Origin of the sequence: Paenibacillus lemnae (assembly GCF_012933385.1) — a bacterium.
In the GTDB taxonomy this organism is placed as follows: Bacteria; Bacillota; Bacilli; order Paenibacillales; family Paenibacillaceae; genus Paenibacillus_AQ; species Paenibacillus_AQ lemnae.
The window spans coordinates 57,178-114,848 of record NZ_JABBPN010000009.1 but is presented as its reverse complement, the minus strand read 5'-3'; the positions used below and the strand labels follow the sequence as shown (position 1 = coordinate 114,848).

The window sequence follows — 57,671 nt, the reverse complement described above, 5'->3', positions numbered from 1 at the left end:
TGTCATTAGAAACTCCATCATAAATTTTTTGACCATTTATTCCTGTGATTGTGAGATCAACATTTTTGATTTGGCTTAATCCATTGGCCTCGCTTCTCAATTCATTTCGGATTTTTCGAATGGTCCTAATGTCCTCTATACTTGCTTTGTTAGAATTTGAAATAGATTTTGTTTCGATTCTTAAATTCTCATCTTTGACGTTAATTTCCGAAATACTCACTCCTTCCTTGATTAGCTGAGCCTGGATCATTTGAGTTGGGCTTTCTGCAGAAATATGATTCATGTAAACTGCTCCACTCAAAACAAAAAATGCTGAAACAACAAGAAGCCATTTCATATTCCTCATTTAATTTCCCTCCTTAGGTGATGAAGACTAAGGTCCGTAAACCCTGAAATTTGCATTGTTGGTTTTACTGACCCAATAAGGACTTTGTGCTGTTGGGGCTGTATCATTTACGGTCCAGATTCCACTTGAATTTTTATAAGATACACTTGTAAATCTAAACGGTCCTAACTGCGTATTTGTTGCATGACTTTCAGCATTTGCTTGAACATTATTGTAAGTTCCAAGGTTCCAACTTCCTTTATCATAACCGCCAATATATCCGTGCCATCTACCATCTGCACCTTCATACTGTACTGTATACTGAATTGAGGTATCTAATAAGTGTGTACCCACTTCGTCTAAGCCATGAATACCATTATACGTATGTTCAATATAAGTCCTAAATCCTGAATATCCAGAATAATATCGGATTCCAGTTTGAATCCAATCATCTGTCGAAGTAATATTTGAAACCCATGCAGATTCACCATTGTTACCTAGACTAGGATAAGATGTGGGTGTTTTAATATACGCATACATACCTAGATACGTAGTACCTGGTTTAGTAACGCCCGCATACCAACTAGCTGCATGCGTATAACTAGCTCCTGTACTTAATACAAATACAAAAAAGAGTGAGAATAGAGCAGCAGTCGTCTTTTTGACCATAATTCCACTTCGCATCCTTTCGTTATAGATTGTAAGATAACTTCCTAAAGGTGGAAAATATATAATGACCTCCTTTTTATATATTGGAAGTATTATCCTATTTAATGTATAGAACGCTATAAATATAAAAAAGTTATAAAATTTATTAGAATTTATATTTTTTATGAAAACTAAAAGGTGTTTCAAAATAAATTGGATATTTGAAGGAAGAAAGATTTTGCGGGCGAGTATGGTTATGACTCTAGTTTCGGACAGTGAAACAAACTTAGACTGAGAACTGGCATCGGTATTTACCGGTCTCGCTTTTTTTATGTACGTCCAGTTAGGGCGTCATCAATAAGGTTGAAGTCCCGAACCTAGGCTTTCGAACACTTACTGTTAGCTAAGAGTATGGGGTCGCCGTGAGGTGAAATTTGAAGGAAGCAGGAAGCAAATACACGAGCTAAGGACACGAACTCAATTTGAGCAAGGCTAGTTGGGTGACTGAGGGTCTGTTAAAACTTGTTTTTAAGATTCTCAACATCCAAAGCTGCTATATAGAGGAGACATATGAGTTTCGTCTATCTAAACCGATGATTGCATCTTTGCAGCCGGCCGCATTATGATGTAGGAAAGCAGACCCACAGGAATGAAGCGGGAGTGATCAGGAATGACGGACAAGCAGCAGCAAGCGGCCCAGCAAATCCGAATTGGCATTATCGGGCCTGTCAATATTGTGGAGCAGATGATGCGGGTGGTGGAAAACTTCCCCTCGTTTGCTCCGGTTCCGAGAGTTTTTGAACGGGAGGAAGAAGCACCAGCGCTGGCTGCAGAGATCAGCGGAGATGTAGAGGTGCTGTTTCTGTCGGACCCGCTGTCCCACCGGAAAGTGAAAGAACAGCTGACCCTCAGCATCCCAGTGATTCACGTGCCGGTCACAGATGCAGGGCTGTTTCGCGCCTTGTTCTATGCGCTAAAATCGGGGCTGCTGACCGGAGGCTTCTCCGTCGACAGCCTGACCGAGACGATGGTCAAACGCAGCCTGAAGGACATGAACATGCAGGATGCGGACGTCCGCATCTACGACGGCCCAGCGTATGCCTCACCGCGTCAGCTGGCGGATTTCCATGAACATCAGTATCGTTCCGGAATCGGCTGCATCGCCTTTACCGGTCTGGAATCGGCTGCCGAAGAGCTGTCTGACAGAGGGATACCTAATGTGTGGCTACGTCCCTCGGATCAGGATATTATCGTATCCCTGGAGCGTGCGCTGCTGTCCACCAGCTCGAGACGAAGCCGGGAAAGCCAGATCGTGGTCGGCATGATCAATGTCGATGATTTCAGCACCGAGGCGTTAAAGCGCAGCACCGAGCATGAGGTGCAGAAGCTGAAGCTGGATATTCACCGGATGGTGCTGGATTATGTGGAGGCGCTGGACGGATATTTGACACATATGGGCGGAGATGAGTACTTGTTTTTTACAACCCGCGGGATATTTGAGCGGGAGAGCGGCGGGTACAAGAACATTCCACTGGCGAAGGATATGAACAAAACGCATGGCATTTCACTCAGCATTGGCATGGGCTTTGGCCGGACAGCAAGCCTGGCAGGGACCAACGCCCGGATTGCGATGCGCAAGGCGAAGGAAGCCGGAGGCAATGCCTGCTTCATCGTCCGGGAGGACGGGACGCTGATCGGACCGCTGGAAATGGCAGATCCCGTGCAGGATGTGCTTTCTTTTACTGATGGGGATCTCATCAAGCAGGCGGAGGATGCCGGCATGACCAGTGCCTATTTGAGCAAACTGCTTCACCAGCGTGCACGTTTTGGCAAATACGAGTACAAGGTGCATGAGCTGGCGAGCCTGCTGGATATTACGGTGAGAAGCGCGCATCGGCTGCTGCTGCTATGGATTGACAGCGGACTGGTCGAGATTTCGGGATTGGAGAAGGTGCCCCGCGGTCGGCCGAGACAAATCTTCCGCTTTGTTTTTTTGCAGAAAGAAATTTCGTAATGTGCTTTTTCTGTCGATTTAAAGACGATTTAAAGATTTGTCTTTATATCCATGGTCTCGTTATGATGTAGTAGAGATGAAATCATGAGGAGATGAATAATGTGAGAACGGTAGCGGAATTGGAAGCCAAGCTGGCTGAGCCTTCAAAGGCGTTAATAGAGGATCTTGGAGCGATGGAAGGCGATATTCTGATTCTTGGTGTTGGCGGCAAAATGGGACCCAGCCTGGCCAGACTGGCAGCCAATGCAGTCAAGGAGGGCGGATTGAACAAGCGGATTATCGGCGTATCCCGGTTCTCCAATGCAGAGGCGCGGCGCGAGCTGGAAGACGCGGGCGTTGAGACGATCTCCTGCGATCTGCTGAACGACGAAGAACTTCAGAAGCTGCCCGATGCGGCGAATGTGATCTACATGGCGGGCAATAAATTCGGCACGACCGGACGAGAGTATTTCACATGGGGAATGAATGCGTATCTTCCAGGCCGTGTAGCCGAGAAATATAAAAATTCCCGGATTGTCGTGTTTTCTTCAGGCAACGTATACCCGTTCTCCCCAGTTGGAAGCGGCGGTGTGAACGAATCGGTGTCTCCGGAGCCGATCGGGGAATACGCACAATCTTGCCTGGGCAGAGAGCGTGTGTTTGAATATTTTGCCCACCAAAATGAGACCCCGATGACGATCTACCGTCTAAATTATGCAATCGATATGCGTTATGGCGTTCTGCTCGAGCTGGCGAAGGCGATCCAGGAGGGGCGCGAGATCGACCTGACCATGGGTCATGCGAACGTGATCTGGCAGGGAGACGCGAACGAAATGGCACTGCGCTGCCTGAACCACTGCGGCACGCCGCCGACCATCATGAACATTACCGGACCTGAGACGATGTCAATCCGCTGGGCGGCAGGCGAGCTGGCGAAGCGTTTGGGCAAGGAAGCGCTGTTTACAGGTACCGAATCGGATACTGCGCTGCTTAATAATGCGAGCAAATCCCATCAAGTGTTCGGCTACCCGCGGGTTTCCCTGCTGCAGCTGATCGACTGGACGGCAGAATGGGCGCTGGCTGGCGGCGACACATGGAATAAACCGACCCACTTCCAGGAACGAAAGGGGAAATTCTAACATGGATCGCAGCAGCAAGCTCTCACCACAAAAAGCGAAGGCACTCGCCGAAGGTCTTGTCATTCCGGCCCACCCGCTCGCGCTGAACAGTGACCGCAAGCTGGATGAACGTCGTCAACGCGCGCTGTCCCGGTATTATGCAGCTTCCGGTGCAGGCGGTATTGCGGTAGGTGTGCATTCCACCCAATTTGAAATTCGTGACAAAGGCATTGACCTTTACGAACCCGTACTGCGCCTGGCCGCCGAGGAAGTTCAAAAGGCCAACCTGGATACTCCATTTATTATGGTAGCCGGAGTATGCGGACCGACAGAACAGGCGATACAAGAAGCAAATACAGCCAAAAACCTCGGGTACGATGCTGCGCTTCTGTCCATGGGCGGGTTGTCCAGTATGAGCGATGACGAGATTCTGAAAAGAACGGAAGAGATCGCGTCGATAATGCCGGTGATCGGATTCTATCTGCAGCCATCGGTTGGCGGCAAAATCTTCAGCTTCGACTTCTGGCTCCGCTTTGCCGAAATTCCGAATGTTGTGGCGATCAAAATGGCTCCTTTTAACCGTTATCAAACGATTGATGTGGTGCGCGCAGTATGCTACTCCAGCAGACGGGATGAAATTTCCCTCTATACCGGGAATGATGACAACATCATCAATGATCTCCTGACCACTTACCGCTTTAACGTAAACGGGGAAATTGTTGAAAAACCGGTGATTGGCGGTCTGCTCGGTCACTGGGCTGTATGGACACGCAAAGCGGTGGAGCTGCTGGAGGAGATCAAGCAGGTACGGACAGCTGGAGGATCCATTTCGCCGGAATGGCTGACCCGTAATGTGGAAGTCACGGACAGCAATGCCGCTTTCTTCGACCCGGCCCACCAGTTCCACGGCTGCATCCCCGGCATTCATGAAGTGCTGCGCCGCCAGGGACTGCTTGAGGGCACCTGGTGCCTCAATCCGAATGAGACGCTGTCACCAGGCCAGGCGGAAGAGATCGACCGGGTGTACCGCGATTACCCGCACCTGAATGATGACGATTTTGTTCGCGAGAACCTAGCACACTGGCTCGCCAACTAGCTTAAAATATATCAAAGAATAGAATAACCAAGCGGGATGAGCCTGCACGAAGATAACGTCCAGTCTGGTTCATGCGTGGTCTTTGCCAGCAGGTCATCCGGTTTAACACAAAGGAGGGAAACGCCGTGCGTTTTAAAGATGTGTTTTCCATTATTGGACCCAGCATGGTCGGCCCGTCCAGTTCCCATACTGCGGGGGCTGTGCGTATCGGCAGGGCGGCGCGGCGCATTTTTGGAGCGTTTCCCGATCAGGCAGAGATCGTGTTCTACGGCTCTTTCGCGGAAACGTACCGGGGCCATGGCACCGATCTGGCGGTTGTCGGCGGATTGATGGACTACGCCACCGATGATATCCGGATCCGCAGCTCGATGGCCCTTGCGGAAGAAGCGGGGATGAGGCTGAAATTCAAGACCGCCCAGAATGCAGCCTATCACCCGAATACCGTGATGCTGAAGCTGAAAAAGCATGGCGGCCGGGAAGATATCATCCTCGGTGCATCCATCGGCGGAGGAAACGTAGAACTGCTTGGCATTAACGGATTTGACGTCAAATTTACGATGAACTACCCGGTGCTGATTGTATTTCACAAGGATACGCCCGGAATGGTCGCTCACATTTCAAGAATACTGGGTGAGGGCGGCGTAAATATCGGTTACATGGATGTGGACCGAAAGGGGCGCGGCGGAGAGGCCGTCACGGTGGTCGAAACCGATGAAGCGGTACCGGAGGAGCGGATGGATGTTATTCGCAGCTTGTCTTACGTTCATCGTGTTGTTTTTGCCGATCTGACATCAGAGGAGGCGTAAATGCATGAAATTTCAGACACTCGCACAGCTTGTGGACATATGCCGTGAAGACGGAGTTACCATTGGTCAGCTCATGCTGTCGGAACAGGCAAAAGAAACCGGCAAAAGTGAAGAAGAAACATTCCGTCTAATGGCGGACTATTACAACATTATGAAAGAAGCGGTCCACCGCGGAATTCATGAACCTGTGCCTTCACGCAGCGGGTTGACCGGCGGAGATGCCGTACGCGTCACGGATTATATGGGGAGCGGCGTGACTTCCCTGGGGGCCGAGGCGTGTACGGCTCTTGCTTATGCGCTGTCCGTCTCGGAGGTGAATGCCTCGATGGGACGCATTGTAGCGACACCGACCGCGGGATCCTGCGGTATCATTCCCGGCGTGTTCGTCAGCTCCCAGGAGCGGTTCCAATGGGATGACGATCATCTGGTCATGGGGCTGTTCGCTGCTGGGGCGATCGGCTACGTCATTGCCAACAATTCATTTATCTCAGGCGCAGAAGGGGGCTGCCAGGCAGAGGTAGGGTCTGCCATCGGCATGGCTGCCGGGGCACTGACCGAGCTGCGCGGCGGCACACCGGAGCAGGCGGTGCATGCGGTAGGCCTGGCGCTCAAAAATTCACTGGGCCTGATCTGCGATCCGGTTGGCGGATTAGTGGAAATCCCCTGTATTGTCCGCAACGGATTCGGGGCGGTTACCGCGCTTGCAGCGGCCGATATGGCGCTGGCCGGCGTTCGGAGCGCTATTCCGTCTGATGAAGTGGTCGAGGTCATGCTGGAGGTTGGGACGGCAATGCCTGCCAAACATCGGGAGACCGCCAAGGGCGGTCTTGCCCAGACACCAACCGGAAAGAAAATTTTAAAAGACCTCTATGGCAAAGGCAGCAAGAAGCCGAAAAAGGATGGCAATCAATGAGCAGGATCAGGATTGGCCTGATCGGCCTGGATACTTCGCACTGTGTTGCTTTCACCAAGCTTCTGCATGATGAGGAGCAGGAGTTTCATGTGCCGGGAGCTGTCGTCACCGCCGCCTATCCAGGCGGCTCTCCGGACTTTCCGCTCTGCATTTCGCGGGTAGAAGGCTTCACTGCACAGGTCCGGGACGGGTTCGGCGTTCAGATCATGGATACGCCAGAGGGGGTGGCCGAACAATGTGATGCGCTGATGCTGCTGTCTGGAGACGGCCGGACACACCTGGAGCTGCTGCGCAGAATAGCCCCTTACGGCAATCCGGTATTTATTGACAAGCCGCTTACCATCTCATCGGCAGAAGCGGAAGAAGTTCGCAGGACGGCAGAGCAATACTGCATACCCGTCATGAGTGCCTCGTCTCTCCGTTATGCGCTGAGTCTGACCCGGGAGCTGGAACAGCAAGTGGAAGTCCCGGTAATAGGGGCAGATGTGTACGGACCGATGGAGGTGCAAAGCACACAGTCCCATTATTTCTGGTACGGCATTCATGCTGCTGAAATGCTGTTTACCATTATGGGACCGGGTTGTCTGGAGGTGTATGCCGCCTCCACGAAGGATCACGAACTCATCACTGGAATCTGGCAGGACGGACGGATCGGAACCGTGCGGGGAAACCGCAGCGGCAATGACGGTTTTGGGGCCATGATTCACCGCAAGGGAGCAACGGCATATGTAGATGTTCAATCCTCCGGCAAACCCTTCTACGCAGATCTGCTGGAAAGAGTCATGCTGATGTTCCGGACCGGAAATCCGTCACTTCCGCTCGCTCATTCGATAGAGGTCATCCGTTTTCTGGAGGCCGCCGAAGAAAGCCGGGATAAAGGTAATCCTATCTCTTTGTAACTAAAAAGGACGGCGACGGAAATCTGTCCCGTTTTTTTTATTTAGAACCTTCCACGGCCAGGTAAACTTGATGAGAGAGTGTACAAGAATAGAGGAGTTTGAGAAAGAGAATTTCACTGAAAAATGAGGAATGAATTTTTTGTATTTCTACCACTTTAGCATTTTCTACACTCAAAAAACGTTGATATACCAACGTTTTTTGTGATTTACATATTAAACACCCTTCAAAAAGACAGGCGGATGAAATACGGCTCTTTACCTTCTGTGAAAGCGTTTTTATTATGGGGGTGGGTAGAGAAAATGAATTTCACAGGTCATCATCAGAAACTGGAATTCACCATTTTCGCCTCATCATTTGATGATGCAGGATGGCCGAAAGGAGGAGTCAAAAACATACATCCCTTTCTTTATTAAAACAGATCGGGACATGACGAAGCAGTGAAGTGAAGTATTGACGGGGGTTACTCAAAGGTTGTTTCAAACATAACTATTCTAAAGAAGATGACAGGAGGAACAAACATGTCAAAAAAGTGGTTCAGTATGGCACTTGTTTTAACATTGTTCACAACACTGCTCGCAGCTTGCGGAGGAGACGGTAAGACTGCAGATCCTGCACCAAAACCGGCTGAGCCGGATAAGGCGGCAGAAGCACCGGCAGATCCGAATCAATATGGTGATACCGGCGGGCTGACACTTCCACTTGTCGATGAGCCGACAACCGTTACTTTTATGGTAGCCAGTGAGAAAACAAATCTAAATGATTCCCTGATCGCTAAAGAAATTGAGAAGCGTACAGGTATCACGGTGGATTTCCAAGCATATTCCCCTGCAACTTTCAGTGATAAATTGAGAGTCATCGTGGCTTCCGGTAAGCTTCCGGATATTTTCCACGGTCTGAAGTCAAGTGAATTGAAGAAGATTGGCCAGCAGAATGCTGTTGTAGCCATTAATGAACACATCGACATGCTGCCGAATTTCAAGAGGCTTTTTGTAGATGAGAACCCTTGGGTCATTCCTTCCTATGGCGATGAAAAAGGAAACATCTACACATGGCCGGTAGCGAACATTAACCGTGACGTAAACCATGGCTTCCTGTACCGGAAAGACGTTTTTGATAAGCTCGGAATTGAAGAGTGGACTAATACGGAAGAGTTCTACCAGGCTCTGAAAAAGCTGAAAGAAGAGTACCCAGACTCCTATCCGTACGCTTCCAAAACAAAAGAATACATCTTCCGTGACTGGTCATACGGCTGGGGTATCGGAGGTCCTAACTATCCGACATACTTTGATGAGTCTGCGAAACAGTGGAAATATGCTTCCATCCAGCCGGAGCATAAAGACATGCTGGATTTCATGAAGAAGCTGTATAACGAAGGTCTGATGGATCCGGAATTCCTGACGGATACCAATGACAGCTGGACTGCGAAGATGACCACAAGCAACAAAGCATTTGTGACTTGGGACTGGATCGGACGTCTGGATATGTTCTACAACCAAATCAAGGACAGCAATCCGGAGTATGACCTGAGATACGGTACGCCGGTAGGTCCTACCGGCAACGGTGCAACACTGCCGAAGATTACCCCTGACTTCAGTATTGCCGTAAGCAATGGCAAGAACAAAGAAGCTGCCCTGAAGCTTCTGGATTACCTGGCCAGCCCGTCTGGTGCTACGCTCGTGACCATGGGTGTGGAAGGTGAAACTTTTAATATCGAAGATGGTAAAGCTGTATATCCTGAGTTGACCGATGTTCCATTGGTCGATATCAGCGTACTGGAAGACAGATATGGCCTGTGGCTGCAAGGCATGTATGTAAACTCTGATAGACGCAGTGTGTATTACAACTTTACTGAGAAGGAGCAGGAAGCTCAAGACAAGCGTTTGGAAGCCAACAACTTTGAACCGCTGGATCCTGTATTGAACTTCACGGATGAAGAAGTTGCAACCATTGCTGAGCTTCAGGTCAACCTGGAGAAAGCGGCGAACGAGTTTAACTCCAAGTATATCCTGAACAAAAACTATGGTGATGCTCAATGGGAAGAATGGCAGAAGAACGCTGTAGCCCAGGGTGCGGAGAAGCTGGCTGATGTATTCAATTCCGCTCAGAAGCGCTATGACGCTGCATCGCAATAATATTTGAATAACTAAAAAAAGAGGATGAACGCAGCATCCGGTCTTACAGCCGGATGCTGCTCCATATCTAAAGGAGGAACCATTATGTCACAGGCCGGCATGGAAGCAGGCACGCCACCCAAGAAATCGGCGCCGCGCCGTACGCTGACCGCATTTCAGCATATGAAGCGTGACAGGCAGCTGCTGATCTTGTTCATTCCTTGCTTCCTGTTCTATCTTATCTTCCGTTACGGCCCGCTATACGGTTTGCTTATTGCTTTTAAGGATTACAGTGTCTTTACGGGCATTATTGAGAGCCCTTGGGTTGGTTTAAAGCATTTCATCAATTTCTTCAGCGGTCCGGATTTCTGGAAATTGTTTAAGAACACATTGATCCTGGGGGTTTCCTCTATGGTGTTTTCTTTCCCGTTTCCGATTATACTGGCGATCCTGCTGAATGAGGTGCGGGTAAGATGGTTTAAAAAATCCGTGCAGACGATCAGTTATCTGCCGTCTTTCCTTTCGGTCGTTATTATCAGCAGTATGGTCATTGACTTCCTGTCTCCAAACAACGGGATGATCAATCAGCTCCTGGCCGTATTCGGCTTCGAGGGGAAATACTTCCTGATCGACCCGAACTGGTTCCGGCCGATCTATATTGCTTCTGATATCTGGACCCATACCGGATATGAGGCGATTATCTACATGGCTGCCATTGCGGGCATCAGCCCCTCACTATATGAAGCCGCCAAGGTGGATGGTGCGAAACGGCGTCATATGATTTTTAACATTACCATTCCGTCCTTGATGCCGACCATTATCATCATGTTTGTTCTAAAGACAGGATCACTGCTCCGCATCGGCTACGAGAAAGTACTCCTGCTCTATAACCCGATGACCTATGATGTGGCAGATGTATTCTCTACATTCGTATACCGGAAAGGATTGCTGGAAGCCAATTACAGCTACGCGGCAGCTGTAGGTCTGTTTGAGGCTCTTGTAGCTATGGTGCTTCTGCTGTCTTCCAATTACATGAGCAGAAAGCTGGGAGGTAAAGGACTATGGTAAAAAAATTCAGCATGAATAACATCTCCCTCTTTTCTGTTGTCAATGCGATCATTCTGACCTGCCTGGCTATTATCACCATCTATCCGATTCTGTATATTACATCGGTATCTTTCAGTGATACCGCGGCCGTGCTTCAAGGAAGAGTTGCTTTATTCCCGGTAGGGTTTAATCTGGATGCCTATGCTCAGGTGCTGAAGGATGCTAGAATTCCGCGAGCCTATATGAACACTATATACTACACAGCACTAGGTACGACGATCAACCTGCTCTTCACCGCGATTGCGGCATATCCGCTGTCACGCGCCGGATTTTTTGGACGCAGATTCTTTATGGTAGCCATTATCCTGACGATGTTCTTGAATCCCGGCATCATCCCGAACTATCTGATCGTTCAAGAGCTGGGGATGATCGATACGGTATGGGCGCTTGTGCTGCCGAATGCCATCTGGACGTTTGAGCTGATCATTCTGAAAAGCTTTTATGAAAATATGTCGGAAGGACTTCGCGAAGCGGCTGTGGTTGATGGAGCATCAGAATACCGCATTCTGTTCCAGATTATGATCCCGCTCTCGAAGCCGGCGCTTGCTTCCATCGGTTTGTTCTATTTCATGGGCCACTGGAACAGCTTCTTTATTCCGCTCATTTATCTGAACGACTCCACCATGTATCCGCTTCAGGTCGTGCTTAGGGATATGCTCATATTCTCGGAAAGCAGTAACAATACGAATCTCGTGGACGCATCAGCACTGGCACCACAGTCCATGAAAAATGCAACAATTGTGCTGGCGATGATTCCGGTGCTGCTCATTTACCCGTTTGCACAAAAGTATTTTGCCAAAGGTGTTATGCTTGGCTCCGAAAAAGGGTGACGTACGCACCGCTTGGGTATAACATGGTGTTTATGAAGGGATGACATCAAGAGAGGTGATCCGTTTGAATCGATTGATCGCGAACAGAGGCCTTCTACAGATTTTTTTCGCCCTGCAGCTGGTCGTCGGCATCATGTTTATATTCAACTATATGGTATACAAAAACTCGATTTCCGGTATCTATGAGAAGGTGACGGAAAACAACCGGATGGTTATTCGTAATATCATCCAGTCGTTTGACGCCAGCTTCACGTCCATCAACAATCTGATGTTCAACATTCATGCGCTTCCATATGGACAGATTGTAGACAGCAGCGGACAGCAGGATATGGAGAAAGTTCTGCTGCTGGAAGACAGCCTGGCCCGCATGGTGTCGACGATGGATTATGTGGAAAATGCCATTATTACGTATGACTACAAGCTGGCAATTACCCCTAACGGAAGCAGCAGTATGGAAGCTTTGTTTGACCGGAAGTACACAAATCTCAAGTACAATTCGATGTTCTGGCAAAACTTTATCCGGTCAGAACATGATTTTACAGTTTTTCCAGCTGACACGTACTCGGAGATTGATTCTACCGTAAAGAAAGAACTGATTGTGGCGGTGGACAGCAGCAGGCTGAGAATGTCCAACAAAAAGCTGATGGTGCTGATTGATGTGAACAAGCTGCTGAGCAGCATCGATCTCAAAGGCATGATCCCGGGAGCTTCCCTTATTGTGCTCGATGCGAACCGGAATCTAGTACTCAGCACAGAGAAGGATCTGGATCTGGTTGAAATTCTGAATGATGTGTATTTCAATCCGTCCAGCGAAGCCTCGGTCAAGCGGGAGAATTTTGAGTACAATTTCTACAAATCGGATTACAACGGATTTATTTACATTAACAAGCTGCCTTACAAGTTTCAAAATATCGGCTCTGTCACGAATGCGAATCAGTGGATTATGTACGGAGCAATTGTACTGGCGGTCCTGCTATCTGTGCTGCTCAGCATTTATCTGTACCGGCCGGTCAAAAATATTGTGCAGCTGCTGGGCGGTTCCAATCTGAAAGGCAACGATTTCGTGAAAATTCAGAGCGGGATCGTGAAGATCCAAAGGGAGAACGAATCGTTAAGGAGCCAGATGCACCTGGTCGATTCAGAGATCCAAAGGGGCGTGTTCCTTCAGACGCTCGACGGGCTTCCGCATTCCAGGGAATACGAGATGCAGATGCAGAACCACTATGCTGATCTTTTTCAGCGCAGATATTTCATGATGGCCGCTATTCACCTGATTCCTGTGGACAACAGGGAGCAGCAGGAGTGGTCCATTGAGGATATTACGGAACGGCTGCGCTCCGAGGTGACTGGGGAGCTGGAGCATGTTGTTGTGTTTCATGAAGAGCATCTTAGATTCCTGCTGCTGATCAGTGTCGATATCCCGGCAGAGCGGAAAAAGCTGCTGAAGAAGCTGGATCATTGTATCCGGCAGGCAGAGGAGACAGGGCTGCGCTCGTTCCGACTGCAGGGCTGCATCAGCCGTGTGTTTGAATCGAAAATCAGCAACTGCCGGGAGGCTTATCAGGATGTGCGGAATGGCTTTCAATACCGTGATGTCAATGGTAACGTGCACTTGATCGATACGGAAAAAATTTCGTTCGTAACGGATATTTATTTCCCGCTGCAGAAGATCGAGAAGCTCTCCAACTGTCTCATGACCGGCAAGCAGGATGAAGCGATGGATATTGTGAACGAGGTTATTGAAGAGAATAGCGGCAAGCATGTTCATCATCATCAGCTTGTACATATGGCACAGACGATGTTTTTGGTTATGCTGAAGCAGGCAGATACCTCGGAGGAAAACCGGTATGAACTGTTTCGCATGGAGACCGAGATGATGCAGCGGCTCAGGGAAGCCTACAGTGTGGATCAAGTCAGGGAAGCACTGATGGAGGGGCTGCGCAGGATCATGGCCATGCGAAACGTGGATTCGAAGAGCAAGCTGAATCCGGCATTTATTTCCCAATATATTGAGCTGCATTATATGGAGAATCTGTATTTGGATCATATGGCAGAAGTGCTGGATACCAGCTCGAAATATTTTTCGAATTATTTCAAAAAGACGTTCGGCGTGAACTATGTGGAATATTTGAATAAAGTCCGACTGTCTCATGCCAGGGAATATTTAAGGAATTCCGATTTGAGTATTGCCGAAATCGGTGAAAAAACGGGATATACAAACTCATCAACATTTACAACGACATTCAAAAAATATTGCGGCGTATCTCCAAGCGAATACAGGAAAAAGGCCGCAGAGTAGGGTGGATAAGGAGGAGCCATATATGAAAGCAGTTGCTACACAGCATGGGAAGGTCGGCTTGACAGAGATAGAAAGACCTCCCCTTCAACCAGGGCATGTACGTATCCGTACCGAATATTCAGCGATCAGTCCGGGAACCGAAATGACCTTCATCAAGCGGGCATCCGAGAAGCAGGTCATTATCGGATACAGCGCAGTCGGCATCGTCACCGAGATTGGAGAAGGGGTGACTGGCCTTACAGCAGGTCAGCGTGTTGCCTGTTATGGAGCGCCTTATGTGCGCCATGCGGAGGAACTGGCTGTTCCTTCTAATCTAACAGCGCTTGTACCGGATCATGTGAATCCGGAAGAAGCTGCTTTTGCAGGCCTGGGGGCTATTGCCATTCATGCGCTGCGGATCGCGGACCTGCGTTTTGGAGAATCGGTTGTTGTTGTGGGCCTGGGCATCCTGGGACAGATCATCGCTCAGATTGCCTCTGCCGCTGCTAACCAGGTGCTGGGATATGACCTGAATCAGGATCGCGTCAAAAGCATGAAGCAGCACATGGCGCACACCTACGACAATCAGGAAGACCTTGAGAAAAGCATAGACACCGTAACAGGAGGCCACGGAGTGGACAGTGTCGTCCTGTGCGCCGGCGGTCCGGGTGAAAAGCTGATAAACTCCTCCATGAAGTGGATTCGGGACAAAGGCAAGATCGTCATTGTGGGCGATTTGTCGATGAGCTTTAACCGGGGCCAAATGTTCAGTAAAGAAGCGCAGGTGCTTATTTCGCGAGCCGGTGGACCAGGACGTTATGACGCCGGCTATGAACTGGAAAACAAAGACTACCCGATCGGATTTGTACGCTGGACGGAAGGACGCAACATTGCGGAGTATATTCGGCTCCTCGCCGAGAAGCGAATTGACATCAAGCCGCTGATCTCCCGTGTTGTTCCCGTTCAGGAGGCGCAAAGCGCGTATGATTCATACAGCGCAGCATCAGCCGTGATGGGTACCGTCTTCAAATATGAACAATAGTTTGCATCATAGTCATTTGCCCGCATAGGGCGGATATGGGGGTGTTAAAACCAATGGAAACCAAGCATTTTGCAGATATCGTGATCATTGGCGGCGGCCTGGGAGGCAGCTCTGCTGCCTTGGCTGCTGCAAAGTCAGGAAAACGCGTCATCATGACCGAAGAAACCGACTGGATCGGGGGACAAATTACCAGCCAGATCGTACCGCCGGATGAACATCCCTGGATCGAGAGCTTTGGTTCGACGGCGAGCTATCGGGAGTTCCGCACCCGGGTGCGGAACTACTACAAGGAGCATTTTCCGGTCACACCAGAGGCGCGGGGAGATATCCACTTTAATCCCGGAAGTGCGATGGTCAGTGCGGTAGCCCATGAACCTCGTACGGCTTTGGCCGTGCTGCGGGATATGATGGCACCCTACATTCACAGCGGCCGGCTGGTTATTCTCACAGAGCATGTGCCGGTTGAAGCAGCGTGTGAAGGCGACGAAATCCGCTCTGTACATGTGCGGAATAAAGTCACGGACGAAGTATTTGTGCTGACAGGCAGCTGCATACTGGATGCGACGGAAGAGGGAGACCTTCTTCCGCTTGCCGGGGTAGAATATGTCACGGGTGCCGAGTCTTTTGAACAGACAGGCGAACCGCACGCACTGCAGGGGGAAGCCGATCCGCAGGACATGCAGGCATTGACCTGGTGCTTCGTGATGGACTACTGCGAAGGGGAAGACCATACGATTGCCAAGCCCGAGAACTATGAATTCTGGAGAGAATACAAGGCCGATTTCTGGCCGGATAAGCAGCTTAGCTGGGCGGGACTTGTCCCGCACACCCTGGAGCCTGTAACCTACAGCCTGTTCCCGGACGGGAAATCCTTCTCGCTGTGGAAATACCGGCAGCTGCTGGACCGGGAAAATTTCGCACCAGGAACGTTTGACACGAACGTGACGGTCGTCAATTGGCCGGCGAACGATTACTGGCTCGGCTCAATCATCGATGTATCGCCAGAGGAGCGGGAGCTTCATCTGAAGCGGGCGAAGGAGCTCAGTTTGTCCCTGATGTACTGGATGCAGACCGAGGCTCCGCGTCCGGACGGCGGCAAGGGCTATCCCGGCCTGCGCCTTCGTCCGGATATTGCAGGCACGCCTGACGGCTTAGCCAAAATGCCGTACATTCGTGAGTCCCGCCGCATACAGGCAGAGTTCACGGTGACGGAACAGCATGTCGGGGCAGATCTGCGTCCGGATGGCAAAGCAGCCGACTTCTTCGATTCCGTCGGCATCGGATGTTATCGGATCGACCTGCATCCAAGCACCGGCCTGCGGACCTACATTGATGTGTCGAGCCTGCCGTTTCAGATCCCGCTTGGCAGTCTGATTCCAGTGCGGGTGAACAATCTGATTGCCGCCTGCAAGAACATCGGCACTACCCATATCACCAACGGCTGCTACCGGCTGCACCCGGTCGAGTGGAACATCGGCGAATCCGCCGGTTACCTCGCCGCGTACTGCACCGATCACGGTGTTACACCGCGTGAAGTGCGGAACACACCGGAGCACCTGAAAGCCTTCCAGAACATGCTGGTGGAAGCCGGCGTTGAACTGAAATGGCCTGCGGTGCATGCGGTGTAGGGCAGAAGCGATTTACTTGATAAGCCCGGTTTCCGGGCTTATTTCTGCTTCGGCCATCTCTTACAACAAAAAACCGTTTCTTTAATAAGTGGTGGCTGGCTGATGCCTCCATTTTACTAAAGAGCGGTTTTTTAATGTCTTCTTTGGGATGGATATGCACGAAGCAGCGGAGGGGATGCATCGATTACGGACTAGCGAGAGCGTAAGCCTCAAAGCTTTCCACACGAAAGCTATATAAAATGAAATTAAAATTCACATGTTTAACGTAGAGTGAGAACCGATCTGGAGAAGCGAAGCGTTCGCCTTTATCCCCGGATTTACCCTTATGTGGGTATCAATTCAAAAAATCTGGGGATAACAGCGATCGGAAGATGGTTCTCAATCGAAGTGGACCTGTGTGTAATTTCAACCTACGGATGAGAATGTAATTAGTATGAATGCCCGTTATAGCCGAGTTTGCTTGAAATTTCATGAGCTGCCGCTTTGATTTTGGTGATGAGCTCCGGCATATGCTCTTCGTCGAAGCGCACCTCCAGGCCAGCGATACTGAGCGCAGCGATGGCTTGACCGGTATGATCAAATATAGGGACGCTCAGCTCAGCGGTGTAGTTTTCCAGCTCAGAGCGGCTGAAGCTGTAACCGTCACGCTGACTGCGTTCCAGCGATGCACGAAGCTTGTCCTTATCGGTCATGGTTCCGCAGCCGATCGGTTTCAGAACAACAGATTCCAGATAGGCCTCCCGTTCCTCCTGCGGCATAAATGCCAAAATCGTTCTCGAAGAAGCACCTGCATACAAGGGTGCTTTTTTGCCGATTTTGGTGAACAGCCTGACAGGATGATGAGTGTCCAGCTTTTCAATATACATGGTCTCTTCCCCGTCCCGCAGGACTAGGTGAACGGCTTCTCCGATATCATCCCGCAGCTTCTCCATCACCTGGAGCGATATGTTCCGGATGTCCAGACGCTCTGCCACGAGATTACCAAATTGCAGAAACAGCAGTCCCAGTGTGTATTGTCCATCTTCATCCTTGCAGAGAAAGCCCATCTGTTCGAGGGAGCCGATCATGCGATGAACCGATGTTTTGGGAATGCCGGACAGCTTGGTCATGTCATTGATGCTGAGTTTGAGATGGTTTTGAAAGAGATTGAGCAGATCCATGGATCGGATCACAGTTTTGTTTTTATTCTGCACGTTGCCGAAGTTCCTCCTGGTAAAGTAAACCTTTTCTTAGACAAATAGTAAGCTTTAATAGCTGCTTAATCAAGTGCAGGGATGAATTGCATTGGAAGAACAAGCAGTTTCCTGGCATAAAGTGAAAATTGTTCTTGCTTTTCTGTTAAAACCCACTATAATGGTCGTATATATCGGGATTGAAATTCGGAACTATAATTCCGAATTACGGAATTTAATAATGTCAGTCTAGCCGTGAGTGATTAGAATAAACGTTATACAGACCAGGGAGTGTTGATTATGAACAGCGGATGGGAGAACACGACATGAATCAGGATAAATGGAAGCTGCAGGTACAGGATCTAACCGTTCGTTACACCGCCAAGGGAAAGAGCACCACGGCACTTGAACATGTCAATATGGCCGTTAAAGATGGTGAGTTCGTGTCCGTGGTAGGGCCCAGCGGCTGCGGAAAATCCACGCTGCTTAAAGTAGCCTCAGGACTGCTGAAGCCAGCCGGGGGACAGGCGCTGCTGGACGGAAAGCCGATTGAGGGAGTGACCGGAGAAGTCGGGATGGTGTTTCAGAACGATGCGCTTCTGCCATGGAAGACCGTCTATGACAATGTACGCCTGCCGCTTGAGATCAAAGGGCTGTCAAAATCCGATCAGGCTGCTGAAGTGAGACGGCTGCTGAAGATGGTCGGACTTCATGAATTTGAGCACTTTTATCCGAAACAGCTTTCCGGAGGTATGAAGAAAAGGGTTGCTCTGGCCCGTACCTTTGCCTATGATCCTGGACTGTATTTAATGGATGAGCCATTCGGACCGCTGGATGCGCAGACCCGGGTCAAGATCGGGGAAGAATTTTTGAAAATCTGGGAACAGGTCGGCAAAAGCGTGCTCTTCATCACACACGATATTGAAGAAGCAATATCGTTATCGGACAGGGTCATTGTGATGACCAACCGTCCCGGAAAGATCAAGGCGGAATTTGATGTCACGCTGGAACGTCCCCGCCCTTTTTACGATATTCGATTCGACAGCCGGTTTAAGCAGCTCCAGCGTGAGATCTGGCACTGCATGTCCGATGAGGATAGAGAGGGGAATGAACAATGAGTGATGCAGCAGAATACAGCCCCCTGAAGGTCTGGTCCGGAAGAATTATTCTGGGCATTCTCATTTTGGGTTTATGGGAAATCTGCTCAGGCAGAGTGTTCAACGAGTTTTGGATCAGCAAGCCGTCCTTGATTCTTGAGCGTGTGGCAGAAATGACGGCCAAAGGGACCTTGTGGTTCCATGTGAGCGTCACCCTGCAGGAAGCCATCTTCGGATTGATTATCGGTATGGTGGCAGGTACGCTGCTTGGGATTGTGCTCGCGTACAGCGGTATTTTTGAACGTTGGGTGTACCCGTACATCATGGCTCTGTACAGCCTTCCCCGGGTATCCCTGGCGCCATTGTTTATCGTCTGGTTCGGTATCGGAATGTCGTCAAAGATTCTGATGGTTGTAGCTATGGTTATCTTTGTAGCTTTTTATAATGCTTATGAAGGCATCCGGAACATTGACAGAGACCTGCTCGATATGATGAAGACCTACAAGGCCGGACGGCTGCAAAAATTAAAATGGGTCATTCTCCCGTCTATCACCGTGTGGATTTTAACCAGTCTGCGTCTCAATATCGGAATGGCCTTGATTGGATCGGTGATTGCCGAACTGGTCGGTGCCAGCCGCGGTCTGGGTTACTATATCACCTACTCGTCCGGCATGCTCGATACCACCGGTATTTTTACAGGATTGTTTCTGATTATGATGATTGCAGTCATTTTGGAGCAGTTTGTGGTTCAGCTGGAGCGGAGGTTATTGAAATACCGTTAAATCGCTGTACACGTTAAGAGATGAACAATTCTAGTCCACCCATTAGGAGGAATTTAACCATGAACTTGAAAAAATCGGTATTTTCATCTTTGCTCGGCCTGTCGCTGCTGGCGGTTACAGCCTGCGGCAGCGATAGCGCTGCACCGGCTGATGGTACAGACACGCCTTCATCCGGAGGTACGGCTTCCGTCAAGGTTGGTCTGGTGTGCGGCGGGATGACGCCGCTGCTGACACAAATTGCGATCAATGACGGCTCATTCGAGAAAGAGAACCTGAAGGTAGAGAAGACGTGCTTCAACTCTGGAGCAGATGCGGTTCAGGCCCTGGTTGGCGGCAGCATCGACATTAACCTTGGCTCTTATGAGCATGTGCTCAGACAACAGAAGAATGGTCTCGGCGTAAAAGCATACGGTGAAATTTACAATGGGGTAGGTTACTCCCTGGTCGTGAAGAAGGATGCGCCATATCAAAGCATTGCTGACGTGAAGGATCAGGTTCTCGCAGTGACCAAGGTAGGCAGCTTGTCGGATACCGGCTTGCGTGCAGGCCTGGAAGGAGAAGGCCTGAACCCGGAGACCGACGCACAGATCATTAACGGCGGCAGCGGCGCAACCATGCTGGCAGCGATTGAAAGCGGAAAGGCTGCCGGAGGTATGGTGTCCGAGCCGACGATTTCGCAGATGCTTGCATCCGGAGACTACCGGGTATTATACGATCCGCCGTTTGAGTACGCGGGCATTGTTGTTATGGCCAAGACGGACTGGGTAGAACAGAATCAGGAAGCGATGAAGTCTTTCCTGAAAGTGAACAAAGAAGTGTTTGACCGGGCCAAAGAAGACCCTCAAAGCGTTGTAGAGCCGATGAAGAATGAATTTGAACAGCTTTCGGATGATGTTCTGCTGACAGCGATCGAAAATCAGCTTGCCAAAATTCCGGCTGACCTGAAAGTGACGAAAGAAGCCGCAGATATGGTGGCTGGTACACAAATCGAACTGGGTGCCATCAGTGAAGAAATCCCGTTTGAAGAGACTGTAGACTTAACACTACTCCCATAAGGCGGTGTATCTAACATGGCAAAAGATCTGAGAACGTATCTGAAAAATTTAACGGAAGCTTACCCGGAAAGCCTGCAGGTGGTCGACCAGCCGGTTAATCCAAGGTTCGGCATTACGGCTTATGCTTCCCGCCTGGCGCAGGATGGCAAATATCCTGGACTGCTGTTTACCGATGTTGAGGGATCCGAGCATTCCTGTATCTCCAATGTCCTGACTTCCTACGAGCGGATTGCCCTGTACCTGGGGTGTGACGTGCAGGATATTCCACGGGTATATGGAGAAAAGCTGCAGTCCCCGATCCCTCCGACCGAGATTGAGCGTTCGGCAGCTGCGGTGAAAGAAGTCGTCATTGAAGAACAGGATGTGGATCTGTCCAAGCTTCCAATTCCCGTGCACAACGAACTGGATGGCGGGCCGTATCTGTCAGCCGGCGTGATGGTCATTCGCGATCCGGATTCCGGTGAAATCAATGCAGGCATTTACCGTCACCAGATCTTTAATGAAAAAGAAATGGGTGTATGGTTCCTCGGTGCTCATCATGGCGGCCTCATCTATAAGAAATACAAGAAGCAAAACAAACCGGCTCCGGTCGCTATTGTTCTCGGCCATCACCCCGGCTTCATTATGGGCTCGGTATCCCGTATTCAGGGAGTCGGCGGGGAATATGCAGCTGCTGGCGCTTTAATGGGCGAGTCGCTTGAGCTCGTCAAGGCAGAGACCAGTGACCTGCTCGTTCCTGCTCATTCGGAGATCGTGCTCGAAGGCGAGATTCTTCCGGATTACGATCAAGTGGAAGGGCCGTTCGGCGAATGGCCGGGCCACTATCTGGGCGGCGGTTCTGTGCCGACGATCCGGATCACCAAGATCACCCACCGGCGCCATGCGATTTTCCAGGATATCGTAGCTTCCAGCAGAGAGCATCTGGTCGTGGGCGGTGTCCCGCGTTCAGGCAGTATTTATCAGACGGTGAAGGAAGTTGTTCCAAGTCTGAAAACCGTACATGTTCCTTTCTACGCCCGGATGCACTGCTATCTGTCTCTTCATAAGGAGAGAGAAGCCGATGTGAAAAAGGCAGCCTTTGCCGCCCTGAACACCGAGCAGGAAAATCTGCGGCACATTGTGGTCGTGGATGAGGACATTAATGTGTTTGACGGCGAAGAAGTTGCTTGGGCGATTGGAACAAGGTTTGATGCCGAGCGCGATCTGCTGATCATTCCGAAATGGAACGGTCCCGGCGGACTGCTCCCAACCAACTGGGAGTACCATGCCGACGGCAAGAATACACCGCGGATGTCCAGCGCAGTCATCGTGGATGCGACCAAACCTGCACCGCCGATTGTGTTTCCGCCAAGAGCCGTTGTGCCGATCGGAGATGTCAGTCAGGCGAAGCTGGAAGTGCTGCGCGGCTTGAATGAAGAAGAGAAAGGCAAATGGTTTTAACGAGTTTTGAATACATGATGAGCCCCGGGAATGCACCTTCCATTTTTTTGGACAGGCGTCGACCTGGGGCTGCCGTGTTTCCATTGTGCTTTTGGAAAAAGTGAAGGCTGCTGCCTGGACAATTAGGAGGAATCCATGAAAATCATCGTTGGTATATCCGGTGCTACGGGCCCGATCTATGGGATCAAGCTGCTCGAAGTCCTGAAAGAATTAGGGATTGAAACACATCTCGTTCTCAGCACCTGGGCAGAAAAAACAATTGTCATCGAGACGGATTATACCGTCGATCAGGTAAAAAGCCTGGCCACCGTCGTGCATCCATCATTCAATCAGGCGGCAACCATTTCCAGCGGTTCGTACAAGACCGACGGGATGGTCATCGCTCCTTGCAGCATGAAGACCCTGGCAGCGATCAGCCACGGGTACTCGGACAATCTGGTCTCACGGGCTGCCGATGTTGTTCTCAAGGAAAAAAGAAAGCTCATTCTGATTCCGCGGGAAGCCCCGCTTAGTGAAATACATTTGGAAAATATGCTGCGTCTGGCCCGTATGGGAGCAGTCATTCTGCCGCCAGTACCGGCTTTTTATAATAAACCGGAAAGCATCGACGACATGGTGATGCATACCGTATCCAGAACCCTGGATCAGCTTGGTATCGACAACGAAGTTTCCAGGCGCTGGCTGCAGTCTTAGCGATTTTAAAAGAAGTAATATGGAAAATCAGGGGGAAGGAGGCGCTTGGTATCCAGTATGCAGAAATATCTCCGGCCGGCGACTGTGCTATGGTTATCCGGTTCGGAGATCAAGCTGATATCGAAACACATCATAAGGTGCGCGCCGTTTCAAAGCATTTGGCGGAGCATCCTTTTGAAGGCATGGTTGAATATATTCCGGCATTCACCTCGGTTACCGTTGTGTATGATCCGGTTGCAATCTATTTGAAGGACAAGAGCCGTTCTGGCAAGGGAGAGATTCGGTACCCGTTTGAGAGTGTGGAACGGACACTGAAGAAGATAATGGATGCTCTGCAGGAGGGCACAGTGCCCAAACCGCGTGTCGTGAAGATACCTGTGTGCTACGGGGAAGAGTTCGGTCCTGATTTGGAGCATGTTGCCGAGCTGAACGGACTTTCTGTGGACGACGTCATCTCGATTCACTCCAGTGGAGAGTATTTGGTGTATATGCTCGGATTTGCCCCGGGATTTCCGTATTTAGGGGGCATGGACAAGCGGATATCGGCGCCGCGCAAGGATACGCCACGTCTGTCGATTCCGGCAGGAACGGTGGGGATTGCAGGAGAGCAGACCGGGATCTATCCGATCAGCACACCGGGCGGCTGGCAGCTGATCGGCCGGACGCCTTCATCATTGTTTTTACCGCATAAGCAGCCACCCACCCTGCTTGAGGCGGGAAATGTGATTACATTCTATCCGATTTCCCGCAAAGAGTATGAGGAGTGGAGGGAGTAAAGGCCATCATGAGTATTTATGTTCATAAGCCCGGATTGCTGTCCACCGTTCAGGACGGCGGCAGAACCGGGTATCAGCAGTATGGTGTCATCGTCAGCGGTGCTATGGATCACTTTGCCCATCAGGCCGCCAACCTGCTGGTTGGAAACACGGGAGACGAAGCGACGCTGGAAATGACGGTCATCGGCCCAGTGCTGGAGTTTGAGCGTGCGGCTGTCATTGCTGTATGCGGAGCAGACTTGTCACCCAGCATAGGCGGTAAAGCCGTACCTCTATGGAGACCGGTATACATACCTGCTGGAGCCGTTCTCCGGTTCGGATCTTCCAGACAGGGCTGCCGGGGGTATCTGGCTGCAGCTGGCGGACTGAATGTTCCGCATCAGATGAACAGCCGCTCGACCTATCTCCGCGCCGGGATTGGCGGTTATCAGGGGAGATCGCTGCAGGCGGAAGACCGTCTGCCAGTTCAGCAGCCAACAGAGCTGGGAGAACTTATAGCAGGCGGCATTCAGGCCCGCATGGAAGAAGGAGAACCGTTCGGGACAGTAGGCTGGAGCGTTTCCTATGAGATGCTGCCGGATTACGGGAAGCATCCGGTGATCCGGATCCTTCCCGGCGCGCAGCAGTCCTGGTTTGAAGAAGAGAGTCTAAAAGATTTGCACTCGGCGGAATTTATCGTTCAGCCGCAGTCCGACCGGATGGGCTACCGGCTTGCCGGCAAGCCGCTGCATAAGGTAAAGCAGCAGGAGCTTTTGTCGGAGCCGGTCACGTTCGGCACGGTGCAGGTTCCGCCTGACGGGAACCCGATCGTGCTGATGGCGGACCGCCAGACCACGGGAGGTTATCCCAAGGTGGCGCAGGTCATTACAGCGGATCTGCCGCTGCTTGCACAATCACAAATCGGCAGCAGCATTCGGTTTCAGCCGGTCACTCTGCAGGAAGCACAGGAAATCCAGCTGATGGCAAGCCTGAACCTGCGCTTTTTACGAAAGAGCATACGCATGTATTTCGTGTAATGAGGAGGAAACAAGATGAAATTTGTGGATTTGAACTGTGATATGGGCGAAAGCTTTGGAGCATATACACTGGGACGGGATGCCGAGATTTTGGAGCATGTGACCTCAGCCAATATTGCCTGCGGATTCCATGCCGGAGATGCCGGAACGATGCGCAAGACGGTCAAGCTGGCACTGGAGAAGGGTGTAGCAATCGGTGCTCATCCGGGCCTGCAGGACCTGATTGGCTTTGGCCGCCGCAGAATGGACATTACGCCGCAGGAAGCGTATGACATGGTTGTGTACCAAATCGGCGCGCTGTCAGGTTTTGTACGTGCTGAGGGTGCTGTGATGCAGCATGTGAAAGCACATGGAGAGCTTTACAATATGGCGGCAGGTAATCCGGGGCTGGCTGAGGCGATTGCCGAGGCGGTCTACAGCGTAGACCCTGCTCTCATTCTGTTCGGTCTTGCCGGCAGTGAGCTGGTGAAGGCAGGGGAGAAGCTTGGACTCCGCACAGCCAGCGAGGTTTTCTCTGACCGTACGTACCAATCGGACGGTTCCCTGACTTCCCGGCGCCAGCCGGATGCCATGATTGAAAGTGATGAGGAGTCTGCAGGGCAGGTCATACGGATGGTGAACGAGGGAAAAGTGCTGTCACGGCAGGGTAGTGATGTCGCAATCCAGGCCGATACGGTCTGCATCCATGGTGACGGCGCTCATGCACTGGAATTTGCTCAACAAATCAATGCTTCCTTGAAGCAGGCCGGGATTACGGTGCAGGCCATCGGCAAATCCCTATCACGTCAATCCTAACAAGAACAGGGGCGGTACTGATGAATCCTTTGAATATACAAACTGATGTGCTCGTGATTGGCTCAGGCGCTGCGGGCATGATCGCAGCCAAAGCTGCAGCGGATGAAGGAGCAAGCGTCGTTCTGGCAGATAAAAGTCTGGTCGGACGCGGCGGTGCAACGATATTGGCGCAGATGACTGTAGCGGTGGCTCTCGGAGAAGCCGAAGAGGACAATCCGGATATTCATTTCGAAGACACGATGAAGGGCAGCCGGGGTATGGCCCAGCCGGACATTGTGCGCGCTGTGGTAGACCGGGGCCCTGAGCTGATTACCGAACTGGCCGGATATGGCGTGAAGTGGGCCAAGACAGATGACGGCAAGTATTCTCAGGTTGTCGCTCCGGGCCATTCACGGCGGCGCTGTGTGTATGTGGATATTTTGAATACAGGCGGAGCCACTTCGGCCGCACTGCGCAAATCCATCTGGAAAAACAAGGATATCCAGAGACTGAAGAACATCATGATCACCAAGCTGGTTATAGAGGACGGCGAAGTTACCGGTGCGCTCGGCTTTACGATGGAACGTTTTCAGCCGGTCACCGTTGCTGCAAGTGCCGTGATTCTGGCTACTGGCGGTTTGACCGAAATCTATGAACGCAACAGCGCTTCATCCAATATGACAGGCGACGGCTTTATGCTGGCAGCAGAAGCGGGTGCAGAGCTGAGAGACATCGAGATGGTGCAGTTCTTCCCGATTGCCCATCTGCATCCGCCGCTTGTCGGGATCGACCCGATCATGTGGGATCCGTTCCGCTATAAGCTGGGAGGAAGGCTCCTGAATGGCAATGAGGAAGAATTCATGGACAAGTACAATAGTGAAGTGGCCGGTGTTTACAGTGCTGCACGGGATCAAACCACGTTCGCTATTTTCAAGGAAGTCGAAGCTGGCCGCGGCACGCCGCATGGCGGAGCATATCTCGATTTCCGGATGGTGCCGGAAGAGAAGCTGAAGGAAGCTTTCGGTCCGGTCATCGATATTCTGATTGGCCAGGGAATCGATCTGACAAAAGACATGGTCGAGGTTGCACCGATGGCGCACTTTACGATGGGCGGCATTCAGGTGAATGAGCAGATGGAGACGACCGTTCCAGGCTTATATGCCTGCGGAGAGCTGATCTATGGCATGCATGGTGCGAACCGGCTGTCTGGCAATGCGATTACGGAAGCACTGGTGACCGGACGCATCGCTGCAGAAGCGAGTGTCCGGGCACAGCGGAAATCCTGCACGGCAGAGCATCTGCTGCCTGCACTGGCAGCAGAGCTGGAACGGCTGGAGCGTTTCTGGTATCCGCGGGAAGCAGACCGGGATGAGACGTCCATGCTGTCACTGAAGCATGAGCTGCAGCAGCTCATGTGGGAGGGCGCCGGACCGCTGCGGACAGAAGAGAGCCTGAAACAGGCGGCAGAGCGCCTGGAGAAGCTCCAGGTTCGTGTGGAGGATACGGCGCTGGCCAGACAAGAGCATTTTACACTGAGCCTGATCGAGAAGCTGGAGCTGTTCAATATGCTGAAGCTGAGCCGGGCGATTGTGATGGGAGCTCTGGCGAGAAGGGAAACCCGCGGCGCCCATGTCCGCCTGGATTATGATCATGCTTACGAGACGGCGGTCAGCACAAGCTTCGCGCTGGATGGTCTGCAGGATTGGAGCATGAAGGAAATTGCGCTGCCTCAGCAGGGACAAATCGATAAAGGGGGCCGTTAACATGTCATACGTAACGTTAAATGTCGTTCGCGGAGACGCGGATACCGAAAGACGAACAGAGGACTATGAGGTGCCGTTCAAGGACGGAATGAGCCTCCTGGATGCGATTTTCTGGATCAGAGAACATAAGGAGCCTTCTTTCGCAGTGAGATATTCGTGCCGATCGGCCAATGCATGCAAGGAGTGTATGGCCCTGGTGGATGGCAAAGCCGGATATTTATGCAGCATACGCGCAGTCCCTGATACCAAGGTGAAGCTTGAGCCGCTGCCGAGCCTCCCATGGATCAAGGATTTGGCGACTTCACTGGATTAGGATGTGATGAAATCATGGCTTGGCTAAAACCGAAAAGTGTGGATGAAGCGCTGAAATGGATGGAGGAATATCGTCCGAAAATCGTATGCGGCGGTACCGATCTGTTTGTAGACTGGCACAGCCGCAAAGGATTGGTGAATGCCGAACACTGGCTCGATATTCAGGAGATTTCGGAATTGAAACAAATTCAAATGACGGAAGAAGGCCTGTCGCTGGGCGCGGCGGTTACCGCATCGCAGATCTGGCAGGATGACAAGCTGGACGCCTTTCCTTCCCTGCGGCAGGCTGCGCGTATCGTCGGAGGCTGGCAGGTTCAGAACCGGGCTTCCATCGGCGGCAATGTGGCGAACGCGTCTCCGGCTGCCGATATGGTTGTACCACTGGCAGCAGCACGGGCAGTGATACGATTGTCCGGAGTCAATGGCAGCCGCAGCCTGCCCATCTCGGACTTCATTCTCGGCCCGAGACAGACGGCGCTGGCGCCGGATGAGATGATTACGTCGGTGCTTGTTCCGAAGGAATGCCTGCATGTGCCCCAGATTTTCATGCGCCATGATCAGCGCGGGGCGACGGACATTTCCATCGTATCGGTGGCTGTGATTGCTAAGAGCAGCGGGGATCAGCTGGAATGGGCAAGAGCCGCTGTAGGGGCTGCCAATGCGGTGCCTGTCATTCTTCCTGAGGAGCAGGAGGCACTGTGGCAGGGCGTGATGGATGAAGACAAATTAACAAGGATGTCGGAGCTGTATGCAGCGAGCAGCAATCCGATCTCGGATGTGCGGGCAAGCGCGGAATACCGGCGTGCGATGGTCAAGGTATTTACCGCACGAGCAGCCAGACAGGTACTTGGGTTGAATTAATGTGGAATGGAACCGAAAACCAAGCTGAATGAGGTGTGAGGATGGAGAAAGCATTAACGGTAGCCATGTCGGAAAGCGACCGGACACAAAAGATCATGTCCGGTCAGGAAACGCTGGGTGATTTACGGTTAGAGCCGCAGAAAGCCAGTGTTGAGGAAATATTCGTTAAACAGATTTCAGAAGCGGTGTATGATGTTGCTGAGCTGTCACTGGCATCGTATCTGATTGCACTGGGCAGAGGGGAACAGCGCCTGACGGCGATTCCTGTGTTTCTCTCACGCTCTTTCCGCCATAATGCCATTTATGTGCGGTCAGACAGTCCCTGGACTCACCCGTCACAGCTGAAAAACCGCAAGTTCGGTTTTCCGGAATATCAGATGACGGCTGCGGTATGGGTCCGGGGTTTCTTCCGTCACGAATGGGGCATTGCCAATGATGAAATGTCCTGGTTCACCTACCGTGACGAGCGGGTTCCGATTGAGACGCCGGCCCAAAGGGGCACAGGCGATGACATATTTAAAGCTTTGGCGGATGGAGAAGTGGATGCGGTGATGACTGCCCGCCGGCCTCCGGCCTCTTATTTCCCGGATACCGGAGAAGGCGGTGTGCTGCGCCGGCTGTTTCCGGATGTATGGGAAGAAGAGCGCAGCTATTACCGCAAGACCGGCATTTTTCCAATCATGCATCTGGTATCATTGAAGGAAGAAACGGTGCGTCAGCATCCGGAGCTGCCTGGGCAGCTGTACCAGCTGATGCTGAACCGCAAGAACGAAGGCATTGCGCAAATGCTGGAAACCATTAAGAATCAGACGTCAGCTCCTTGGATCTGGGAGTCGGTAGAGCAGAGTGCGAAGCTGATGGACTCCGATATTTGGCCATACGGGCTGAAGGCGAACTGGTCTCAAATCCAGCTGTTTATGTCCTATTTGCAGGAGGATGGTCTGTTACAGCAAACGTTGGCTCCCGAGCAGGTATTTCACCCTTCGGTGCTCCATACGTAAGAAAGGAAGCGTGTTTGTATGCATGAACATCAATTGAATCTTACGATAAATGGCTGTGAAAATAAGGTGTCCGGGGATGTCACACAGCCGCTGGCCGACGTTATCCGCGAGAAGCTGGGACTGACCGGTACCAAAATTGGCTGCCGGACAGGAGAATGCGGTGCCTGCACGGTGCTGATCGACGGCAAGCCGGTCGTATCCTGCCTGGTGCCTGCGGCTTCAGCGGAAGGGCATGACGTCGTTACGATTGAAGAACTGTCGCAAAAGGACGATTTTCAGCGCCTGGTGCAGAGCATGCTGGAAACCGGAGGCGTCCAGTGCGGTTTTTGCACACCGGGTATTATGGTGACGCTGTGGGCCTGGCTTCAGGACCGCTCGCTGTTCGGCGGCGATATCTCTTCTGCGCTGAAAAATAATCTGTGCCGCTGTACAGGCTATCAGAGCATTATTGCCGCTGTGGAACAAGTTATTGCCGAGGAAGGGGGAACCCGGATATGATCCAGACCCAGAAGAAATCCAAAAATGATCTGGCGGCCAAGGTCACTGGGAATACCCGGTATCTGCATGATATGAACCTTCCAGGGCAGCTGGTCGGAGGCACCTTCCGAAGCCCTTATCCTCATGCCCGCATTACTAGGCTGGATGTGAGCAAAGCCCGGGCGGTGAAGGGGGTTGCTGCCGTCCTGACGGCAGAGGACGTCCCGCATCTGGAGTTTGGTCCGACGAAGTACAAGGACTGGAACATCCTCGCCAAAGACAAAGTGCTGTTCATCGGAGATGAGATCGCTGTTGTTGCTGCAGAAACCCGGGAAGCGGTGGACAAGGCTTTATCGCTAATCGAGGTGGAGTTTGAACAGCTTCCCGCCATCTTTGATCCCGAGGATTCACTGCAGGAAGATGCCGTGGAGATTCACCCGGGTGTAGAGCGCAACCGGCCCATGCATGTGCTGGTGAATCGCGGCGATATGGATCAGGCGAAACAAGAGGCTCATATCGTCCGGAGCGGCCGCTATCACTCCAACCGTATCTATCAGGGGCATATGGAGCCTGTCGGCGTTCTCGCTTCCTGGTCGGATGAGGAAGGGCTGACGCTGTGGGCTGCTTCGCATATACCTTATCGTGCGCGGGAGACGTATGCGGCCGGTTTCGGCCTGCCGGAAGACAAGGTCAGAATCATCGTTCCGCCGATTGGCGGCTCATTCGGGTCCAAATATGTGCTGAAGCTGCATGTGACCTCGGCAGCACTCTCCATGAAGACCGGCCGTCCGGTCAAAATGATTCTCGACCGCAGTGAGGATATGCTGACCGCACACCCGCGGGTGCCGCTCACCTATGATATTGAGATCGGCGCTGCCGCGGACGGTACTTTTTTATATAAAGAACTGACCGTTTACGGTGACGCCGGTGCCCGGATCTACTGGAGTCCGAACGTGCTTGCTACAGCATGTACGCGTACAGACTGTATCTATAATTTCGGGGCCATCAAAGCAGAAGGCCATTTATGCTATACCAACAGCAGCCCGACGACATGCATGCGCGGCTTCGGCAATGCGGAAACGCTGTTTGCTGTAGAGAGCGTCATTGACGAACTGGCTCTGGGACTCGGCATGGATCCGGCGGACCTGCGAATGAAGAATATTGTAAAACAAGGTGAGACGACGGTTCACGGCTACAAGCTCGATACCTGCAATCTGGACCTTTGCATCGATAAAGCCAAGGAAATATCCGGCTGGGAAAGGCGGAATGAGCTGCCTGCCAACCGGGGGCTGGGCATGGCGCTGGCCAATCACGTATCCGGATTCCGGGCGATCGACCCCCGCTTTGACGGCTCCACAGCGATCATGCGGATTAACCTCGACGGAGAGCTGGAGATTGAAACGGGTGAGATTGAGCTGGGACAGGGCATGTCTGTGACTTACGCCCGGATTGCTGCTCAGATTCTCGGAATTCCGGAAGGCGGCATCATCGTAAAATCCGGTGATACTGGCAGATATCCGTTCGGCATCGGTACCTTAGCTTCCCGGAGTACGGTGATGGGCGGTAATGCCGTTATGAAAGCCTCACAGGAAATGCAGCGGCAGATTCAGGCTTTGGCGACACAGGTACATGGGGAAGGGGCGGAATTCAGGGATGGCCAGGTTCACAGCGACGGCAAGGCATTTACCCTGAAGGACATCTCGGCCTGGTACCGCGCCCGGCATGCTGGCGAAGAATTCAAGGTGAAAGAGACTTATGTTCCGGATACGGAAATGCCGGATGCCACATATTTCGGCAACCCGTCTCCCAATTACCCTTTTGCAGCTCATGTGGCGGAGGTTGAGGTGGACCCGGATACCGGGCGGACCAGAATGATCGGCTACTGGGCCGTGCATGACTCAGGCACCATCATTCATGAGACCATGGCTAAAGGACAAGTGATTGGAGCCGTTGCGCAGGGCATCGGCTGGGTGTTGATGGAGGATTTCCAGGTGGAAGAAGGCGTGGTTCGAAATCCGTCGATGATGGATTACCGGATGCCGGGAGCACATGATATACCTCATGTAGACATTGCCTTTATCCAGGAACCCGATCCTAACGGCCCGATGGGAGCCAAATCGCTCGGCGAAGTGGCCCTGGACCCGGTACCTGGAGCGATTGCGAATGCGATTGCCCATGCGACCGGAAAAAGAGGAACGCGCCTGCCGCTCTCGGCAGAACGTGTATGGAACATGCTGCAGAGTTGACTTTATAATTTTATTGCATAATTGCCTGCAAAGAAGGTGTCAACCTATGAAAGAACTGCTCGCCGCACTTAAACGCTGTAAGGAAGACCGCCTTCCTTGCGTCATTGCTGCCATTATCCAGGTGGAAGGCTCATCCTACCGCAAGGAAGGCGCCAGATGTATCATCACCTCCTCCGGGCAGGTGGTCGGTATCCTTAGCGGCGGCTGCATTGAGGAAGATATTGCGGCGCATGCGTCCGAAGTGTTTCTTCAAGGCAGACCGAAAAAGCTGGTGTATGATTTCCGGTCCGGTGAAGATGATCTGTGGGGTCTTGGTGCAGGGTGCAATGGAGCGATTACAGTCTGGCTCGAGCTGTTCGACCCAGTACAGTTTCCGGAAGCAGCAGCATCCATCCTTGAAGATTATGAGGATCGGGACCGCTGTACCGTGCCGTATTATGCCTGCACCGTACTGGATTCTAACGTCCCTGAGCGTTATGCTCCGGGAGAGCGGTGGAAGGCAGCAGAAGGGAGTAAATGTGGCCCTTTTAGTCTGCCTCCTGGAAGCTGTGGAATTGTGCAGGGAGAAATCGAAGGCGGCATAGTGGAGATTTTCGCAGAGCGCATTCAGCCTGTTCCGAGACTTACGGTGATCGGGGCAGGAGCAGATGCCGAGCTGATGACGCAGATGGCGTGCATGATGGGATGGCATGTCTCTGTCGCCTATCATGAAACCGCCAGAGCGGTGAAGGAAAATTTCCCGGCCGCTCATGAGCTTCATCACGTGCCGAGGGGTGACTTTACCCGGCTGCCGCTGCATCGAAGACACTATGTGCTGGTCATGTCCCACAATCTTGAGCTGGATATCGCTGCGGCGGGGCAGCTGCTGCCTCATGAAGACGTAGTCTATATGGGCATTCTGGGATCCAAGAGCCGGATTAACCGGATTATGGAGGAGCTGCAGGCCGAAGGGCTTGTGAATAGCAGGCACCTTGGCAAGCTCCATGCTCCGGTCGGGTTAAATCTTGGCGGGGAAACCCCTCAAGAGATTACGCTGAGCATTATGGCGGAGATGGTGTCCCACTGGCACGGCGCCTCCGCTCAACCGATGAGGACGACCAAGAGCGCCGGGCTGAACGGCCATGTGCTGCCAGGCAGGCGGAAGCATGGATAAACCGCTCCTTATTCTAGTGCTCGCAGCAGGCCTGTCCCGCCGCATGGGCCGTCCCAAGCAGCTGCTTCCCATTGGGGGAGAGACTTTGCTGCGATATGTCGTGAAAAAAGCATTAACCGTCCCCCATGCCTCTGTTGCCGTGGTTGGCTCAGGGGAGAGTCTCATGAAGCAGCAGTGCGAGGATTTGCCGGTGGTATGGATCGAGAATCGTGATGCACATGATGGGATGAGCACCTCCATCAAAGCCGGTATCTCCTATGCGCAAGATTGCAGTGCAGGTTCAGTCATGATCCTGCTTGGCGATCAGCCGGGCATGGATCCCGGCGTGCTTGCAGGGATGGCCGGTGCCTTTGGGGCCGGCTCATCCGGCATGCTTCAGGCGCGGTATGAGGGTAAGCCGGGGCATCCCGTCATGTTTGACCGCCGCTTTTTCCCGGAGCTGCTAAAGCTTGAGGGAGATACCGGAGCGAAGCCGCTTCTTCAGCGTCATGCTGACAGCCTGCAGTTTTGGGATGTGAACACACCGGTCCCGGTGGATCTCGACACCCCGGAGGAGTACGAGCATTATATTCGTTCGAGTGAGGAGTGACTGGCGGCTTTGCTGAAGCGGGTGTGGGAAGCAGCCATCTATGGATACAAAAAAGGGGCAAGCATCAATTAACGGATGCTTGCCCTTTTTGCATGGAGTTCTCTAGATCAGCTGTTAAGCCTGAATTTCAAGCTTATTTGCCCGCTTTTCTCGCTAGAGTGCAGAATAAGACTGAAACGCTAGCAACAGAAGAGAAATACCTGTGAAGTGAAAAAATAAGCCTGAAAAACAGGCTTATTGAGATAATGCTTTCTAATTTTAGTGAAATAAGCTTGGAAAACAAGCTTATTTCGAAAAAGCTAAGATAACTCGCTGGGCAAAGGCATGCACCGAGCCACGCATCATGCGCACAAGGAGAGGTGCACACGATGTACAAAGTATCACCTCAAGAAGATGGCAGCAGCAGCGTCAGCCTGCTTACATCAAGTCAACTGGTGCAGCCGGCTGTATGCTCCGCCGGAGACCATCAGCTCCTGATGCGTGCCCTGCTCGGCGATGCCGTCTTTCGTGACCACGATAATCCGGTCAGCGTTCTGAATCGTCGTCAGCCGGTGTGCGATCACCAGTGTTGTTCGGCCGACAGACAGCTCTGCCAGCGACTTCTGGATCTGCGCTTCGGTCTCTGTATCCAGAGCCGAAGTGGCTTCGTCCAGAATGAGAATCGGCGGGTTTTTCAGGAACATACGGGCGATGGATAACCGCTGCTTCTGTCCGCCGGACAGCTTCACGCCGCGCTCACCGATGACGGTGTCCATGCCTTCCGGGAGACTCTGGATGAGATCATCCAGTGAAGCCCGGCGCGCCGCTTCCCAGATCTGCTTGTCCGTGGCGGCAAGATCGCCGTAAGCAATATTTTCGCGAATCGTACCTGAGAACAGGAATACATCCTGCTGCACAATCCCGATATGCTTGCGCAGATTTTGAAGCTGGTAATCCCGGATATCTAAACCGTCGACCGTAATACTCCCCTCTTCCACTTCATAAAAACGGGGCAGGAGGCTGCAGATCGTCGTCTTACCTGCACCCGAAGGGCCAACGAAGGCAATAGTCTCACCAGCACGGATGGACAGGCTGATGTTGTTCAGTATGTTCCGGTTACGCTCATATCCGAAGGATACCCCCTCGAAACGGATATCTCCCTTCACGTTCGAGAGAGATACCGCGTCAGGCCGGTCCGCAATCTCAGGCTCGGTATCCATGATTTCGAGATACCGTTTGAAGCCTGCGATGCCTTTTGGATAACTCTCAAGCACGGCATTAATCTTTTCGATCGGACGGAAGAAGATATTGGAAAGCAGCAGGAAAGCCATGAACTCGCCCATTTCGATCTTGCCCTGAATGAAGAACCAGGCACCGCAGATCATCACGAATACGGTAATGAGGCGCATCAGCATATAGTTGATGGACATGCTCTTAGCCATTGTTTTGTAGGCAAGCAGCTTCGTGGCGCGGAACTGCTTGTTCTCTTCATCGAACAGCTTCTTCTCATGCTCTTCATTCGCAAAAGATTGAACGACACGGATTCCGCCGACATTATCTTCGATACGGGCGTTGAAATTGCCGACATTCCGGAACAGCTGCCGGTAGGTCGTCGTCATACGGCTGCCGAACTTGATGATCAGCCAGGCCATAAACGGAACAATGATAAACGTCAGCAGCGCCAGCTCCAGATTAATGTAAGCCATCAGGGAGAACGAACCGAGCAGCGTCATGACAGCGATGAACACATCCTCCGGCCCATGATGGGCAACTTCCCCGATATCGTTCAGGTCGTTCGTGACACGGCCCATCAGGTGGCCGGTTTTATTGTTGTCAAAGAAGCGGAACGAGAGCTTCTGGATATGTGTGAACATTTTGGAGCGCATGTCGGTTTCAATGTTAATACCGAGCATATGTCCCCAGTAGGTGACAACATAATTAAGCACCGTATTCAAGGCATAGATCGAGAGCAGGACAATACATGCGATCAATATGACCGGCCAATTTTGCCCGGGAAGCAGGTCATCGATAAAGGTACTGACAGCCAGCGGAAAAGCCAGCTCCAGCAGCCCCGCAATGACGGCACACGTAAAATCCAGAATAAACAACCCTTTATAGGGCCGATAGTACGAAAAAAACCTTTTGATCAAAGCATTCACACTCCAAGCTTGAAACATAGTACATTAAATTGTAGCCTACGATATACATATGCACAATCATCTTTTACATCAAAACAGAGCTTGTCGCGCAGTTTTGGTATACTGGCTAGTAAGCACATCAGAAAAAGATCGCGGCGAACAAGAGGAGGACGATGATGGAATTTACGGCAGACAATGTAGCGGAGTGGATGGTGAAGGAAATTCAGTTTACAGGCACACTTCGTCAGGAAGATGCCATTGAATATGTAAGGAAGCATTTTGGCGAACAATTTGTATTTGTGAATGAGAATGGAAATGCATCCCTGTCTAAAGAGGTAAAAAAAGCTTTTCGAAAGCTTCACAACGGGCGGATCGCCTGGGATCGTGACGGATTCATGTGGGCTTGGACATGACCAAAGGAGACACACGGATATAATGGCAGAACAGAAAACCATACCAACGGATGACAGTGTTGTTGAATTTATAGAAGCCGTTGAATCTCCGAAAAAGAAGGAAGATGCGTACCGTCTCCTGGATCTGTTCACAGAAACAACCGGATACCCGGCAGTCATGTGGGGAACCAGTATTATTGGCTTCGGTTCGTATCATTACAAGTATGAATCGGGACATGAAGGCGATGCGCCGCTAGTTGGATTTTCTCCCCGCAAGGCCAAGATCAGCCTGTATTTCGCAGCAGGTGGTGATTCCCAGAGGGGAGCTTTGCTGGACCAGCTGGGCAAGCACACAAGCGGAAAGGCATGCGTTTATATTAACAAAGTAGATGATATTGATGCCGAGGTGCTGAAGGCGCTGATTCATCAGTCTGTGACATTCTTGAGGGAGATGTATCCTGAATCCGGCACACCCTTATGACAACGAAACACCAGCTCCAACAAAAAGGATAGGGATCCCGCACAAGGCGGAACATCCCTATCCTCTTTTACAATGGAGCTACTCCCCCAAACCGCGCAGCTGTTCCAGCACCCCTTCGATTTGACCCAGCGTCTGGGCCATCTCGGTGTTCTTGAAATCAGTGACTCCGTTCTGAATTTGGGTGGAGTATTCGTCAATCTGCTGACTCAGCGTTTCGTTGTAGCTGGTGAGCTGCTCGTGAAAATTTTGCGCAAAAGCAGGAGCTTCCAGACCATTGAACTCGGAGATCGACTGTTTCATCTGATCCAGCTGCGTATTCAGCTGTCCCAGAATGTCGCTGTTATTGGCAGCTTCCTGGGCTAATTGAGGAACCTGGTTCGCAAAGGCGACCGTTTCATTAATAAATTGTGAGGCTTCATCCGTGTAGTTCAGCGACTGGGTAACATCCTCCACAACGGAGCAACCGGACAAAAGAAGCGCAATGAGGATAACGCCGAGGCTTTGAAGCTTGATTTTCATAATAGACCTCCTGAGTATCGTGACTTCTTTGCATTTGCATGTAATGCATGTAATTAAGGTATGTATATTCACCTTTACCCCGGCAGCAGGTTTGTTGAAAATGACATAGGGCTGCTCATGCATGTTCCGTATCTTCATTATAAATGATTATGGCTCGATCGTTCAGGGTATCCATATAAATGAACCCAATAACTTATAAAGGAGAGTCAGGTAGATATGAGATTACAGGATAAAGCAGCCATCATTACCGGCGCCGGTGGAGGATTGGGAAGAGCAGCAGCCTTGAAGTTTGCACAGGAAGGTGCAAAGCTGGTGCTGGTGGATTTGAACGAGGAAGCACTTCAGGAAACGATAAAATATATCCAGAAAGCCAATGACAGCACAGAAGTGTATACGGTTAAAGCGGATGTGACCAAGGAAGAAGATGTGAAACAATATGTACAGACCGCGAAGGAACGATTCGGTCGAATCGATGCCTTCTTTAATAACGCCGGAATTGAGGGGCAGGTAGCTCCGCTTGCGGACTATGAGCCAGGTCAGTTTGATAAGGTCATTGCCGTTAACTTGAAGGGCGTGTTTCTGGGATTAAAATATGTGCTTCAAGTCATGAAAGAGCAGAAATACGGACACATCGTCAACACGGCTTCCAGCGGCGGCATTATCGCAGCGGCCACGTTCGGCGGTTATGTAGCCGCCAAGCATGGAGTGGTCGGCCTGACCCGGAATGCGGCAGTTGAATATGCAGCGGAAGGCATTAATGTCAACGCCATCTGCCCCGGACCGATCAATACAGATATGATCAAGCATGCGTCGGTAAAATGGTACCCGGATAACCCGCAGCAATACTATGATCAGATTACCGCAGGCATTCCAGCGGGACGGCTGGGTGAACCGGAAGAGGTGGCAAGTCTGGTTTCATTCCTGGCTTCTGACGAGTCCAGCTATATTAATGGTACCGCCATTGCCATTGATGGAGCCATGACCATTCAATAATGAATAACATGAAGGTCCCGGCCAGCCGGGGCCTTTTTTTGACGCGAACATATAAGAAAAATGTGAAATGCGATGATATAATATAGGTCAAAGGAGGACAGGACGATGCAAAATATAAAGATGCCCGCAGAGCTGTACCAGTTCCTGAACGGTAAGAATCTGCCGGAAAAGCAGAAAGACGCCATTTTGCTGCTGAGTGTGGGCGAAGACGGCTGGCCGCACTCTGCCATGATCAGTGCAGGAGAAGCGGTGGCGGTGGATGAAGGTACACTGAGATTGGCCCTTTGGCCGGGAACGACAACGACGGGAAACCTGATCCGGACAGGAAAAGCCACGCTGATCTGTATTCAGAACACATCGGTGTATATTGTTAAACTGTCACTAAGGGTGCTGGAACAGCTGGAGAACGCACGCCATCCCCGGGAACGCTTTGAAGGTATCATTGAGTCTGTTCGCGAGGATGCTGCCAAATATGCGCAAATTACATCTGGCGTGACATTTCAGCTTCATGAACCTGACGGCGTGCTGGCTCGGTGGGAAGAAACCTTGTCAGAGCTTAGAGAGTAAGGCTTTTTAGGCAGGAGGATCATATTTTTTTTGCAGCAGGGTTATATTCCAGGCCTTTTCTGCATAGGATAGAATTATAAAAATCTTCCTGCAAATTCAGCTTCACCTTGCCAACACACATGAAGTGTGCTAATATGAGAATATATCGAAATCGACCTGAATTCACATATTGTAGAGGGTTGTATTTTCAGATAACCTTGTGCAATATGTGAATTTTTTTATTCGTTAACGAAGTAAAAAAAGGTCATGTAAATCTTTAAAGGAGGTACACCCGCATGCAAACAGGAACTGTTAAATGGTTTAATGCAGAGAAGGGCTTCGGTTTCATCGAAGTTGAAGGCGGTAACGATGTATTCGTTCACTTCAGCGCGATCCAAGGCGACGGCTTCAAAACATTGGACGAAGGCCAACGCGTAGAATTCAACATCGTTGAAGGAAACCGTGGACCACAAGCTGAGAACGTTGTAAAACTGTAAGAAGTAACAATCGCTGCCCTTAATGTGTGACATTAAGGGCAGCTTTGTTTTAAACATTCAGTCATCTTGTGGCTGGAATAGGACCACGATTCGTAAGACGGGATAAGGAGGCGTGTTCATGTATTCGCGTAAGAATGCTATGGAAGCTGTACCGGAGGAAATGACCGAGGTATGGGCTTGTGCAAAGGATGACTGCAAGGGATGGATCCGTGACGATTTTGCATTTGAAACGGAACCGGTCTGCCAGCTGTGCAAATCTCCTATGGTTAAAGAAACGAGGATGCTGCCTCTGCTCGTCAACACGAATAAGAAACAAAAGTCACTTGGTAAGGGGATTCTGATTGATCGGAAATAGCGGCTAAGACCAGGAAAGCGACACAGGTACGGTCGGTATCTTTTCGAAAATGTACGACTCCCGCATTGTCTGACGAACGCCCACCCGTTTCATTTTTGCGGAAGCGGTTAGTTATTACATAAGTCCCTTAATGGGGTTATGTATAAAAACATGCGGAAAGATCGCATAAATTCCAAAGGAGGAACCGTATTTTGAATACGCAAAATGAGGTACTGAAGCGCAACATCGACAATATGATTCTGCAGGATAACCAGGAAGGCTTGAATGAGCAGGAGAAGTTTATTATGCAAAAGCTGATGCGTGAGAAATATCAGATGGAGCATGAGAACAAGCTGGAAAACAGTGAGAACGAGAACAACGATAAGTAGGCTTCGATAAGCGAACACCTCTTCTGGGTGCGTAATGACTGTTTCATATAAAAGGCGTGAATGGTGGACGTAGGTCCTCGATTCGCGCCTTTTTTTGATGTTTACTGTGAGAAATGTCACTGTAATTCGGTTCAAAATCATAGTAATCTAGGGATGAGAATGCTGCATGAATCCTATGTAAAGGGAAGTGAGTCCATGGAAGTCCAATCCCTGCTGGAAGTCGAGAAACTGGCCTTGAAGAAAATGAAAATTTTCAAACAGAGCAAGCTTCGTTATTTGGCTCGTTCTGCGCTGGCCAGTATGTTTATCGGCTTTGGCGTCATCGTGGCATTCAAGACAGGAAGTTACTTTTATGCTGTGCATTCCCCTGCGGTGTATCCAATGGCTGCGATCACATTTGGAGCCGCTATTATTCTGATTTCTTATGGAGGCGGAGATCTGTTTACAGGGAATACGTTCTATTATTCCTATGCCGCTCTCCGCCGAAAGCTGAAGTGGACGGAAACGGGCAAGTTGTGGGTCACGAGCTATGCAGGTAATATACTTGGGGCAGCAGCCTTTGCACTGCTCATCTACTTGACAGGACTGTTCAACTCGCCCGAGGTCAATGGATTTCTGCTGTCTGTGGTGGAGAAAAAGATGCATGCTCCGCTGACCGAGCTGTTTTTCCGGGCTATCCTGTGTAACTGGCTGGTCTGTCTCGCCTTTTTCATACCTATGGGAATGAAGGGCGATGGCCCCAAGCTGTTTGCGATGATGCTGTTTGTTTTCTGCTTCTTCATTTCAGGCTACGAACATAGTATTGCCAACATGTGTACGTTTGCTATTGCGCTTGTCGTGGATCATCCCGACACCATTTCTCTGTCAGGAGCGGTGTACAATCTGGTGCCCGTGACGCTCGGGAACCTGATTGGCGGGGGTGTATTCATGGCCTATATGTACCATTATGTGAATAAGCCCTTTATGGATGAATCCCATTAAGCATGCGGACTGATACTGGGTGCCGGCGGCTTACGCAGACCAATGGCTGCGGCCAGCAGAGCAGCGATACCCAGCAGCAAGGTTGCGCCGATCGAAAGGGCGGCAATGTCCGGGGCAAATGCCTGTATGCTGTGCCAGGGACTTGATGTTCCCCAGGTAAGCAGTGGGATGGCAGAAGCCGCAACAATGAAGAGAACAGCAGAGAGCAGGAGCCACAGCAGCCGATACTGCTGTACCGCGCCCTTTCGCATCCGAATCATGAGCACAATAGATGCCGCTAGAAGCATGAGGTTCAGTCCAGCTGCAATCCATGAAATGCGTGTTAAAGAACTCATAGACACCGTAGATTGAGGCTCCCTGCCTTGAATCAGATCAATGATTCCGGCTTTAAGCTGAGGTAATGCAGGTTCTTCCATAACATGATTCTTGTTCGTCAGAATGGCTCCGCCCCATCCCGATTCGGGAAAGAAAAAAATTTCGGTATGGGAATCGGGCGTAGAGCCGGAATGCCAGACCATTTCTTCGGAAGTGGACGATGCAGCGGTAATTCTCCAGCCGAAGCTGTAATAGCGGTCTTTCCGGTTTTGCAGCAGCGGCTTATAAAGTAAAGAGATATTCTCTTCTTTCAGCACGCTCCCTGTATTTGTTCTCAATAAAAATTGTATGTATTTCATCATATCGTGCGCACTGCCAGTCATGTAACCGTACGCTGCGCCTCCGTTATCATACGGCAACTGACTGGATACCGGATATCCGAACCAGGATTGATAACCCTTTACATATCCCCTGCTAACCGCCGTCTCATGGTCGGCAGCCGCATGTTCCATGTTTAGGGGACTGAAAATATGTCGGTCCATATACGCCGGGAAATACTCTCCGGACACCTCTTCGACAATGGCGCCAAGGATGAGGTAATTGGCATTACTGTACTGGTGTTTCTCTCCGGGAGGTGAGCTAAGCTCGATTTCCTTCATATGCTTGACATGGCGTTGAAGGCTGCTGGAATCACCGGGTCCCTGATCAGAGAATACGAGACCGTCATAAGTACGGATGCCGCTGGAGTGGGTTAGAAGATGGCGAATCGTCAACTGAGAAGCTTCTTGCGGGTTCTTTAATGTAAACCAGGGCAGGTAATGTTGAACCGGTGCTTCCAATTGGACTTTATCCTGCTCAATCAGCTGCATGATCGCCAGTGCGGTGAATGATTTGCTGATCGATCCCAGCGTGAAAGGGGTATTCAGGGTTACGGGTTCTTTACTGCCCCCAGTTATCCCAAAGCTCTGAGCGTATATGAGTTCGTTTCCGCGGACCAGTACGATGGAGGCGCCGGGAACGCGGTGCTCTTGAAGATATTCTTCAACATACCGGTCTATGACCTTCTCCGGCACGGGATTTCCGCCTTCACCGTACGAGTAGAACCCAGGGAGCAGCATGAACAGCAGTAGGCCAAGAATCAAAGGTTTTGTCATTGAACTAGGCGCTCCCTTCGCCGAAGCATCCAAACCGATACTGCTGAAATCAGCAGAGAAGAGCAGATACTGATCAGCATCAGCATTGCATTCCACCAGCTATTAGGGGATATGTAATATAGAAGGCTGTAGTCTGCCAGAGACCGGCCGGAGACCAGCGATTCGGTCAGAAAGATGGACCAGAGCAGCTGGAGCAGGGTATATGAAGCTGTAAAGATGATCACACCCGAGATAAGTATTTTCCATAAACCCCCGCGTCTGCCGCGCATTTTTCGATTCTCTGAATACAGATCCAGCTTGTGAACCTCCAGGTAGTTCCGGATGAAATCCGCTGAGCTTTCCAAGGTGTCCATACCATGGTCTCCTTGCTCCCTTGCATCCTGAAAGTGATCCACAAGCTGCGCTTTCAATCCTTCACGAGCCTTGCGGCTGACATGATAATGCTTCAATCCACTCAAGACTTCCTCTAAATACTGCTGTTCCTCCTCATTCAGCTTTGCCGTCATTCCGGCCACGCTCCTTCCATACTGCTATAAAGCAGGGACTTCAGATCATCCTGCAGGGCCAGCCATTCTTTGATACTATCCTGCAGGTGAAACCTGCCTCTCTCATTAATTTCGTAATATACTCTGGCCTTTCCGCTGTCTGTCCACTCACGGCTGGCTATTACCCAATTCTGATCAAGCAGCTTGTTCAGAATGGGGTATATGCTTCCGACTCCCTTCAATGTGAGATGATATTGATCCAGTTCCTTCATGATTTCATACCCATAGCTCTTTTGCTTATTCAAAATGGCCAATACGCACATTTCCAAGTGACCTTTGATTAAACTGGTTCTGTCCATAGGATACAATTTATCAGAGATATATACTTTATTCAAGTATATATATTAAAGAAGAGTTAGCCGGACATAAAAAACCCGCAGGACATCACCACAATGGCGTAGTCCTGCGGGCAGTATAATGACAGATGTACGGTTTCAATGAACCGCACATACCGTAAATCTATTTATTGAGCTGCAGCCAGGGAAGACATGCTCATTTCCATCTTGCGAGTAATTTCCTTCTGCCATTTCAGGTCACCGAGCTGGATGGCAAGATTCAACAAATCCAGGTAGTCGTCCACCTGCAGGTTCGTACGTTGGGGTTGCTGTTTCATGAGGTCCGGTTCTCCTTTATATGTGATATCGCACCAGCCAGTTCTCATATCATTCTCACTGACGCGGTAATGATAATCATTATCAGGATTGCTATATCCTTATTATAGCGCCTTCCGGTGCAATTGCAAGACTCTTTATACAAATTTTTGGCGATATTTTCTTGGAGACATCCCTTCTTGTCTGGCAAAACAGGAAGTGAAGTAGGCGGCGTGATTGAATCCGACCTCCTCAGCAATCCGGCTGATAGGCTGGTCCGTCTGCATCAGCAGAAGCTTGGCCTGTTCTATACGGTAGCGAATCAGATACTCCACGGGGGAGAAGCCGAACTCCTTCTGCATGCAGCGGGCGATATACACCGGATGGAAGTTAATCCGTTCCCCGAGTTCCTGGGCCTTGAATTCTTCCCTGAAATGCTCACGCAGGTATGCAGCGGCTTTTTCAGCACAAGAAGAGGGAAGAGATACCGGTGTATCCAGGGCGGCAGCCAGAAGCTCCAGCAGTTCTTGAAAAAGCAGCTGCTGGCGCCACAGCGATTGAGCGCGATGTCCGTTCTTGACGAGTGCAGAGAGGGCTAACAGCAGCTCAAAAGCTTTTTGAGGTTGAGGCAGTGATCCGGACTGAGGGACTTTTAACGGAAAGTAGTTCGGCGAGAAAGGCTGCAGCTCTCTCAATGCCTCCTGGACACTGGAAGAAATTTTTTGTTCGGCATGCCAGCATCCTGTTGTGTTAAAGTGCAGCCAGTAATACTGTGTTCCTACACTGGAATCTCGGGTGGGATAATGGTGTGTATCGGGACGAAGAATCAGGAAAGAACCTTCCCTGATCTCATAAGGAACTTCGTTTTCTGTGACATATAGACAGCCCTGCTGTACGACGAGCAGATCAAATACACCGATATTACGGCGGTTTGGATGGCGGAAGGCATCATCAGCCTCACACATGCCGCTAATAATATAATGCGGCAGCGGAGGCGCAGTAAACTGAAGAATCGTCATGAGAAGCAGCCTCTTTCCATACGAGTTTGGATATTGATCATTTGAGTTCGAAAAATGATATTTTAAATGCAGTATACCATCTATAATGTGATATTGCTGCAAGTCATTTTGAGATGAAGCTAAACCGTGTTATGGAAAGATGGAGGTTTGAATGTTGGATAAAAATCATAAAAAGTTTACTTTATGGGTTCTATCGTGGCCCATTTTGATTGAGTTATTCTTGCAATTTCTGCTGGGTGCGGTCGATACGCTGATGGTCAGCCGGATTTCAGATGATGCTGTAGCGGTGGTCGGCTTCTCGAACCAGCTGTTTCAGGCGATGACGACACTGTTTACGACGGTGGCCAGCGGAGCTGGCATTCTGATTGCCCAGAAGCTGGGATCAGGGCGATCGAAGGATGCCCGAAAAATCGGAATCATGGCACTGCTGGTCAGCACGCTGATCGGTATCGTGCTCAGTGTGGTGCTGTACAGTATGGCCGTTCCTATCTCATCTGCACTTCAGCTGCCGGAGCGGCTGCTTCCCCTGGCGGGCATTTACGTTTCGATCGTAGGCGGCGGCATGGTGCTCGTAGCGATGATGTCGACCATGAGCACGGTCATCCGCAATACGGGGAACACCAAGGGGCCAATGTATACAGCGGTAGGGATGAATATCGTGCATGTTTTTTTAAACTATGGATTTATCTACGGTGCTTTGGGCCTGCCTCAGTGGGGTCTCACAGGCGTAGCCATTTCTACGGTAGCAAGCCGGCTGCTGGCGGTCCTGCTGCTGCTGTATATGTTTCTGCGTGCTTTTGAATACCGGATCCAGTGGAGGGAGTTTCGGATGTTTGATAAACCGCTCTTTAAAGAAATCCTCCATATCGGCTGGCCAATGGGGGTTAATCTGTCCTGCTGGGTATTCACCCAGCTGATCATCTACACCTATATTGCCCGTCTGGGTGCCGAGGAGCTGGCAGCCAGAACGTATATGAACACCCTGGAATCCATGTGCTTTCTGCTCGGCATGTCCATTGCGATGGGCGTACAGATTCAGATTGCCCATCTCTTCGGTGCAGGCCGTACAGAACAGGCTTATAAGGCGGCATACCGGGCGTTTGGCATCGGTATTATTTTTGTAGGGATCAATGCGCTGTTGATTTATGTGTTCGGTTCTCAGATCCTGGGGATGTTTACCGCAGATCCGGAGATTATCGCCATCGGCGTATCACTGCTTGGTTTGAACCTGATTCTGCAGCCAGGCAAGCTGATGAATATGACGCTGGGCAATGCCCTTAATGCACTGGGTGATACCCGGTTTACCATGTACACCTCCCTTGTTTCCATGTGGGTCATTGCGACAGGGCTCTCCTATGTTCTTGGCATCCATATGGGCTGGGGCCTGGTGGGCATCTACTGCTGCATGATTGCAGATGAATATGTCCGCGGCATCTGCGCCCTGATCCGCTGGCGGGGACAGAAGGCACTGCGTAAAGCGGTGGTACCGTCCGCGGAAACGGCTGTTCCAACTCCCGTCGAGCCAACTCCGAGTCCGGCTCCGGCGGGCGCCTAGACGTTAACAATTAGCAGCTCTTAATAGACGCTGCGAGTACGAATCATCCCTCCCATCGCTCTTGTGCTCTAATTTCATGAATGTGTTTTGTTTAAGGTAGAAATTAGAGCACAGGTTATGCTTCCGATGCTAGCTTTCCTTCGGAAAGCTTTGAGGCGAACGCTAACGCTTGTCCGGAATCGATTCGTCCCCTCCGCTTCTTCGTGCATAACCGCCCATAAAACCATTCTTTTGGGACAGCCTTCTTTTACTTTTAAGCCCTGCTTCCGCTCTTATGCTCTTGGATCACCTGTTCGCGGCGGTAGGCGCCGGGGGTCATGCCGGTCACCTTCTTGAAGGAGCGGTTAAAAGAAGTAATATTCTGATACCCGACACGCTGGCTGATTTCATGGACGGTCAGGCTTGTGCCAAGAAGCAGCTCACAGGCTTTTTCCATGCGAATGCCCTGCAGATGCTCGCTGAAGTTCATGCCGGTCTTCTCCTTGATGTATGCGGACAAGTACGGGCTCGTCAAATTCATCTTTTCGGACAAATAGTCGAGCGACAGCTCCTCTGCATATTGATTCTGAATAATCTCCATAAAGAGGGCGACCAGAGGCTCATTGCAGCTATCCTGTCTTTCTGCCATATAAGTGCAGGCTTTCTCCAGCATCAGACGGAATCTTTCCTTGTACTCCGGCAGCGTCTGGCATGTGTTTAGCTGATGTCCGTGTTCCTGCAGGTCGGCAAGAACCGGTGCCTGCGGAGCCAGAGCCTCCACAGCTCCCAGCAGCTTATCTGACAATTGATCACAAAGCTGCCGATACTGCACAATGCCTGCTCCCTGCTCAAACCAATCGTTCAGCAAGGTATCCACGAGCTTTATGCAGACATCCAGCTCGCCGGATTGCAGCGCTTTCAAGAGCTGACGCTCCTGTTCCACAGAAAGTCCCGCCAGATCGGGGAGCTTACGCTTTTCATAGATCAGCTGTGTTTCTTCAAGCAGCAGCGCCTGGGGAGAGAGGGAGCGGACATCATGATACGCCTGGTCGAATTCCGATGTATCCATAACCGCAGGACTGATGCATATATTGACCAGATAATAATTCTTCTCCTCATTCAGGGTGTGCTTGATTTGCTGCAAAAAGGTATGCAGCAAGCCCGCATCCGCTCCTTTCAATACAGAGACCACCTCGTGCTTTTCCATCTGAAAGGTGTGGGCATCGGTAAAGGACTCAGAAGCCAGCAGGTGAATATGCTCAAGCAGCTGTCTGACCGCACGGCTGGGGCGCAGCGGCGGCTCATGCTCCAAGAGGCTGCGGAAACGGATGTCATAGTAGACGATATGATAGCTGCCCTCACCAGCCAGGAAGTCGTTCCATTCACTGATGTCCGTATTGATATTTTTGAGCTTATTCATATAGGAATAGTTTGTGAGCACGGCCTGCTGCCGGCTCAGCACATCCACAACTTCATCCTTCTCCTGCCTTAAATCGCGAATCCGGCTCTGGATCAGATCGAACTCCCACACGCGGCCGTTCCTGCTTTCGGCTTGGTTATCCCCGGAATCCTGCTGAACAGGAGTACGGTCGAGCACACGAGACAGCATATGCTTCACAGGGGAATGCAGGCGTCTGCTCAAATACAGGGAAGTCAGCAGAGCCACTAACAGTGAGATCATGAAAATGACCAGCATGTAGAACGTCAGGCGCTGCAGCTGTCCCGTAATGTGGGTATAGGGAGCGGCAGAAATATAGGTCAGGCCATCCCCGCGTGTCGATTTAAAATAGTACATTCCATCTTGTTTCAATGAGCGTACACCTGGAGGGAATGATGGAACGGCATTTTTGCTCATTCCTTCGCCATAGGCATAGAGCAACCTGTCGTCCTGATCCAGGATTGCCAGTGTCAGATCGGGTTCTTGTCCAAAAAACGACTGCGCCGCCCGGCCGATATCAATCATCGCTACCAGCTGATAGGAACTCCCCGGATAATGGAACGTATAGGGCAGCAGCGTGGCAGAGGAAGAGCCCGCCCCCCGGCTGAAATCGGCAGAAGGAAGCAGGTGGAAAAACTCCCCGTGCTCTGCCTGCTGCCAGTAATCCAGCGGATAGGTATCACTGCGGTACGCTGCGTTAAATATGTAGTTCGCGCTGCTGCTGCCGGATTTGTTCAGGGTCACTCCGGATTGCTGAAAGTGGATGATGATATCTTCCAGAAAAAACAGTGAATTATACACATGGTTTCGCAGCGTAGAGATCACTTCTTTGGCCTTCAGATAGTCTGCATCCTGTATGCCGTCTCGGAGCAGCTGGCGGTTGAAGGTCATGAGATCCTGCTCATGATGCAGTTCGAACAGCAGGGTGCCGATACGTTCAAGATGTGTCGAGAAGCGTTCGGCTGTATTGGAGATATGACTCTGATTATTTTGAATAATTTCCTGTTCCAGACCCCCGCGAAAAATCCGGAAAATGGCTGCATAAAACAGGCCGAATAATAAGATGACGGCTAAAAAACTGGTAAAGATCTTAAAAAACAGCGAACGTCTGCGTGTTTTGATCCAGTTCATATAGCAGCTCCTTACGTGTACATTGTGTGGTTTGCGGTTATTATACAGGGCAAAAGTTAAGACGGGAAGGGCTGTTTGTGAGCCCCGTGTAAAAATAGAATAGACAAAATTTAAGAATCCGGCATGATTTTCGGTTGTGATCGTGATTTGTGTAAAATTCACAAGCTATGTACAGGATCTTAAGAAAGGTGAATACCGAAAAAACCCGGAGTTCGATATGATGCAGTCACAGCCGGATCACTTGCATCCGCAGCTGAAGTCATAAAGGGGGGATCGCTTTTTGGAACCACGTGCAGTCCTGAAGAACAAGGCACCGGGGCAGGACATTCAAACCAAGACAAGCTTTAAAAAAGAGCTCCGGCAGTGGACTAAAAACTGGGAGTTATACGTCATCTTTCTTCCTGTAATCGCTTACTTTATTATTTTCCACTACCTGCCCATGTATGGTGTGCAGATTGCTTTTAAAGATTTTATCGCCAATCAGGGGATAACGGGAAGCCCGTGGGTCGGCTTCAAGCATTTTGAACGATTCTTTGACAGCTATTATTTTACAAGAATTATGGAGAATACGATTGTCATTGGCCTGTATGAGCTGGCAGCCGGTTTTCCGATTCCTATTATCCTGGCGCTGATGATCCATGAGGTGAGATCCAGCAAGTTCAGGAGATTTGTACAGACCGTCACGTATATGCCTCATTTCTTATCCACGGTGGTCATGGTCGGGCTTGTGGTGATGTTTCTATCTCCTGTGAGCGGACTGGTCAACTCCATGATTGTGGCATTTGGGGGAGAGCGGATCTCGTTCATGACAGAACCAGGCTGGTTCAAAAGCATCTTTGTCTGGTCTGGTGTGTGGCAGACGATGGGGTGGAGTTCGATTATTTACCTGGCGGCATTGGCCGGGATTGACCCGCAGCTGCATGAAGCGGCGAAGGTGGACGGTGCCGGGCGATTAAAACGAATCTGGCATGTGAATCTCCCAGGCATCGCACCGACAATGATGATTCTCTTGATCCTGAATATCGGTTCTGTGCTGGGTATCGGGTTCGAGAAAGTATTCCTGATGCAGAATCCGTTAAACATGGAAGCTTCCGATGTCATTGCCACCAATGTGTACCGGAGCGGGATTCTTGGAGCGCAGTACAGCTTTTCAGCTGCTGTAGGGCTGTTCAATTCCATTATTAATTTTATACTGCTGGTCACCGTGAACCGGATTGCCCGCAAGGCAGGATCCAGCAGTCTATGGTAAGGAAGGAGTGAGAGGATGGCAGAAAGCCGTGGTGACCGCATGGTCGCTGTAACCATCTATGTATTACTGAGTTTCATCGCACTGCTCGTGATATATCCGTTGTTTTTTGTCATGATTGCATCGATCAGCAGCCCGGAAATGGTGATGCGGGGAGAGGTTTGGCTGTGGCCCAAAGAGCTGTCGTTTGTCGGATATGAGCGCTTGTTCGCTAACAGCGAGCTGATGAGAGGATACCTGAACACCCTGCTGTATACCGTGGTTGGCACGGCCATCAACCTGGTCATGACGATTGCAGCAGCCTATCCATTATCCCGGCAGGATTTCAGAGGCAGAAACTTCTTCACGTTCATGATTGTATTCACCATGTTCTTCAGCGGCGGTATGATACCGACGTATCTGCTGATTCGTGATCTTGGGATGCTGAACACCTTTTGGGTTATGGTCATTCCGTCTGCCTTGTCGGTATGGAACATCCTCATTATGAGAACGTTCTTTCAGAATTCGATTCCCAAGGAGGTGCAGGAAGCCGCTTTTATCGACGGGGCTTCCAACACGAAGCTGATTTTGCGGATCGTGCTGCCCTTGTCCATCCCCGTGCTTGCGGTCATGGTGCTGTTTTACGCCGTGGGGCACTGGAACAGCTACTTCAGTGCACTGCTGTATTTATCCGATCGGGACCGTTATCCGCTGCAGCTGTTTATGCGCGAGATTCTGATCCAGGGACAGATGCAGGAGATGGTCGAGATCAGCGACGATTCATTGGCGAGAAGCTTGATGGATGCGGAAGCGATCAAGTATGCAGCCGTTATCGTAACGAATCTGCCGATGCTTCTGCTGTATCCGTTCCTGCAAAAATATTTTATCAAAGGTGTTATGGTCGGAGCTGTAAAAGGCTGATCCAATAGATTCCATAAAAAAGAGGAGGAACAAAGAATGAAGAAATGGGGAAGTCTTTCGTTATCGATGGTATTGGCAGTCAGTCTGCTATCAGGGTGCGGCAGCTCATCGGAAAGCGGAGGTACAGGAGAACCTTCGGGCAATCAGGATAACGTCAATGCGACCGGGATGCCGATCGTTAAGGAAAAAATCGAGCTGGATTTCTTCACAGGCAAATCTGCAACGAATGGCAGCAAGTTTGAAGAGACGCTTATCTGGAAGACGTATGCAGAAATGTCCAATGTGGATGTAAACTTCAATCTGGTCCCTTTTGAAACCCTGACGGAGAAGCGGAATCTGGCGCTGGCCGGCGGCGATTATCCGGATGTCTTTTACTCCGCGAGAGTCACATCCAATGAACTGGCACGATTCGGTGCCCAAGGGGTGTTTATTCCTTTAAATGATCTGATCGATCAATATGCACCGAATTTCAAAAAGCTGATGGAGCAGTATCCTGATATTCGTAAAGGCTTAACGATGCCCGACGGTAACATTTATTCCCTGCCTTCTTTCTATGATCCGGACCTGTTGTCGATGCTGATCGGTGCCCCTCTCTGGATTAATGATGAGTGGCTGGAGAAGCTGAACATGAAGGAACCGGAGACGACCGAGGAGTTCTATGAGTACTTAAAAGCGGTTCAGACCACCGATTTGAACGGGAACGGACAGCAGGATGAAGTGCCTTATAGTGCGGTCGGCATCACGGGTCTGATCGATCATTTGAAGGGCGGCTGGGGACTTGGAACACGCGGTTTGGGCCATAAATACGTCGATGTCGATCCGGATTCCGGTGAGCTTCGGTTTACCAAGGCACTGCCGGAGTACAAGGAATTGCTGCAATTTATCAACAAGCTGCATCAGGAGAAGCTGCTGGATCCTGAAATCTTTACGATCGACGGCGGGGCGCTGAATGCCAAGGGACAGTCCGGTATCCTCGGTTCAACCGCTGTACCGAACCCGGAAACCGTCATGTCGCAAAAGAATTATATCGGTCTCGGGGCTTTAAAAGGACCTGGTGGGGATCAGCTGTATTCTCATATCAAGGTTCCGATGGTGCATGTGGGCGCATTCGCGATCACCGATAAGAATGAGAATCCAGAGGCCACGATCCGCTGGATGGATTATTTCTATGGCGATGACGGCGCGAAGCTGTATTTCATGGGTAAAGAAGGTGAAACTTATGAGAAGACAGCAGACGGTGAATTCAAGTATGTAGAAGAGATCACGAACAATCCGGACGGCTTGACTCAAGACCAGGCTTTGGCCAAATATTTCACCTGGCTTGGTGGAAGCTATCCGGGTGTCGTTCGCCAGGATTATTTCAAAGGCTCCGAGACGCTTTCAAGCTCAATGGAGGCAGCTGCAAAAGCGGAACCGCATGCTCTTGAAGAGATCTGGTACAATTTTAACTATACGCCGGAAGAGACAGAATTTATGTCATCCGTGGGTAAAGATATTCATGACTATGTCACCGAGATGGAAGCCAAGTTTGTCAACGGAAGCGCATCATTCGAACAGTGGGATCAATATGTGGCTACACTGCAAAAGATGGGGCTTGAAGAATATATGAAGACCTATCAAGCTGCGTATGATCGTTATCAGGAAGGTTAATTGCATATGGTCGTCCCGCTCCTGTTTATGGAGCGGGCTTTTTTTTGTTACAATGGACAGGATGAACTTGAACTTAACTTACAGGAGGATTGCACAATGAATATACATGAGGCCATTCGCACCCGCCGCAGCATTGGCAAAGTGAAGAGCGATCCGGTGCCGCAGGACAAGATTGAAAAGATTCTGGAAGCCGGCACCTGGGCACCGTGTCATCGGAATACACAGCCTTGGCAGTTTTTTGTCATGAGGGAAGACGGACGGAAGCTGCTCGGACATGTGATGGCCGATATCGCGGAAGAGAATGCGGCCGGCAAGACGGAAGAGGAGCTGGCATCTGCACGGGAGGCGGCACTGGGCAGAGCGAACCGGGCTCCGGTGGTGATCGGAGTTGCGGTGAAGCCCGTAGACGATCCCAAAATCATCGAGCTGGAGGAATACGGCGCGGTATTCGCGGCGGCTCAAAACATGCTGCTGGAGGCGCATGGTCTCGGTCTGGGCGCTGTGTGGAGAACAGGTGATTTCTGTTACGACCGGAAGGTGAACGAAGCATTCGGTTTGGGAGAGCGCGACAAAATGCTGGGATTCCTCTATATCGGTGAGCCGGATATGTTGCCAAAAGACGGCAAGCGGGAGAACGCGGCGTCCAAAACAATCTGGATCAATGAGGCTGTTCGGCAGCTGGACGTGTAAACACACATAAAGGCCTACCCCATTTTGAAATCCCTTGGTATAATAGACCTATATTTGTGCAGGGGGCGTCATACCATTGAAAGTTCAAAAATGGGATACCGGCGGTAAGCTGGTTTTAGTGGCTGCATGTGCGGCATGGGTTTCTTTCTTTTTTAATTGGGTAGATATTGGTCTTCTCTCCCAGAACGGATTCAGTCAGGGCGTGGTGTTCTTCATCCTGTTGTTTGTATATCCTCTCCTCACCGTGGTACGTGAGAAGCGGATGAATAAAAGTATCGGTTATATCCTGGCAGCGGCCGGGATCGTATTTGCTATCATCTATATTTCTTCAAAATCGCTGGATCTGCTGGGAAGCAGCATGAATACGGCAGGGAGCGGACCATATTTGTTCATGACCGCCAGTGCATTAATGGCAGCAGGGATTTACAAACGCGCGAAATAAGGATATTCGCTGTAACTGGCAATCGTTACAGAGCAGGGCAGAGAAGAGAAGGCTGATTTTTCCGCAAAGAAGCGGGAGGATCAGCCTTGTTTGTGTTCCGATTTATGCTATATAGAATGAATTAAAGATAAAACCCTTCTATAGCGGAGGTGACAAGTGATTCTGGAGAAGCGTCAGCGTCCGCCTAAAAGCTTTCCGAAGGAAAGCTAGCATCGGAAGCATAAGATTTGTTTCCAAAATGCAACCACATATTATAATTCCAAGCATTTTGGAGACAACAGCGGTCGTAAGAACACTTGCCATCGCAGCCTTGCAGAACGGTAACTTTTTACTTCATTTTATATAATGTCAAATTAATTGAACCATTACGGCTGGTAAATCGTACTAACCCTAGACTATGAAAATAGGAGGTATAACATTTTGAAGAAAAAGCTATCCTGGGTGCTGGCCCTGTCCCTTGCGCTGACCCCGCTGGCTCCTGCAAGCATCATGGCGGCGGAAGCTCCGGCGCAAGCAGCAAAGACAGTGGCGAAGGCGGAAGCTTCCGCCAAGAGCCTGAAAGAGATTGCATCACAAAAAGCATCCCTGCTGACAGAACAGTATGGCACCACAAGTGTACAGTACGCACTGATCGATGGAGGAAAGATTGCCGTCTCCGGACAGAGCGGAATCAATGATAAGGAAGGCCGGATCCCGCTCAGCAAGACTACAATGTACGGAATCGGCTCCACCAGCAAGGTGTTTACCACCGCAGCTGTGATGCAGCTGGTGGAAGCAGGCAGCATCAGCCTGGATACGCCGATCGTTCAGTACATACCGGAGTTTAAGATGAAGGATGAGCGGTACAGCAAGATTACACCGCGCATGCTTCTGAACCATTCATCCGGACTGCAGGGCTCAAGCCTCGGCAATGGATTTTTATTTGACGACAATGACAGCTATGCGCATGATACGCTGCTGCGGCAGCTGTCCAGCCAGAAGTTAAAGGCAGATCCCGGAGCTTACTCCGTGTACAGCAATGACAGCTTCACACTGGCAGAAATTCTAGTGGAGAAGGTGAGCGGCCAGAATTTCACCGCATTTATTCATGAGCATTTTACAGGACCGCTTGATTTAAAGAACACGAAAACTTCCCAAGACAGCCTCGATGCCAAGCAGATGGCTGCGCTCTACTTCCCGACTTCACCGGATCAGCTTCCGAATGAAACGGTGAACGTGATCGGTACGGGAGGCATTTATTCTACCGCAGAAGATCTGGTGAAGTTTTCTACAATATTTACAGGCCAAACCTCGGGCGTGCTGTCCAAGGACTCTGTAGAAGCTATGGCTCAGGAAGAATATAAAAGAGGAATCTGGCCGGATCAAGCCGACAATTCCTTTGATTTCGGACTGGGCTGGGACAGTGTGAGATTGTTCCCGTTTAGTGAATACGGCATACAGGCGCTGACTAAAGGCGGAGACACGATCTTGTATCATGCTTCCCTCGTGGTGCTGCCTGAACACAATATGGCCGCAGCCGTGCTCTCCTCCGGCGGTTCCAGTTCGACGAACCAGCTGCTGGCAAACGAAATGCTGCTTGCGGCACTAAAGGAAAAAGGCGAGATTAAAGATATTCTTCCGGAGAAGTCCTTTGGCAAACCGGTGAAAGCCGATCTGCCTGCCGAGCAGATGGACCATGCAGGGTTTTATGCCTCCAGCAATCAGATGGTAAAGGCATCCATCCAGGAGAACGGTCAATTGGCTATAACGGTACCGATGGTCCCAGAGTATCCGGCAGAGCAGTATGTATACAGCAAAGATGGCTCTTTTATGAGTGAAGATGGCAGTATCAAGGTGAGCTTTGTGAAGGAAAGTAATGGGCGGACATACATCTGGGTGAGACAGTATGTTTCGCTGCCGGGTATGGGTCAGCTTGCGCTTTCGCACTATACCGGTGAGAAGATGGACAGCCATAAGATTACAGGTCAGACAGAAGCCGCATGGAAACAGCGTGAAGGCCGGAAATATTTCCCGTTGAATGAAAAATACAGCTCCCTGATGTATTTTCTAATGGAGCCATCTGTGGCTATAAAGCGCGATCCGAGCATGAAAGGATATTTGATCGATAAGACGATTACCGGTCCCGACTCGGCGGAAAGCCTGCATCAGGTACCGGCGATTGGGAGCCGGGATACTGCGGCATATCACTTCTATAAGGAGCGTGGCACGGAGTATCTGGAAGCAGCGGGCAGCCTGTTCGTCAGTGAACAAAACATCAAGGCCCTGTATGCCGGGAAAAAATCAACCGTAACGGTCGGGGCAGACGGATATGCCAGATGGTTCACTGTTCCAAAATCTGCTGCAGGAAAAACGATGACCGTCACCATCCCGGAGACAGCAGCGTTTGCAGTATATGATGCACAAGGCGCCAGCCTGAATTACTCGCTGACCAGCGGCAGTAATCAGGTGAAGCTGCCGGAGAACGGCACCATCGTCTTCGCAGGCGATGCCGGCTCTGCTTTTGGGATTACACTGCGGAAATAAATCGCTGGGTGCCTTGACATTATTTTTAAATAAGCCTGTTTTTCAAGCCTATTTCTTGCAAAATAGAAGGAATTTCCTCAATAAGCCCGATTTTCGGGCTTATTTTTTCCTTCACACTCATTTCGCCGCTGCTGGGAGCATTTCAGCTAATTTAAGCTTGATAATCAGTCTTAACCTGAATTTATTGGTGAAAATGGGATAATTAAGATTGGATTTCACGCTTAAAGTGAATGCCGCAGATTTGAGGATGGAAGCCTGGAAGAGTATACTATAGGGACGTGCAGCAGCATAAGCTGTACATTCCAATTTCATTACAGGAGGGATTGACCATGACAAATCCGAAGAATCCGGTTTTTAGCGACGGGCCTACACTGACTGACGGCACTCAAATGCCGTGGCTGGGCCTCGGTGTATATAAAACCAAGGAAGGCGAAGAAGTCATTCAATCCGTTAAAGCAGCGATAGCCGCCGGCTACCGCAGCATCGATACTGCCGCGATTTACGGCAATGAAGAAGGCGTAGGACAAGCCATTCGTGAGAGCGGTGTACCCCGTGAGGAGCTGTTCATCACGACCAAAGTGTGGAATGACGACCAAGGGTATGAATCCACATTGAAGGCATGCGAAACCAGTCTTCAGAAGCTGGGCCTGGATTATCTGGACCTGTATCTGATTCACTGGCCGGGTAAGGACAAGTACAAAGAAACGTGGAAAGCACTGATCCAGCTGAAGGAGCAGGGACTGGTACGCTCCATTGGTGTCAGCAATTTTCAAATCCATCATCTGCGCGATATTATCGAGGATTCCGGTGTTGTGCCAACGGTAAATCAGGTCGAACTGCATCCGCTGAACACCCAGAAGGAACTGCTTCAGTACGCGCGTGAACACAGCATTGTGCTGGAAGCCTGGAGCCCGCTGATGCAGGGCCATCTGGATCAGCCGGTACTTTCAAAGCTGGCAGAGAAGTACGGCAAGACGGCAGCCCAGATTATTTTGCGCTGGGATTTGCAGAACGGGATCATCGTGATTCCGAAGTCGGTGAAAGAGCACCGTATCCGGGAGAACAGTGATATCTTTGACTTTGAGCTGTCCGCTGAGGATATGGAAGTCATCGACAGCTTGAACCAGAACAAGCGCTTCGGTTCGGATCCGGACGAGTTTTTGTTCTAAACCGATAGGGTCTCTGGAGCGATAGTGTTCAAAATTAAACAAAAGAAGTGGCGATCTCAGAGGTCTGACTCTGG

General features: G+C 50.7%; 55 protein-coding genes (1 of these 55 running past the window's edge). 44 read left to right on the top strand and 11 right to left on the bottom strand.

Annotation, left to right across the window (positions count from 1 at the left end):
* A protein-coding gene (locus HII30_RS11625; protein WP_169505203.1) for a hypothetical protein crosses the window boundary here: on the bottom strand, nucleotides 1-346 show its 5' end (the start). 506 nt of this gene lie to the left of the window's left edge; 346 of the gene's 852 nt are visible here — the first part of the coding sequence; it begins with the start codon at nucleotides 344-346; its stop codon lies beyond the left edge, outside the window.
* 27 nt (nucleotides 347-373) lie between these two features.
* Complete coding sequence (locus tag HII30_RS11620) at nucleotides 374-994, bottom strand: hypothetical protein (RefSeq protein ID WP_169505201.1); 621 nt, start codon at nucleotides 992-994, stop codon at nucleotides 374-376.
* Between the two features lie 649 nt (nucleotides 995-1,643).
* Here HII30_RS11620 and HII30_RS11615 point away from each other — a divergent pair.
* The 12 genes from HII30_RS11615 (at nucleotide 1,644) to HII30_RS11560 (ending at nucleotide 16,795) form a co-directional block, all read left to right on the top strand.
* Complete coding sequence (locus HII30_RS11615) at nucleotides 1,644-2,987, top strand: hypothetical protein (protein ID WP_169505200.1); 1,344 nt, start codon at nucleotides 1,644-1,646, stop codon at nucleotides 2,985-2,987.
* A 101-nt stretch (nucleotides 2,988-3,088) separates the two neighbouring features.
* Nucleotides 3,089-4,105, top strand: coding sequence for an NAD-dependent epimerase/dehydratase family protein (locus tag HII30_RS11610; protein WP_169505199.1), 1,017 nt, complete (start codon nucleotides 3,089-3,091; stop codon nucleotides 4,103-4,105).
* A gap of 1 nt (nucleotide 4,106) precedes the next feature.
* A complete protein-coding gene (locus HII30_RS11605) occupies nucleotides 4,107-5,180 on the top strand; it encodes a dihydrodipicolinate synthase family protein (protein WP_169505198.1) in 1,074 nt (357 codons plus the stop codon).
* A gap of 125 nt (nucleotides 5,181-5,305) precedes the next feature.
* The gene (sdaAB, locus tag HII30_RS11600; RefSeq protein ID WP_169505196.1) at nucleotides 5,306-5,986 is read left to right on the top strand and encodes an L-serine ammonia-lyase, iron-sulfur-dependent subunit beta; all 681 of its coding nucleotides are present in this window, start codon (nucleotides 5,306-5,308) and stop codon (nucleotides 5,984-5,986) included.
* Between the two features lie 4 nt (nucleotides 5,987-5,990).
* Nucleotides 5,991-6,899: an L-serine ammonia-lyase, iron-sulfur-dependent, subunit alpha gene (gene sdaAA, locus HII30_RS11595; RefSeq protein ID WP_169505195.1), complete on the top strand. Its 909-nt coding sequence runs from the start codon at nucleotides 5,991-5,993 to the stop codon at nucleotides 6,897-6,899.
* A complete protein-coding gene (locus tag HII30_RS11590; RefSeq protein ID WP_169505194.1) occupies nucleotides 6,896-7,798 on the top strand; it encodes a Gfo/Idh/MocA family protein in 903 nt (300 codons plus the stop codon). Before sdaAA ends, HII30_RS11590 begins: the two co-directional genes overlap by 4 nt.
* A gap of 519 nt (nucleotides 7,799-8,317) precedes the next feature.
* Nucleotides 8,318-9,931: an extracellular solute-binding protein gene (locus tag HII30_RS11585; RefSeq protein WP_169505192.1), complete on the top strand. Its 1,614-nt coding sequence runs from the start codon at nucleotides 8,318-8,320 to the stop codon at nucleotides 9,929-9,931.
* An 84-nt stretch (nucleotides 9,932-10,015) separates the two neighbouring features.
* Complete coding sequence (locus HII30_RS11580) at nucleotides 10,016-10,978, top strand: ABC transporter permease (protein WP_169505191.1); 963 nt, start codon at nucleotides 10,016-10,018, stop codon at nucleotides 10,976-10,978.
* Between the two features lie 11 nt (nucleotides 10,979-10,989).
* On the top strand, nucleotides 10,990-11,847 hold the full coding sequence (locus HII30_RS11575; RefSeq protein ID WP_425495992.1) for a carbohydrate ABC transporter permease: 858 nt from the start codon (nucleotides 10,990-10,992) through the stop codon (nucleotides 11,845-11,847).
* A gap of 40 nt (nucleotides 11,848-11,887) precedes the next feature.
* Nucleotides 11,888-14,146, top strand: a complete 2,259-nt coding sequence (locus tag HII30_RS11570; RefSeq protein WP_246246304.1) for a helix-turn-helix domain-containing protein — start codon at nucleotides 11,888-11,890, stop codon at nucleotides 14,144-14,146.
* A gap of 22 nt (nucleotides 14,147-14,168) precedes the next feature.
* Nucleotides 14,169-15,167 (top strand): zinc-dependent alcohol dehydrogenase, encoded by a 999-nt coding sequence (locus HII30_RS11565; RefSeq protein WP_169505188.1) that lies wholly within the window; start codon nucleotides 14,169-14,171, stop codon nucleotides 15,165-15,167.
* A gap of 53 nt (nucleotides 15,168-15,220) precedes the next feature.
* The gene (locus HII30_RS11560; RefSeq protein WP_169505187.1) at nucleotides 15,221-16,795 is read left to right on the top strand and encodes an FAD-dependent oxidoreductase; all 1,575 of its coding nucleotides are present in this window, start codon (nucleotides 15,221-15,223) and stop codon (nucleotides 16,793-16,795) included.
* 428 nt (nucleotides 16,796-17,223) lie between these two features.
* On the opposite strand, the gene HII30_RS11555 is transcribed toward HII30_RS11560, so the two are convergent.
* Nucleotides 17,224-17,988 (bottom strand): IclR family transcriptional regulator, encoded by a 765-nt coding sequence (locus HII30_RS11555; RefSeq protein WP_343045097.1) that lies wholly within the window; start codon nucleotides 17,986-17,988, stop codon nucleotides 17,224-17,226.
* A 305-nt stretch (nucleotides 17,989-18,293) separates the two neighbouring features.
* Between HII30_RS11555 and HII30_RS11550 the strand changes: the two genes are divergently transcribed.
* From HII30_RS11550 to HII30_RS11475, 16 genes are all read left to right on the top strand, one after another.
* Nucleotides 18,294-19,085: an ABC transporter ATP-binding protein gene (locus HII30_RS11550; protein WP_169505185.1), complete on the top strand. Its 792-nt coding sequence runs from the start codon at nucleotides 18,294-18,296 to the stop codon at nucleotides 19,083-19,085.
* Nucleotides 19,082-19,846: an ABC transporter permease gene (locus HII30_RS11545; RefSeq protein WP_169505184.1), complete on the top strand. Its 765-nt coding sequence runs from the start codon at nucleotides 19,082-19,084 to the stop codon at nucleotides 19,844-19,846. The genes HII30_RS11550 and HII30_RS11545 overlap by 4 nt, the downstream gene beginning before the upstream one ends.
* Before the next feature lie 59 nt (nucleotides 19,847-19,905).
* Nucleotides 19,906-20,901, top strand: a complete 996-nt coding sequence (locus tag HII30_RS11540; protein ID WP_169505182.1) for an ABC transporter substrate-binding protein — start codon at nucleotides 19,906-19,908, stop codon at nucleotides 20,899-20,901.
* A gap of 15 nt (nucleotides 20,902-20,916) precedes the next feature.
* Nucleotides 20,917-22,341 carry a UbiD family decarboxylase gene (locus HII30_RS11535; RefSeq protein WP_169505180.1) on the top strand — a complete coding sequence of 475 codons (1,425 nt, stop codon included), beginning with the start codon at nucleotides 20,917-20,919 and terminating at the stop codon, nucleotides 22,339-22,341.
* A 135-nt stretch (nucleotides 22,342-22,476) separates the two neighbouring features.
* Complete coding sequence (locus HII30_RS11530; RefSeq protein ID WP_169505179.1) at nucleotides 22,477-23,034, top strand: UbiX family flavin prenyltransferase; 558 nt, start codon at nucleotides 22,477-22,479, stop codon at nucleotides 23,032-23,034.
* Nucleotides 23,019-23,810 carry a 5-oxoprolinase subunit PxpB gene (gene pxpB / locus HII30_RS11525; RefSeq protein WP_425495993.1) on the top strand — a complete coding sequence of 264 codons (792 nt, stop codon included), beginning with the start codon at nucleotides 23,019-23,021 and terminating at the stop codon, nucleotides 23,808-23,810. The genes HII30_RS11530 and pxpB overlap by 16 nt, the downstream gene beginning before the upstream one ends.
* Before the next feature lie 8 nt (nucleotides 23,811-23,818).
* Nucleotides 23,819-24,826, top strand: a complete 1,008-nt coding sequence (locus tag HII30_RS11520; RefSeq protein ID WP_169505176.1) for a 5-oxoprolinase subunit C family protein — start codon at nucleotides 23,819-23,821, stop codon at nucleotides 24,824-24,826.
* Nucleotides 24,827-24,841: 15 nt separating this feature from the next.
* Complete coding sequence (locus HII30_RS11515; protein ID WP_169505175.1) at nucleotides 24,842-25,621, top strand: LamB/YcsF family protein; 780 nt, start codon at nucleotides 24,842-24,844, stop codon at nucleotides 25,619-25,621.
* A 20-nt stretch (nucleotides 25,622-25,641) separates the two neighbouring features.
* On the top strand, nucleotides 25,642-27,363 hold the full coding sequence (locus HII30_RS11510) for an FAD-binding protein (RefSeq protein WP_169505174.1): 1,722 nt from the start codon (nucleotides 25,642-25,644) through the stop codon (nucleotides 27,361-27,363).
* Between the two features lies 1 nt (nucleotide 27,364).
* On the top strand, nucleotides 27,365-27,676 hold the full coding sequence (locus HII30_RS11505; RefSeq protein WP_169505173.1) for a 2Fe-2S iron-sulfur cluster-binding protein: 312 nt from the start codon (nucleotides 27,365-27,367) through the stop codon (nucleotides 27,674-27,676).
* The gene (locus HII30_RS11500; RefSeq protein ID WP_169505172.1) at nucleotides 27,643-28,536 is read left to right on the top strand and encodes an FAD binding domain-containing protein; all 894 of its coding nucleotides are present in this window, start codon (nucleotides 27,643-27,645) and stop codon (nucleotides 28,534-28,536) included. The genes HII30_RS11505 and HII30_RS11500 overlap by 34 nt, the downstream gene beginning before the upstream one ends.
* Before the next feature lie 41 nt (nucleotides 28,537-28,577).
* Nucleotides 28,578-29,537 carry a substrate-binding domain-containing protein gene (locus tag HII30_RS11495; RefSeq protein WP_169505171.1) on the top strand — a complete coding sequence of 320 codons (960 nt, stop codon included), beginning with the start codon at nucleotides 28,578-28,580 and terminating at the stop codon, nucleotides 29,535-29,537.
* A gap of 18 nt (nucleotides 29,538-29,555) precedes the next feature.
* Nucleotides 29,556-30,035, top strand: a complete 480-nt coding sequence (locus tag HII30_RS11490; RefSeq protein ID WP_169505170.1) for a (2Fe-2S)-binding protein — start codon at nucleotides 29,556-29,558, stop codon at nucleotides 30,033-30,035.
* Nucleotides 30,032-32,260, top strand: coding sequence for a xanthine dehydrogenase family protein molybdopterin-binding subunit (locus tag HII30_RS11485; protein WP_169505169.1), 2,229 nt, complete (start codon nucleotides 30,032-30,034; stop codon nucleotides 32,258-32,260). Before HII30_RS11490 ends, HII30_RS11485 begins: the two co-directional genes overlap by 4 nt.
* A 46-nt stretch (nucleotides 32,261-32,306) precedes the next feature.
* Entirely contained in the window at nucleotides 32,307-33,413 is a 1,107-nt protein-coding gene (locus HII30_RS11480; RefSeq protein WP_169505168.1) for an XdhC family protein, read from the top strand.
* Nucleotides 33,406-34,002, top strand: coding sequence for a nucleotidyltransferase family protein (locus tag HII30_RS11475; protein WP_169505167.1), 597 nt, complete (start codon nucleotides 33,406-33,408; stop codon nucleotides 34,000-34,002). Before HII30_RS11480 ends, HII30_RS11475 begins: the two co-directional genes overlap by 8 nt.
* Nucleotides 34,003-34,424: 422 nt before the next feature.
* Here HII30_RS11475 and HII30_RS11470 read toward each other — a convergent pair whose 3' ends face one another.
* A complete protein-coding gene (locus HII30_RS11470; RefSeq protein WP_169505166.1) occupies nucleotides 34,425-36,131 on the bottom strand; it encodes an ABC transporter ATP-binding protein in 1,707 nt (568 codons plus the stop codon).
* A gap of 164 nt (nucleotides 36,132-36,295) precedes the next feature.
* Here HII30_RS11470 and HII30_RS11465 point away from each other — a divergent pair, with 164 nt between their 5' ends.
* Together HII30_RS11465 and HII30_RS11460 are read left to right on the top strand one after the other, a co-directional pair.
* Nucleotides 36,296-36,532 (top strand): DUF6953 family protein, encoded by a 237-nt coding sequence (locus HII30_RS11465; protein WP_169505165.1) that lies wholly within the window; start codon nucleotides 36,296-36,298, stop codon nucleotides 36,530-36,532.
* Nucleotides 36,533-36,554: 22 nt separating this feature from the next.
* Nucleotides 36,555-36,992 (top strand): DUF1801 domain-containing protein, encoded by a 438-nt coding sequence (locus HII30_RS11460; protein WP_169505164.1) that lies wholly within the window; start codon nucleotides 36,555-36,557, stop codon nucleotides 36,990-36,992.
* Between the two features lie 78 nt (nucleotides 36,993-37,070).
* Here the strand turns inward: HII30_RS11460 and HII30_RS11455 are convergent, their stop codons facing one another.
* Nucleotides 37,071-37,511, bottom strand: coding sequence for a DUF6376 family protein (locus tag HII30_RS11455; RefSeq protein ID WP_169505163.1), 441 nt, complete (start codon nucleotides 37,509-37,511; stop codon nucleotides 37,071-37,073).
* Between the two features lie 216 nt (nucleotides 37,512-37,727).
* Between HII30_RS11455 and HII30_RS11450 the strand changes: the two genes are divergently transcribed.
* The 6 genes from HII30_RS11450 to HII30_RS11425 all read left to right on the top strand — a co-directional run bounded on the left by HII30_RS11450 (nucleotide 37,728) and on the right by HII30_RS11425 (nucleotide 41,251).
* Complete coding sequence (locus tag HII30_RS11450) at nucleotides 37,728-38,504, top strand: glucose 1-dehydrogenase (RefSeq protein WP_169505162.1); 777 nt, start codon at nucleotides 37,728-37,730, stop codon at nucleotides 38,502-38,504.
* A 105-nt stretch (nucleotides 38,505-38,609) separates the two neighbouring features.
* Nucleotides 38,610-39,071 carry a PNPOx family protein gene (locus HII30_RS11445; protein ID WP_169505161.1) on the top strand — a complete coding sequence of 154 codons (462 nt, stop codon included), beginning with the start codon at nucleotides 38,610-38,612 and terminating at the stop codon, nucleotides 39,069-39,071.
* 275 nt (nucleotides 39,072-39,346) lie between these two features.
* A complete protein-coding gene (cspD, locus tag HII30_RS11440) occupies nucleotides 39,347-39,547 on the top strand; it encodes a cold-shock protein CspD (protein WP_006207896.1) in 201 nt (66 codons plus the stop codon).
* A 118-nt stretch (nucleotides 39,548-39,665) separates the two neighbouring features.
* Nucleotides 39,666-39,902, top strand: a complete 237-nt coding sequence (locus HII30_RS11435) for a cold-shock protein (RefSeq protein WP_169505160.1) — start codon at nucleotides 39,666-39,668, stop codon at nucleotides 39,900-39,902.
* Between the two features lie 191 nt (nucleotides 39,903-40,093).
* Nucleotides 40,094-40,270, top strand: coding sequence for a hypothetical protein (locus tag HII30_RS11430; RefSeq protein ID WP_169505159.1), 177 nt, complete (start codon nucleotides 40,094-40,096; stop codon nucleotides 40,268-40,270).
* Nucleotides 40,271-40,465: 195 nt separating this feature from the next.
* Nucleotides 40,466-41,251: a formate/nitrite transporter family protein gene (locus HII30_RS11425; RefSeq protein WP_169505158.1), complete on the top strand. Its 786-nt coding sequence runs from the start codon at nucleotides 40,466-40,468 to the stop codon at nucleotides 41,249-41,251.
* Here HII30_RS11425 and HII30_RS11420 read toward each other — a convergent pair.
* The 5 genes from HII30_RS11420 to HII30_RS11400 all read right to left on the bottom strand — a co-directional run bounded on the left by HII30_RS11420 (nucleotide 41,248) and on the right by HII30_RS11400 (nucleotide 44,874).
* Nucleotides 41,248-42,720, bottom strand: coding sequence for a serine hydrolase domain-containing protein (locus tag HII30_RS11420; protein ID WP_169505157.1), 1,473 nt, complete (start codon nucleotides 42,718-42,720; stop codon nucleotides 41,248-41,250). The two genes, HII30_RS11425 and HII30_RS11420, sit on opposite strands and share 4 nt — an antisense overlap.
* Nucleotides 42,717-43,226: a hypothetical protein gene (locus HII30_RS11415; protein WP_169505156.1), complete on the bottom strand. Its 510-nt coding sequence runs from the start codon at nucleotides 43,224-43,226 to the stop codon at nucleotides 42,717-42,719. Before HII30_RS11415 ends, HII30_RS11420 begins: the two co-directional genes overlap by 4 nt.
* Nucleotides 43,223-43,564 (bottom strand): PadR family transcriptional regulator, encoded by a 342-nt coding sequence (locus HII30_RS11410; RefSeq protein ID WP_169505155.1) that lies wholly within the window; start codon nucleotides 43,562-43,564, stop codon nucleotides 43,223-43,225. The genes HII30_RS11415 and HII30_RS11410 overlap by 4 nt, the downstream gene beginning before the upstream one ends.
* Nucleotides 43,565-43,728: 164 nt before the next feature.
* The gene (locus HII30_RS11405) at nucleotides 43,729-43,878 is read right to left on the bottom strand and encodes a hypothetical protein (protein ID WP_169505154.1); all 150 of its coding nucleotides are present in this window, start codon (nucleotides 43,876-43,878) and stop codon (nucleotides 43,729-43,731) included.
* A 135-nt stretch (nucleotides 43,879-44,013) separates the two neighbouring features.
* The gene (locus HII30_RS11400; protein ID WP_169505153.1) at nucleotides 44,014-44,874 is read right to left on the bottom strand and encodes an AraC family transcriptional regulator; all 861 of its coding nucleotides are present in this window, start codon (nucleotides 44,872-44,874) and stop codon (nucleotides 44,014-44,016) included.
* 151 nt (nucleotides 44,875-45,025) lie between these two features.
* Here HII30_RS11400 and HII30_RS11395 point away from each other — a divergent pair, with 151 nt between their 5' ends.
* On the top strand, nucleotides 45,026-46,429 hold the full coding sequence (locus tag HII30_RS11395; RefSeq protein WP_169505152.1) for an MATE family efflux transporter: 1,404 nt from the start codon (nucleotides 45,026-45,028) through the stop codon (nucleotides 46,427-46,429).
* A 253-nt stretch (nucleotides 46,430-46,682) separates the two neighbouring features.
* Here HII30_RS11395 and HII30_RS11390 read toward each other — a convergent pair whose 3' ends face one another.
* Nucleotides 46,683-48,977 carry a helix-turn-helix domain-containing protein gene (locus HII30_RS11390; RefSeq protein ID WP_169505151.1) on the bottom strand — a complete coding sequence of 765 codons (2,295 nt, stop codon included), beginning with the start codon at nucleotides 48,975-48,977 and terminating at the stop codon, nucleotides 46,683-46,685.
* A 325-nt stretch (nucleotides 48,978-49,302) separates the two neighbouring features.
* Between HII30_RS11390 and HII30_RS11385 the strand changes: the two genes are divergently transcribed.
* The 7 genes from HII30_RS11385 to HII30_RS11355 all read left to right on the top strand — a co-directional run bounded on the left by HII30_RS11385 (nucleotide 49,303) and on the right by HII30_RS11355 (nucleotide 57,597).
* Nucleotides 49,303-50,226 (top strand): ABC transporter permease, encoded by a 924-nt coding sequence (locus tag HII30_RS11385; protein WP_343045100.1) that lies wholly within the window; start codon nucleotides 49,303-49,305, stop codon nucleotides 50,224-50,226.
* A 15-nt stretch (nucleotides 50,227-50,241) separates the two neighbouring features.
* Nucleotides 50,242-51,123, top strand: a complete 882-nt coding sequence (locus tag HII30_RS11380; RefSeq protein WP_169505150.1) for a carbohydrate ABC transporter permease — start codon at nucleotides 50,242-50,244, stop codon at nucleotides 51,121-51,123.
* A 36-nt stretch (nucleotides 51,124-51,159) separates the two neighbouring features.
* Nucleotides 51,160-52,773 carry an extracellular solute-binding protein gene (locus tag HII30_RS11375; RefSeq protein ID WP_169505149.1) on the top strand — a complete coding sequence of 538 codons (1,614 nt, stop codon included), beginning with the start codon at nucleotides 51,160-51,162 and terminating at the stop codon, nucleotides 52,771-52,773.
* A 96-nt stretch (nucleotides 52,774-52,869) separates the two neighbouring features.
* On the top strand, nucleotides 52,870-53,463 hold the full coding sequence (locus tag HII30_RS11370) for a nitroreductase family protein (protein WP_169505148.1): 594 nt from the start codon (nucleotides 52,870-52,872) through the stop codon (nucleotides 53,461-53,463).
* A gap of 76 nt (nucleotides 53,464-53,539) precedes the next feature.
* Nucleotides 53,540-53,905: a hypothetical protein gene (locus HII30_RS11365; RefSeq protein ID WP_211184552.1), complete on the top strand. Its 366-nt coding sequence runs from the start codon at nucleotides 53,540-53,542 to the stop codon at nucleotides 53,903-53,905.
* A gap of 420 nt (nucleotides 53,906-54,325) precedes the next feature.
* Entirely contained in the window at nucleotides 54,326-56,428 is a 2,103-nt protein-coding gene (locus HII30_RS11360; protein ID WP_169505147.1) for a serine hydrolase domain-containing protein, read from the top strand.
* A gap of 329 nt (nucleotides 56,429-56,757) precedes the next feature.
* On the top strand, nucleotides 56,758-57,597 hold the full coding sequence (locus tag HII30_RS11355) for an aldo/keto reductase (RefSeq protein ID WP_169505146.1): 840 nt from the start codon (nucleotides 56,758-56,760) through the stop codon (nucleotides 57,595-57,597).
* Nucleotides 57,598-57,671 lie beyond the last annotated feature (74 nt).

Excerpts from the sequence above, each read along its gene's own strand:
- HII30_RS11560 (WP_169505187.1), top strand. The coding sequence starts at position 15,221 with ATGGAAACCAAGCATTTTGCAGATATCGTGATCATTGGCGGCGGCCTG.
- HII30_RS11400 (WP_169505153.1), bottom strand. The coding sequence starts at position 44,874 with ATGACGATTCTTCAGTTTACTGCGCCTCCGCTGCCGCATTATATTATT.
- HII30_RS11395 (WP_169505152.1), top strand. The coding sequence starts at position 45,026 with ATGTTGGATAAAAATCATAAAAAGTTTACTTTATGGGTTCTATCGTGG.
- HII30_RS11475 (WP_169505167.1), top strand. The coding sequence starts at position 33,406 with ATGGATAAACCGCTCCTTATTCTAGTGCTCGCAGCAGGCCTGTCCCGC.
- HII30_RS11515 (WP_169505175.1), top strand. The coding sequence starts at position 24,842 with ATGAAATTTGTGGATTTGAACTGTGATATGGGCGAAAGCTTTGGAGCA.
- HII30_RS11380 (WP_169505150.1), top strand. The coding sequence starts at position 50,242 with ATGGCAGAAAGCCGTGGTGACCGCATGGTCGCTGTAACCATCTATGTA.
- HII30_RS11620 (WP_169505201.1), bottom strand. The coding sequence starts at position 994 with ATGGTCAAAAAGACGACTGCTGCTCTATTCTCACTCTTTTTTGTATTT.
- sdaAA (WP_169505195.1), top strand. The coding sequence starts at position 5,991 with ATGAAATTTCAGACACTCGCACAGCTTGTGGACATATGCCGTGAAGAC.
- HII30_RS11410 (WP_169505155.1), bottom strand. The coding sequence starts at position 43,564 with ATGGACAGAACCAGTTTAATCAAAGGTCACTTGGAAATGTGCGTATTG.
- HII30_RS11535 (WP_169505180.1), top strand. The coding sequence starts at position 20,917 with ATGGCAAAAGATCTGAGAACGTATCTGAAAAATTTAACGGAAGCTTAC.
- HII30_RS11495 (WP_169505171.1), top strand. The coding sequence starts at position 28,578 with ATGGAGAAAGCATTAACGGTAGCCATGTCGGAAAGCGACCGGACACAA.
- HII30_RS11420 (WP_169505157.1), bottom strand. The coding sequence starts at position 42,720 with ATGACAAAACCTTTGATTCTTGGCCTACTGCTGTTCATGCTGCTCCCT.
- HII30_RS11370 (WP_169505148.1), top strand. The coding sequence starts at position 52,870 with ATGAATATACATGAGGCCATTCGCACCCGCCGCAGCATTGGCAAAGTG.
- HII30_RS11460 (WP_169505164.1), top strand. The coding sequence starts at position 36,555 with ATGGCAGAACAGAAAACCATACCAACGGATGACAGTGTTGTTGAATTT.
- HII30_RS11540 (WP_169505182.1), top strand. The coding sequence starts at position 19,906 with ATGAACTTGAAAAAATCGGTATTTTCATCTTTGCTCGGCCTGTCGCTG.
- HII30_RS11565 (WP_169505188.1), top strand. The coding sequence starts at position 14,169 with ATGAAAGCAGTTGCTACACAGCATGGGAAGGTCGGCTTGACAGAGATA.
- HII30_RS11530 (WP_169505179.1), top strand. The coding sequence starts at position 22,477 with ATGAAAATCATCGTTGGTATATCCGGTGCTACGGGCCCGATCTATGGG.
- HII30_RS11545 (WP_169505184.1), top strand. The coding sequence starts at position 19,082 with ATGAGTGATGCAGCAGAATACAGCCCCCTGAAGGTCTGGTCCGGAAGA.
- HII30_RS11355 (WP_169505146.1), top strand. The coding sequence starts at position 56,758 with ATGACAAATCCGAAGAATCCGGTTTTTAGCGACGGGCCTACACTGACT.
- HII30_RS11405 (WP_169505154.1), bottom strand. The coding sequence starts at position 43,878 with ATGAAACAGCAACCCCAACGTACGAACCTGCAGGTGGACGACTACCTG.
- HII30_RS11590 (WP_169505194.1), top strand. The coding sequence starts at position 6,896 with ATGAGCAGGATCAGGATTGGCCTGATCGGCCTGGATACTTCGCACTGT.
- HII30_RS11490 (WP_169505170.1), top strand. The coding sequence starts at position 29,556 with ATGCATGAACATCAATTGAATCTTACGATAAATGGCTGTGAAAATAAG.
- HII30_RS11375 (WP_169505149.1), top strand. The coding sequence starts at position 51,160 with ATGAAGAAATGGGGAAGTCTTTCGTTATCGATGGTATTGGCAGTCAGT.
- HII30_RS11455 (WP_169505163.1), bottom strand. The coding sequence starts at position 37,511 with ATGAAAATCAAGCTTCAAAGCCTCGGCGTTATCCTCATTGCGCTTCTT.
- HII30_RS11575 (WP_425495992.1), top strand. The coding sequence starts at position 10,990 with ATGAATAACATCTCCCTCTTTTCTGTTGTCAATGCGATCATTCTGACC.
- HII30_RS11580 (WP_169505191.1), top strand. The coding sequence starts at position 10,016 with ATGTCACAGGCCGGCATGGAAGCAGGCACGCCACCCAAGAAATCGGCG.
- HII30_RS11550 (WP_169505185.1), top strand. The coding sequence starts at position 18,294 with ATGAATCAGGATAAATGGAAGCTGCAGGTACAGGATCTAACCGTTCGT.
- HII30_RS11445 (WP_169505161.1), top strand. The coding sequence starts at position 38,610 with ATGCAAAATATAAAGATGCCCGCAGAGCTGTACCAGTTCCTGAACGGT.
- HII30_RS11425 (WP_169505158.1), top strand. The coding sequence starts at position 40,466 with ATGGAAGTCCAATCCCTGCTGGAAGTCGAGAAACTGGCCTTGAAGAAA.
- HII30_RS11485 (WP_169505169.1), top strand. The coding sequence starts at position 30,032 with ATGATCCAGACCCAGAAGAAATCCAAAAATGATCTGGCGGCCAAGGTC.
- HII30_RS11435 (WP_169505160.1), top strand. The coding sequence starts at position 39,666 with ATGTATTCGCGTAAGAATGCTATGGAAGCTGTACCGGAGGAAATGACC.
- HII30_RS11585 (WP_169505192.1), top strand. The coding sequence starts at position 8,318 with ATGTCAAAAAAGTGGTTCAGTATGGCACTTGTTTTAACATTGTTCACA.
- HII30_RS11520 (WP_169505176.1), top strand. The coding sequence starts at position 23,819 with ATGAGTATTTATGTTCATAAGCCCGGATTGCTGTCCACCGTTCAGGAC.
- HII30_RS11510 (WP_169505174.1), top strand. The coding sequence starts at position 25,642 with ATGAATCCTTTGAATATACAAACTGATGTGCTCGTGATTGGCTCAGGC.
- HII30_RS11480 (WP_169505168.1), top strand. The coding sequence starts at position 32,307 with ATGAAAGAACTGCTCGCCGCACTTAAACGCTGTAAGGAAGACCGCCTT.
- HII30_RS11505 (WP_169505173.1), top strand. The coding sequence starts at position 27,365 with ATGTCATACGTAACGTTAAATGTCGTTCGCGGAGACGCGGATACCGAA.
- HII30_RS11450 (WP_169505162.1), top strand. The coding sequence starts at position 37,728 with ATGAGATTACAGGATAAAGCAGCCATCATTACCGGCGCCGGTGGAGGA.
- HII30_RS11390 (WP_169505151.1), bottom strand. The coding sequence starts at position 48,977 with ATGAACTGGATCAAAACACGCAGACGTTCGCTGTTTTTTAAGATCTTT.
- HII30_RS11415 (WP_169505156.1), bottom strand. The coding sequence starts at position 43,226 with ATGACGGCAAAGCTGAATGAGGAGGAACAGCAGTATTTAGAGGAAGTC.
- HII30_RS11465 (WP_169505165.1), top strand. The coding sequence starts at position 36,296 with ATGGAATTTACGGCAGACAATGTAGCGGAGTGGATGGTGAAGGAAATT.
- cspD (WP_006207896.1), top strand. The coding sequence starts at position 39,347 with ATGCAAACAGGAACTGTTAAATGGTTTAATGCAGAGAAGGGCTTCGGT.
- HII30_RS11570 (WP_246246304.1), top strand. The coding sequence starts at position 11,888 with ATGACATCAAGAGAGGTGATCCGTTTGAATCGATTGATCGCGAACAGA.
- HII30_RS11500 (WP_169505172.1), top strand. The coding sequence starts at position 27,643 with ATGGATCAAGGATTTGGCGACTTCACTGGATTAGGATGTGATGAAATC.
- HII30_RS11615 (WP_169505200.1), top strand. The coding sequence starts at position 1,644 with ATGACGGACAAGCAGCAGCAAGCGGCCCAGCAAATCCGAATTGGCATT.
- HII30_RS11605 (WP_169505198.1), top strand. The coding sequence starts at position 4,107 with ATGGATCGCAGCAGCAAGCTCTCACCACAAAAAGCGAAGGCACTCGCC.